55 protein-coding genes (1 of these 55 only partly in view) are annotated in these 57671 nt (G+C 44.7%); all 55 read right to left on the reverse strand.

The features are described 5' to 3' along the window. Positions 1-837, reverse strand: the 5' portion of a protein-coding gene (gene murA, locus PHV44_03535; protein ID MDD5592357.1) for a UDP-N-acetylglucosamine 1-carboxyvinyltransferase. Its footprint begins 426 nt before the window's first position; the window shows 837 of its 1263 coding nt (coding positions 1-837); the start codon lies at positions 835-837; the stop codon falls past the left edge of the window. A 2-nt stretch (positions 838-839) separates the two neighbouring features. Next, positions 840-1640 (reverse strand): peptide chain release factor N(5)-glutamine methyltransferase, encoded by an 801-nt coding sequence (gene prmC / locus PHV44_03540; GenBank protein MDD5592358.1) that lies wholly within the window; start codon positions 1638-1640, stop codon positions 840-842. Then, complete coding sequence (gene prfA / locus PHV44_03545; protein MDD5592359.1) at positions 1633-2691, reverse strand: peptide chain release factor 1; 1059 nt, start codon at positions 2689-2691, stop codon at positions 1633-1635. The genes prmC and prfA overlap by 8 nt, the downstream gene beginning before the upstream one ends. 3 nt (positions 2692-2694) lie before the next feature. Continuing rightward, on the reverse strand, positions 2695-2922 hold the full coding sequence (rpmE, locus tag PHV44_03550) for a 50S ribosomal protein L31 (GenBank protein MDD5592360.1): 228 nt from the start codon (positions 2920-2922) through the stop codon (positions 2695-2697). Between the two features lie 111 nt (positions 2923-3033). Continuing rightward, complete coding sequence (gene rho / locus PHV44_03555; protein ID MDD5592361.1) at positions 3034-4290, reverse strand: transcription termination factor Rho; 1257 nt, start codon at positions 4288-4290, stop codon at positions 3034-3036. After that, complete coding sequence (gene coaE, locus PHV44_03560) at positions 4278-4889, reverse strand: dephospho-CoA kinase (protein MDD5592362.1); 612 nt, start codon at positions 4887-4889, stop codon at positions 4278-4280. The genes rho and coaE overlap by 13 nt, the downstream gene beginning before the upstream one ends. Next, a complete protein-coding gene (glgA, locus tag PHV44_03565) occupies positions 4867-6255 on the reverse strand; it encodes a glycogen synthase GlgA (protein MDD5592363.1) in 1389 nt (462 codons plus the stop codon). The genes coaE and glgA overlap by 23 nt, the downstream gene beginning before the upstream one ends. Then, on the reverse strand, positions 6246-8792 hold the full coding sequence (polA, locus tag PHV44_03570; protein ID MDD5592364.1) for a DNA polymerase I: 2547 nt from the start codon (positions 8790-8792) through the stop codon (positions 6246-6248). Before polA ends, glgA begins: the two co-directional genes overlap by 10 nt. A gap of 86 nt (positions 8793-8878) precedes the next feature. Continuing rightward, a complete protein-coding gene (locus PHV44_03575) occupies positions 8879-10336 on the reverse strand; it encodes a tetratricopeptide repeat protein (GenBank protein ID MDD5592365.1) in 1458 nt (485 codons plus the stop codon). Positions 10337-10385: 49 nt separating this feature from the next. Beyond that, positions 10386-12566 carry an acetyl-CoA decarbonylase/synthase complex subunit alpha/beta gene (gene acsB / locus PHV44_03580; GenBank protein MDD5592366.1) on the reverse strand — a complete coding sequence of 727 codons (2181 nt, stop codon included), beginning with the start codon at positions 12564-12566 and terminating at the stop codon, positions 10386-10388. Continuing rightward, positions 12559-13824, reverse strand: coding sequence for an FAD-dependent oxidoreductase (locus tag PHV44_03585; GenBank protein ID MDD5592367.1), 1266 nt, complete (start codon positions 13822-13824; stop codon positions 12559-12561). Before PHV44_03585 ends, acsB begins: the two co-directional genes overlap by 8 nt. Positions 13825-13866: 42 nt before the next feature. Further along, positions 13867-14316 (reverse strand): 4Fe-4S dicluster domain-containing protein, encoded by a 450-nt coding sequence (locus PHV44_03590; protein MDD5592368.1) that lies wholly within the window; start codon positions 14314-14316, stop codon positions 13867-13869. Positions 14317-14407: 91 nt separating this feature from the next. Beyond that, entirely contained in the window at positions 14408-16318 is a 1911-nt protein-coding gene (gene cooS / locus PHV44_03595) for an anaerobic carbon-monoxide dehydrogenase catalytic subunit (protein ID MDD5592369.1), read from the reverse strand. A 17-nt stretch (positions 16319-16335) separates the two neighbouring features. After that, a complete protein-coding gene (locus PHV44_03600) occupies positions 16336-17211 on the reverse strand; it encodes a methylenetetrahydrofolate reductase (protein ID MDD5592370.1) in 876 nt (291 codons plus the stop codon). A gap of 183 nt (positions 17212-17394) precedes the next feature. Then, positions 17395-18240, reverse strand: coding sequence for a bifunctional 5,10-methylenetetrahydrofolate dehydrogenase/5,10-methenyltetrahydrofolate cyclohydrolase (locus tag PHV44_03605; protein MDD5592371.1), 846 nt, complete (start codon positions 18238-18240; stop codon positions 17395-17397). Then, positions 18218-18781, reverse strand: coding sequence for a cyclodeaminase/cyclohydrolase family protein (locus tag PHV44_03610; protein MDD5592372.1), 564 nt, complete (start codon positions 18779-18781; stop codon positions 18218-18220). The genes PHV44_03605 and PHV44_03610 overlap by 23 nt, the downstream gene beginning before the upstream one ends. Continuing rightward, the gene (locus PHV44_03615; GenBank protein MDD5592373.1) at positions 18778-20478 is read right to left on the reverse strand and encodes a formate--tetrahydrofolate ligase; all 1701 of its coding nucleotides are present in this window, start codon (positions 20476-20478) and stop codon (positions 18778-18780) included. Before PHV44_03615 ends, PHV44_03610 begins: the two co-directional genes overlap by 4 nt. 2 nt (positions 20479-20480) lie before the next feature. Further along, positions 20481-20861 (reverse strand): YraN family protein, encoded by a 381-nt coding sequence (locus PHV44_03620; protein MDD5592374.1) that lies wholly within the window; start codon positions 20859-20861, stop codon positions 20481-20483. Further along, positions 20843-21457: a ribonuclease HII gene (locus PHV44_03625; protein ID MDD5592375.1), complete on the reverse strand. Its 615-nt coding sequence runs from the start codon at positions 21455-21457 to the stop codon at positions 20843-20845. Before PHV44_03625 ends, PHV44_03620 begins: the two co-directional genes overlap by 19 nt. A gap of 11 nt (positions 21458-21468) precedes the next feature. Next, entirely contained in the window at positions 21469-21825 is a 357-nt protein-coding gene (rplS, locus tag PHV44_03630; protein ID MDD5592376.1) for a 50S ribosomal protein L19, read from the reverse strand. A 15-nt stretch (positions 21826-21840) separates the two neighbouring features. Further along, entirely contained in the window at positions 21841-22560 is a 720-nt protein-coding gene (gene trmD / locus PHV44_03635; protein MDD5592377.1) for a tRNA (guanosine(37)-N1)-methyltransferase TrmD, read from the reverse strand. Positions 22561-22639: 79 nt separating this feature from the next. Next, complete coding sequence (tgt, locus tag PHV44_03640; GenBank protein ID MDD5592378.1) at positions 22640-23785, reverse strand: tRNA guanosine(34) transglycosylase Tgt; 1146 nt, start codon at positions 23783-23785, stop codon at positions 22640-22642. Positions 23786-23809: 24 nt separating this feature from the next. Continuing rightward, positions 23810-24799, reverse strand: coding sequence for a tRNA preQ1(34) S-adenosylmethionine ribosyltransferase-isomerase QueA (gene queA, locus PHV44_03645; GenBank protein MDD5592379.1), 990 nt, complete (start codon positions 24797-24799; stop codon positions 23810-23812). Positions 24800-24801: 2 nt separating this feature from the next. Continuing rightward, the gene (locus PHV44_03650; GenBank protein ID MDD5592380.1) at positions 24802-25956 is read right to left on the reverse strand and encodes a SpoIID/LytB domain-containing protein; all 1155 of its coding nucleotides are present in this window, start codon (positions 25954-25956) and stop codon (positions 24802-24804) included. A gap of 8 nt (positions 25957-25964) precedes the next feature. Continuing rightward, positions 25965-26180, reverse strand: coding sequence for a DUF2905 domain-containing protein (locus tag PHV44_03655; GenBank protein ID MDD5592381.1), 216 nt, complete (start codon positions 26178-26180; stop codon positions 25965-25967). 70 nt (positions 26181-26250) lie between these two features. Next, positions 26251-26787, reverse strand: a complete 537-nt coding sequence (locus PHV44_03660; protein ID MDD5592382.1) for an epoxyqueuosine reductase QueH — start codon at positions 26785-26787, stop codon at positions 26251-26253. Positions 26788-26973: 186 nt separating this feature from the next. Further along, positions 26974-27669, reverse strand: coding sequence for a DUF3800 domain-containing protein (locus PHV44_03665; protein MDD5592383.1), 696 nt, complete (start codon positions 27667-27669; stop codon positions 26974-26976). Positions 27670-27918: 249 nt separating this feature from the next. After that, positions 27919-28602, reverse strand: a complete 684-nt coding sequence (locus PHV44_03670; protein ID MDD5592384.1) for a serine protease — start codon at positions 28600-28602, stop codon at positions 27919-27921. 387 nt (positions 28603-28989) lie between these two features. Then, positions 28990-30036 (reverse strand): Holliday junction branch migration DNA helicase RuvB, encoded by a 1047-nt coding sequence (gene ruvB / locus PHV44_03675; GenBank protein ID MDD5592385.1) that lies wholly within the window; start codon positions 30034-30036, stop codon positions 28990-28992. After that, positions 30014-30766, reverse strand: a complete 753-nt coding sequence (locus PHV44_03680) for a segregation/condensation protein A (GenBank protein MDD5592386.1) — start codon at positions 30764-30766, stop codon at positions 30014-30016. Before PHV44_03680 ends, ruvB begins: the two co-directional genes overlap by 23 nt. Beyond that, the gene (gene trpS / locus PHV44_03685; GenBank protein MDD5592387.1) at positions 30763-31743 is read right to left on the reverse strand and encodes a tryptophan--tRNA ligase; all 981 of its coding nucleotides are present in this window, start codon (positions 31741-31743) and stop codon (positions 30763-30765) included. The genes PHV44_03680 and trpS overlap by 4 nt, the downstream gene beginning before the upstream one ends. Continuing rightward, on the reverse strand, positions 31740-33917 hold the full coding sequence (gene infB, locus PHV44_03690; GenBank protein ID MDD5592388.1) for a translation initiation factor IF-2: 2178 nt from the start codon (positions 33915-33917) through the stop codon (positions 31740-31742). The genes trpS and infB overlap by 4 nt, the downstream gene beginning before the upstream one ends. Before the next feature lie 4 nt (positions 33918-33921). Beyond that, positions 33922-35127, reverse strand: coding sequence for a transcription termination factor NusA (gene nusA / locus PHV44_03695; protein MDD5592389.1), 1206 nt, complete (start codon positions 35125-35127; stop codon positions 33922-33924). Positions 35128-35142: 15 nt separating this feature from the next. Beyond that, complete coding sequence (locus PHV44_03700) at positions 35143-35604, reverse strand: ribosome maturation factor RimP (protein ID MDD5592390.1); 462 nt, start codon at positions 35602-35604, stop codon at positions 35143-35145. Continuing rightward, positions 35597-36847 (reverse strand): proline--tRNA ligase, encoded by a 1251-nt coding sequence (gene proS, locus PHV44_03705; protein MDD5592391.1) that lies wholly within the window; start codon positions 36845-36847, stop codon positions 35597-35599. The genes PHV44_03700 and proS overlap by 8 nt, the downstream gene beginning before the upstream one ends. A 28-nt stretch (positions 36848-36875) precedes the next feature. Beyond that, positions 36876-37946 (reverse strand): flavodoxin-dependent (E)-4-hydroxy-3-methylbut-2-enyl-diphosphate synthase, encoded by a 1071-nt coding sequence (gene ispG / locus PHV44_03710; GenBank protein MDD5592392.1) that lies wholly within the window; start codon positions 37944-37946, stop codon positions 36876-36878. Beyond that, positions 37943-39025, reverse strand: a complete 1083-nt coding sequence (gene rseP, locus PHV44_03715) for an RIP metalloprotease RseP (GenBank protein MDD5592393.1) — start codon at positions 39023-39025, stop codon at positions 37943-37945. The genes ispG and rseP overlap by 4 nt, the downstream gene beginning before the upstream one ends. 4 nt (positions 39026-39029) lie before the next feature. Next, the gene (locus PHV44_03720) at positions 39030-40187 is read right to left on the reverse strand and encodes a 1-deoxy-D-xylulose-5-phosphate reductoisomerase (protein MDD5592394.1); all 1158 of its coding nucleotides are present in this window, start codon (positions 40185-40187) and stop codon (positions 39030-39032) included. Between the two features lie 35 nt (positions 40188-40222). After that, a complete protein-coding gene (locus PHV44_03725; protein ID MDD5592395.1) occupies positions 40223-41017 on the reverse strand; it encodes a phosphatidate cytidylyltransferase in 795 nt (264 codons plus the stop codon). Continuing rightward, positions 41018-41728, reverse strand: coding sequence for an isoprenyl transferase (locus PHV44_03730; GenBank protein MDD5592396.1), 711 nt, complete (start codon positions 41726-41728; stop codon positions 41018-41020). Between the two features lie 72 nt (positions 41729-41800). After that, the gene (locus tag PHV44_03735) at positions 41801-43378 is read right to left on the reverse strand and encodes a DUF1957 domain-containing protein (protein ID MDD5592397.1); all 1578 of its coding nucleotides are present in this window, start codon (positions 43376-43378) and stop codon (positions 41801-41803) included. A gap of 29 nt (positions 43379-43407) precedes the next feature. Then, positions 43408-44160 carry a DUF4912 domain-containing protein gene (locus PHV44_03740; protein ID MDD5592398.1) on the reverse strand — a complete coding sequence of 251 codons (753 nt, stop codon included), beginning with the start codon at positions 44158-44160 and terminating at the stop codon, positions 43408-43410. A 168-nt stretch (positions 44161-44328) separates the two neighbouring features. Beyond that, positions 44329-44685 (reverse strand): hypothetical protein, encoded by a 357-nt coding sequence (locus PHV44_03745; GenBank protein ID MDD5592399.1) that lies wholly within the window; start codon positions 44683-44685, stop codon positions 44329-44331. 43 nt (positions 44686-44728) lie between these two features. Then, a complete protein-coding gene (locus PHV44_03750; GenBank protein ID MDD5592400.1) occupies positions 44729-45403 on the reverse strand; it encodes an OmpA family protein in 675 nt (224 codons plus the stop codon). Positions 45404-45517: 114 nt separating this feature from the next. Further along, a complete protein-coding gene (locus tag PHV44_03755; GenBank protein MDD5592401.1) occupies positions 45518-46786 on the reverse strand; it encodes an adenylosuccinate synthase in 1269 nt (422 codons plus the stop codon). 91 nt (positions 46787-46877) lie between these two features. After that, positions 46878-48113: a homocitrate synthase gene (locus PHV44_03760; protein MDD5592402.1), complete on the reverse strand. Its 1236-nt coding sequence runs from the start codon at positions 48111-48113 to the stop codon at positions 46878-46880. Between the two features lie 13 nt (positions 48114-48126). Then, positions 48127-49893 (reverse strand): hypothetical protein, encoded by a 1767-nt coding sequence (locus PHV44_03765; protein ID MDD5592403.1) that lies wholly within the window; start codon positions 49891-49893, stop codon positions 48127-48129. A gap of 9 nt (positions 49894-49902) precedes the next feature. Then, positions 49903-51486, reverse strand: coding sequence for a phosphoglycerate dehydrogenase (gene serA / locus PHV44_03770; GenBank protein ID MDD5592404.1), 1584 nt, complete (start codon positions 51484-51486; stop codon positions 49903-49905). Between the two features lie 22 nt (positions 51487-51508). Beyond that, a complete protein-coding gene (locus PHV44_03775) occupies positions 51509-52645 on the reverse strand; it encodes an alanine--glyoxylate aminotransferase family protein (protein ID MDD5592405.1) in 1137 nt (378 codons plus the stop codon). A 107-nt stretch (positions 52646-52752) separates the two neighbouring features. Continuing rightward, a complete protein-coding gene (clpP, locus tag PHV44_03780; protein MDD5592406.1) occupies positions 52753-53358 on the reverse strand; it encodes an ATP-dependent Clp endopeptidase proteolytic subunit ClpP in 606 nt (201 codons plus the stop codon). Continuing rightward, the gene (locus tag PHV44_03785; protein ID MDD5592407.1) at positions 53358-54239 is read right to left on the reverse strand and encodes a trigger factor; all 882 of its coding nucleotides are present in this window, start codon (positions 54237-54239) and stop codon (positions 53358-53360) included. The genes clpP and PHV44_03785 overlap by 1 nt, the downstream gene beginning before the upstream one ends. 61 nt (positions 54240-54300) lie before the next feature. Next, positions 54301-55023 (reverse strand): LPS export ABC transporter ATP-binding protein, encoded by a 723-nt coding sequence (gene lptB, locus PHV44_03790; protein MDD5592408.1) that lies wholly within the window; start codon positions 55021-55023, stop codon positions 54301-54303. After that, positions 55004-55951 carry an LPS export ABC transporter periplasmic protein LptC gene (lptC, locus tag PHV44_03795; GenBank protein MDD5592409.1) on the reverse strand — a complete coding sequence of 316 codons (948 nt, stop codon included), beginning with the start codon at positions 55949-55951 and terminating at the stop codon, positions 55004-55006. Before lptC ends, lptB begins: the two co-directional genes overlap by 20 nt. A 9-nt stretch (positions 55952-55960) precedes the next feature. Further along, on the reverse strand, positions 55961-56494 hold the full coding sequence (locus PHV44_03800; protein ID MDD5592410.1) for an HAD-IIIA family hydrolase: 534 nt from the start codon (positions 56492-56494) through the stop codon (positions 55961-55963). A gap of 168 nt (positions 56495-56662) precedes the next feature. After that, the gene (locus tag PHV44_03805) at positions 56663-57625 is read right to left on the reverse strand and encodes a KpsF/GutQ family sugar-phosphate isomerase (protein MDD5592411.1); all 963 of its coding nucleotides are present in this window, start codon (positions 57623-57625) and stop codon (positions 56663-56665) included. Positions 57626-57671: the final 46 nt, after the last annotated feature.

Genomic DNA, 57671 nt, shown 5'->3' on the forward strand with positions numbered 1-57671 from the left:
GGTATTTTTTAGAGAAACACCCGCTTCTTCAAGTTTATCAATGACCGCGCCTAAATGCCTGGAAAAAATATTCTTTATGGTAATATCCCCCCCTGTAATCAAAGAAGCCACTATTAAGGTGCCTGCTTCTATCCTGTCCGGGATTATCTTATGTTCGGCGCCGTGTAATTGCCTGACGCCCTCTATCTCTATGGTCGGCGTGCCGTGGCCCTTTATTTTAGCGCCCATTTTAATCAAGAAATCCGCCAGGTCTGCTACTTCAGGCTCGCAGGCTGCGGATTCAATAATAGTCTTACCCCTCGCTAAGGTAGCTGCCATCATTACATTATCGGTAGCCAACACCGATGAGCCATAAACGCCGCCTAAGTATACCTGGTTGCCTTTAAGCCGCTTTGCCTTGGCGATAACATAGCCTGCCTCAACAGCAATATCCGCACCCAAAGCCCTAATCCCTTTAAGGTGTAAATCTACGGGCCGCACGCCGATAATACAGCCGCCGGGTAGAGAAACTTTTGCCTTCTTTAGCTTAGCAAGCAGCGGCCCCAAAACACAGAATGAGGCGCGCATGGTAGAGACGAGTTTATAATCGGCGATAAAATTGGCGTGCTTATTCGGGCCAATGGCAACTGCGCCTTTATCGAACTCGGCACTCTTGCCCAGAGAACGTAAAATTTTTAACATGGTGTGCGTATCCCGCAGATTAGGCACACCCCTGATAATACAATGGTCGTCCGTCAAAAGGGCCGCCGCCAAAATGGGTAAGACCGCGTTTTTAGAACCCGATACAGTAACTTCGCCTTTTAGTTTTACCCCGCCTTCAATGATCAACTTATCCATATTTATCTTTCTTTTTTAGCTACAACGACTCTGTCTATATTATTATAATCCTTAATCCATTCTATTACCTTAAAAAATCCGGATTTTTGAAAAACATTTTTTATCGCATCCTTTTGCCCGAACCCCGCCTCCATAATTAAAAAACCTCCCTCTTTTAGATATCCGGGCGCATCCTGGATTATCCTGCGGTAAAAATCTAACCCTTCTTCGCCGCCGTCTAGGGCAATTCGCGGCTCATATTGTATCTCTGGTTGCAACGTGTCAATTTCCTGCGTAGGGACATAAGGTGGGTTAGAAACAATTATATCGTAAGCTGTAAGCTCTAAGCTATAAGCTGTAAGTAAATCACTTTGGAAAAAACTGATGCTATTGTCCACTCTATTTAACCGGGCATTAGCCCTGGCTATCTCTAAGGCACTTTCAGAAATATCTGTAGCATGGATTTCTGCTTCAGGTAAAAATTTTGCCAAAGACACAGCAATGCATCCTGAACCTGTACCTAAATCCAAAATATTGACACCTGACACCTGACACCTGACACCTGACACCAGCTTTATTGCTGTTTCTACTAAAATCTCCGTCTCCGGCCTGGGTATCAGCACATCCGGAGTTACCTTAAATTGCAAGCCCATAAATTCTGCCTTACCTAATATATATTGTATAGGTTCACTTTTTATCCGTCTTTTTAAAGCAGCGGATACCAAAGAAGAGCTGATTTTATCCAGAGATAAATCTTTATTTACATATAAAGACAGCCGGTCGCAATTCAATATATCGGTAAATAATAACTCTGCCTCATTCATTCTTTTTTCCCTCTGCTGCTTTTATCAATGCATCAGATAACTCATCCAAGTCGCCTTCCAATACCGCTTCCAATTGGTGCAGGGTCAGGTTTATCCTATGGTCGGTGACGCGGCGGTCAGGAAAATTATAGGTACGGATTTTCTCGCTCCTGTCTCCTGAGCCGATCTGGGATTTCCTCTCCTGGGAGATCTTTTTAGATTCCTCCTGTTGTTTTATATCCATAAGCCTTGCGCGCAGAATCCTCATTGCTTTAGTTTTATTCTTTAATTGTGAACGCTCATCCTGACAGGCCACCACCACCCCCGAAGGCAAATGCGTAATCCTTACCGCAGAATCGCTCTTTTGCATATGCTGCCCGCCCGGGCCTGAAGACCTGTAGGTATCAATGCGCAGATCTTTCTGGTCAACCGAAAAATCCACCTCTTCGGGTTCCATCAATACCGCTACCGTAGCGGTAGAGGTATGGATGCGGCCCTGCGCTTCCGTAGTAGGGACGCGCTGGACGCGATGCACGCCGCTTTCAAACTTAAGGCGTTTGTAGGCCTCTTTGCCTTTTACGCTAAAGACTATTTCTTTAAAACCTCCCAGTTCATTAGGATGCGCGGACATCGATTCTACGGCCCAGGATTTTCTGGCGGCATATTTTGTATACATCCGGTAAAGGTCACCGGCGAATAGTCCCGCCTCCAGGCCTCCGGTACCCTGGCGTATCTCGACGATGATATCACGGCCCAGGTCCTTATCTTCTCCCTTTAAAATATTTTTCAGTTTCAGCTCTAAATCCGCTTTCTTATTTTTTAAATCCTCTGATTCCGCCTTAGCCAAAGCCAGGAATTCACGCTCGTGTTTTTCCTTAAGCGTATTTTCCAGGTCCTGCGTTTCCTTAATAATCTTCTTATATTCCCGGAATATAGATACAGTCTCCTTCAGCTCTGACAAATCCCTCGCGTACTGGCTATACTGTTCCTTGTCAGATACGGTTTCGTACGAAGCCAGAAGGCGCTCTAATTCCTGGTAGCGTTTTTCTAACTGCTCTAATTGCTCAAACATCCTTTACTGGGCGTCCTCTGCCTTTGGCGCTTGTTTTTTAGCGTATTTCTTCATAAACTTATCCACCCTACCTGCGGAATCTACGAATTTTTGCTTACCCGTAAAAAACGGATGGCATTTCGCGCAGATCTCCACCCTGATACTGGGTTTAGTGGAACGCGTATGTATGGTATTACCACAGGCGCAGACAATCACACAATCCTGGTACTTGGGATGAATCTTGTCTTTCATTTAAAACCTCCTCGTAGATAAATCAGTTTGTGTCATAGTATCAAAGTATCAAGGTATCAAAGTTAAATCTTTTCTTTGACACATGACACTTTGACACATTGACACCTTATTTTATTGGTTCATACTATTTAAGAACTCCTCATTATCCTTGGTCTTAGCTAACTTTTCAATCAAAAGTTCCATTGCCTCCACATTATTTAATTCGTTCAAGACTTTTCGTAATATCCAGACCTTCTGCAGCTTCTCCTGCTTAAGGAGTAATTCTTCGTGCCTGGTGTTTGAACGTTTTATATCAATGGCCGGGTAGATCCTGCGCTGGAAGAGGTTCCTGTCCAGTTGTAATTCCATATTTCCGGTGCCTTTGAATTCTTCAAAGATGACCTCATCCATGCGGCTGCCCGTATCCACTAAGGCCGTTGCGATGATGGTTAAGCTGCCGCCCTCTTCTATAGCGCGGGCAGCGCCAAAAAATCTCTTAGGCTTTTGTAAGGCATTGGAGTCTATGCCCCCTGATAATACCTTGCCGCTATGCGGTATCACAGAGTTATAGGCCCTGGCCAGGCGCGTGATGCTATCCAAAAGGACGACCACGTCTTTTTTATGCTCTACCAGCCTCTTTGCCTTTTCTAAGACAATCTCAGCGACCTGCACGTGCCTCTCCGGAGGCTCATCAAAAGTAGAGGATATTACCTCGCCCTTCACGTGCCGCTGCATATCGGTGACTTCTTCCGGCCGCTCGTCTATCAGCAGTACGATTAGTATTGTATCGGGGTGGTTAGTTGTTATGGAATTAGCGATCTTCTGCAATAACACGGTCTTGCCGCTGTAAGGCTGGGCGACAATCAGCCCGCGCTGGCCCTTGCCTATGGGCGCCAATAAATCAATAACGCGCATGGATATCTCGTCGGGTTTTGTCTCCAGGTTAAATTCATCATGCGGATATATGGGGGTTAGGTTATCAAAGAGGATCTTGTCTTTGGCATCCTCGGGGTTCTCAAAGTTCACTGCCTGGACCTTTAAAAGGGCGAAATATTTTTCCCCTTCCTTAGGCGGACGGATTTCTCCGCTTACCGTATCCCCTGTCCTTAAATCAAACTTCCGTATCTGGGAAGGAGACACATAAATATCGTCGGGGCAGGGTAAATAATTATAGTTGGGCGAGCGTAAAAATCCGAATCCCTCTGCCAGTATCTCCAGGACACCTTCGCCGAACATCAGCCCTTCTTTTTCCGCCTGGGCCTGCAGTATTTTAAAAATCAGCTCCTGTTTTTTCAGGCCGCTTATGCCGTTGATATTCAATTCCTTAGCCAATTTATTCAGTTCGGAAATTTTTATTTCTTTCAGATTTACTATATCTAACTTCTCCACAACAACCTCCTTATTTTCTGTACTTGCTTCCTTGTCTCTTCCTTACTGCCGCTATTATCTATTACAAAATCCGCCAAGCGGACCTTATTGCGCAAGGGTATCTGCGCTTTAATCCTTTTTAAGATATCCTCTTTATTTGCTCCGGTTTTCTGGGCAACCCTCTCTATTTGTTTTTTAGCCGTTATATTTACCACGATCAATTTATCCGCTATTTTTTCCAATCCTTTCTCAATAAGCAGCGGCGCGTCTAAAACAATAACGCCTCCCGGTATCGAGCTTATCTTTTTTTTGATAATCCTGATAATTTCAGGGTGCATAATCTTATTTAACCTGCCGAGGGAACCCGGGTCATCGAATACTATTGCGGCTAATTTCTTACGGTTGACGGACTTACCCCCTTTAAGAATATTCCGCCCAAAGGCGCTGACTATCGCCTGATAAACCCCCGTGCCCGGTTTAATGACGCTGTGGGCAATCCTGTCCGCATCAATAACCTTAGCGCCGTAAGACCTAAAGATTCCGGCTACCGTAGTCTTGCCGCTGCCAAAACTTCCGGTCAGGCCCAGGGTTATTTTTTTATCGCGACTTTGCCTTTTCATACAACGTAAGGTATTTTTTGGCGGATTCCTTCCAGGAGAAATTACATTGCATGGCCCGGCGTATAAGCGCGGGCCATTTTTTCTTGTCGCCGAATGCCTTAACTGCCTTCTTTATTGTCTTAACCAAATCTTCTTTTGTATATTTATCAAACACAAAACCGTTATCCGCATTTACGGTATCAGCCAGGCCCCCGGTCTTAAATACTAACGGTATCGTGCCGTAGCTTAAGCTGATCATTTGGCCTAGGCCGCAGGGTTCGTATTTTGAAGGCATCAGGAATACATCAGAACCGGCGTATATCTTATGCGCCAGGGTGTCATCAAATTTTAAATGCAGGGAAACGACCTCAGGGTAGCTCTTGGCAATATTATCCAGGATAACATGGTATTTTAAATCGCCTGTGCCCAGGATAACCAATTGCAGCTTCATCTTGCAGATTTCTTCTATGGCATCGGTTAAGATATCAAAACCCTTCTGCTCGGCTAACCTGGAGACGATACCAAAAACAGGCACGCCCGGCTTGAGGGGAAGTTTACAGATTCTCTGTAGCTCTTCTTTATTTTTGCCCTTATCCGTTATACTTTCCAGGGAATAATTCTTCACGATGAATTTATCGTCCCGCGGGTTCCAGATGGAATAATCCAGGCCGTTTATTATCCCGAATACGCACTCGCGGCGCTTATTTAAAATTCCTTCCAGGCCGAAGCCAAACTCTTTAGTCTGTATCTCTTTGCTATAAGCCTCGCTTACGGTATTAATCAAATCAGAGAATTCCATGCCGCCTTTTAAGATGTTTATTTTATCGTAGAATTCCAGGCCCTCAATGTTAAAAATACTCCAGTCCAGGCCTAACTTGGGAAATTCCTCTTTGGGAAAGAGGCCCTGATAGCCGATATTGTGTATGGTTAATATTGATTTCGTATTCTTATAAAAAGGGTCGCCTTTGTATAATGTTTTCAGGTAGACCGGGATAAGGGCGCTCTGCCAATCGTGGCAATGCACTATATCCGCCTTGAAATTTATTTCTTTTAAAAGTTCCAGGGACCTCCTGGAATAATAGGAGAACCTGTCGAGATTATCCGGATAATCCCCGTTCTTATCTCCATAGAGCCCGTCACGGTTAAAATATGCATCTTTTTCTATGAAATATACTTTCAGGTTTTTCCCGATAACCGAAAAAGAGACATCCGGTTTTAATCTCTGGATCTTGAATTTAGGGTCTTGTATGGCTTTATAGCGGGGCATGATGACTATCGTTTCTTGGCCTAATGACTCTAACTCCAGGGGTAATGCCCCGGCTACATCCGCTAAACCGCCTGTCTTGGCAAAAGGCACAACTTCCGAAGCGCAAATAGCTATCCGCATTTAATTGCCTCCATTTCTAACCAATTCCTGCCCTTTTTAATATCTACCCTTATGGGCACGTCAAGTTTTAAGACATTCTCCATCCTGTCCTTTACGATATCTACAAGTTCATCCCATTCTCCTTCGGGGACATCAAATAATAATTCGTCGTGGATCTGCAGGATCATCCTTGCTTTATGGTTGTCTTTCTTTATCCGGCCGTGGATCTGTATCATCGCCAATTTTATCAGGTCGCTGGCTGAACCCTGGATAGGGGTATTTATTGCCTGCCTCTCGGCTACCTGGCGGATACCCTGATTTTTGTTATTGATTTCGGGGATATACCTGCGCCTGCCTAAAATGGTTGTAACGAAACCGTCTTTTTTGGCCCTATCAATCTGTTGCTCTACATAATCTTTTACTTTAGGATACCGGGAAAAATAGGCATCAATAAAATTTTGGGCCTCATCAACGGATATGCCCAAATCCCGCGAAAGCCCGAAAGAGGTCAAGCCGTAAACAATCCCGAAATTTACCCTCTTTGCGGTTTCGCGCATAGAATCGGTAACATCCTTTTCTTCTGTGCCATAGATCAAAGAAGCAGTGGCCTTATGTATATCTTTATCATTCTTAAACGCGAAAGTGAGGTTTTCATCTTTACAGATGTGCGCTAAAATTCTTAGCTCTATCTGCGAATAATCACACGACAACAGGCAGCTGTCTTTACTAAAAGCGACTACCGAGCGCCTTATGTTCCTGCCTATATCCGTTTTTATGGGGATATTCTGTAAATTAGGCGCGCTTGAGCTGAGCCTGCCGGTTTCAGTCGCTGTCTGGTTAAAAGAAGTGTGAATTCTTCCGGTTACCGGGTCAATTAAACCCGGCAGGACATCTATATATGTGTTTTTTAGTTTCATCAACTGGCGGTATTCCAATAATGCCTTGGGCAATTTATGCTTATCCGCCAATTTTCTTAAGACCTCCTCGTCGGTAGACGGCCCGGTTTTAGAGCGCTTGACCACGGGTAATTTTAGTTTTTCAAATAAGATATCCCTTAATTGTTTTGGAGAATTTATATTGAACTGGCAGCCGCTCATCCGGTAAATATCTTCTATCAGCTGAATCAGCCTCTTTTCTAAATCCCGAGAAAGCCCATCCAGGACCTGCGTATCCAATTTTATCCCGGTTAATTCCATCTGCGCCAGGACTTCTACTAACGGCATTTCAATTTCATTAAAAAGATTAATCAACTCTCTATCCTGCAATTCCTTTTCCAGCTTCGGCACAAGCTGCCTAATCAGAGTTACCGCCTTAGGGCTATCCACGGAACTGCCTTTAATTAATTCGCCCAGATAATCAAAAGCCAAATCGGCCAAGTTATATCCGGGTTTCGAGGGATTGATTAAATATCCGGCAAGCATGGTATCAAAACTTAAACCCTCAAGAATAACGCCTTGGCGGGCCAAAGATACGCTTATTTTTTTTAAATCATGGCTTATTTTTTTTATCGAAGGGTTGGATAATATATTTTTTAAGTCCGTTCCGGGATCCCCCGCGCGGAAGACTTTATCTTTTAAGCAAAAAACCAGGCTGTTAAAATCCTCTCCGGATAAGATAATCTCGCCTGCCCCCCCTATTAATTCTTTTAATTGTGCCTCATTAAAAACAACTGCCTCTTGTTTTTCTCCCTCCTCCTGAACGGCTTCCAAATCTTTTAATAAAATCTTGAACTCCAGGGATTTAAAGAGCCGGAATAATTCTTTGGTATTCGGCGCGCTTACTTTCAATTTCTCTAATTCAAAATCCAGCGCCACCTCTTCATCCAGGACAGCCAACTCTTTATTTAATTTTATTTTATCAATATTACCCTCTACTGCCGCCTTTAAGCGCGGCGGCTTTATTTTATCAATATTATTTAATAGTCCCTCCAATGACCCGAACTCTTTAATCAACCCTACCGCCGTCTTCTCTCCGATACCGGCAACGCCGGGGATATTATCCACATCATCCCCCATCAGCGCGACTACATCAGTCATCCTCTTTGGCTCCACTCCAAAACGCGCAAAGACTCTTTGCCCGTCATATATTGTGTCTTCGTTTTTACCGGGGCTAAACACCGCGATACCCTCATCCACTAACTGCAGGATATCTTTATCGGAGCTGACTATGGTTGTGGCTATGCCTTTTTCTTTTGCCCTCTTAGCCAGGGTAGCGATGATATCGTCTGCCTCAAAACCTTCTTTTTCAAATATGGCTATGCCATAAGCAGAGATTATCTCTTTAATAATCGGGATTTGGCCGCTTAGGCCTTCGGGCATCGGCGGACGCTGTATTTTATACTCCGCAAATTTCTTAAGCCTGAAGGTGTCCCGGGAAACGTCAAAACACACCGCCAAAAACTCCGGCTTTTTCTCTTTTAAGATTTTATTTAATATATTTATAAAACCATAGACGGCGTTTGTCGGCTGGCCAAAAGATGTGCTCAAGCCGCGTAGTGCGTAAAAGGCCCTGTAACAAAAGGCAGTAGCATCGATTAAAAATAATCTCGATTCAACCATTTAAAAAATAGGCCCGGGAGAATCTTTTTTTAACATTAATTAAACACGGAAATTGATTAAGGGCTGGATGATTTTGCAGCTCTATCTCATTCTAAAAGTTTATTACGGATCGTATTTACCAGGTCGCTGATTTCTGTATCGGAAGGGTCCAGATATTCCGCCACAGTGGCTTCTTTTAAAGCCGCGGTGTATTGGCCCTGATAAAAACTCCGCCTGGCGAGTTCTAAATGCCCTAAGGCGCGGCTTTTATTATCTGGTTGAGCCTGCAAGGCAGTATCTTCTTCTAATGCCTGCCCTTCTTTTTTTTCAAATAATTGTTTTCTTTCCTCGTTCTTTTCCTCTAATAATCCTTCTTCAAGAGGCTCCTCTTTTTTGCTGAGCCGGGGCGTTTCTGTTTCTATTTGAGGCTCAACCTGGCCAAAGGGCTCCTGCCCCTTTTGATCTCTTTCAGGTTGCGCGGTTTGCCCTTCAGACGGAAGAATCCGGCTTTCTCTCAAGGGCCTAAATAAAGAGAGCACAGAATTCAATTCTTCCTGTTCTTTTTCCAAGGCCCCAAATTCTCCGTTCAGCTGGCTGCCCCTATCTTCAACCCGGAGCAATTCTTCAGAGACCTGCGAGAGTTGCCGTTGATTTTCTTGAAGTCGAAACATCAATTCCTCTCTTCGTTTGTCAAAGTCTAAAGATTGGGCCTCCAAGCCGGCTATTTGCTTTGGAAGTTCCTTAAGGCCCTCTTTCTGTTTGTCTAAAATGAATTTCTGGGTCTCTAATTCTTTAAGCGTATCCTCAAGTTGTTTTTGCTGCTCTTCAAAGAACTCTCTCTGGCCCTGGCTCTCCTGAAGCTGGCGCCTAATATCTTCTTTACGGATGCTTAAATCTAAAGATTGAGATTCTAAGTTAGTTATTTGTTCTGAAAGCTGCGGATATTTGGCTTGAAGGCCTTGTTCTTTACGAATTAAATCCTGCTTCTGTTTGTCTAAGGCGGCTTTTTGATTTCTTAATTTTTTGATTTTTATATCAAGCTGTTCTTGTTGTTGCTCAAGAGGCTCTAGGAACTGCTGACAGGCTTCAGGATAAAGAAGCGAAATCCCTCTGATTTGCTTCTTTGCTATTTCTACCCAGGAGTCTAAGGGATCACCCAGCTTTATTCTTTTTACCCAACATCCCACAGCATCGCTATATTTGCCTTGGCCTTCATAGAGCAGGGCCAAATTAGAATAGCTATTAGGATAATCCGGTTCTAATTCTATCGCCTTAAGATACATCTGTTTTGCCTGCGCAGGCTGCCCGAGAGTTTCAAGAATAACTCCGGTGTCGTTATACGCTGGCGCATAAGAAGGGTCAAGGACAATCGCCTTCTGGTAATAGGAGAAGGCCTCTTCTATCTTACCTTCCTGCTGTAATGCCAGGCCTCTTTCACGATAACTTATCGCCTCTTCCTGAAGCACGGTCAAACCGCTGCCTTGCGCGCAGAAACCGGGCAGGGGCAAAAAAAGCACGGCAATAATAAAATAAAAGGGGAGCAACTTTGCGGGGTAATTTGGCATTCTCGTGTTTTTTAGTATATAAGAAAACCCATAGCCGGTCAAGAGAAAATTACATCAACGGCGGCAAATCCAGGACAGGATGGTGCACCTTCTGCAAAAAAACCAACAGCTCTTCTTGCGTCGTAGCTATTGTTTCATCGGCGATCTTATCAATTAAATCAGGTTCGCCTAAATCTTGAGCGCGTTTTTTTAACTTATCCCCCAACAACTCTTTTAACTCTTTAGGCATCCAAACTAAGCGCTTTAATGCGCCTTCGGCTGAAATAAACTTCTTGCTCACTATATAAAGCTTACCCACGCCTAAGAAACCCGGGGTCTGCACGCCTCCGCCTACTGAACCGGCTAAGGTAGTGAAGGTCATGCCGCAGGGGGTCATCCCAGGATAATCCCTGTGCACGGCCATCACCCCGTTTGCTTCCGGGATAATCGCCACGATACACTCAAAACAGCCGCAAGACGATTGCGGAGAATCCATCAGGGAATACATACTTACCTTTTCGATGGCCTTATTGGATTTCTGGTTTACGAATTCATTTATATTTTTCCACTGCCCCAATTTCTCATCGAGCAGTTCACCCTTTAGCACAGGCTGGTTTGGCCCCGTCGGGACAATCTCGTAAGAGGCCTTGCCGTCAAGCCAGGAATATGCCCCGCATAACCCGAGGCGCTCGGGGGTAATAATACAGACATGATTAGGGGCAAAACTCTGACAGAGCGTGCAGCTGTAAAACGTATCTACGCTCTCATCAGTCATGCCGCTAATACGCTCATCGCGCTCATCAAAAACCTTCTTGGCTTGAGGTAATAATTTTTCCACATCCGCTGATTTAGTATATATTTTCACCTGTACCTTGTCCAGGATGGCGCTGTATTCCTGGTGCAGCATGGCATGTAAAATTACGCCGATATGCTTAAGCCGGAAACCCTTATTAAAGGCATCGTTGGATATCCTGATCCAGTTCATATCCCTCTGGCCTATATGCATCAGGCCCATGGCATAATTAACAAAGCGGTGGATCTGGCGCTCTAATATGGGTTCGAAGTCTTTTTGCATTTTGCGGCCGGCTACTTCCACCACAATCGCCAGGGGCATGGCCTTTTTATCTTTCTCCATCCGGTCGATATCCTCGCCAATAAGCTCTACCTTGCCGTCTTCAACTTCATCTAACTTTTTGGTCGTTAGGTATTCAAAGGCATGGCTAGCCTTACCGCCGAATTCAACATACAATTGTTCTTTCCTGACGCGTTCACCCTCAAATGCCGCGGCATAAGCAACCGGTATGGGTATAGAGGTAATCTTCACTTTAACGCCCCTTACCTCTATGCAACGCGGCACAATCTTTTTATAATCTAATTCCTTTACCAACGCCTCATAAACCGTAATCCCCGAGGGTTTTATTTCCGGGATATCCGTATCGGCAATGATGGGGAAACCCATATTAATTGCCCCGGCGCCGGTAGCATACTTTATATCATCAAGTTCGCCTAAGACCAGCCCGAAGGCAAAGACGCGCTCTTTGGTATACATCAGGCACTTTTGTGCCTGGCCGGGCTTAATCCCGCCGAAGGTCAAAGCGGAGCGTATGGCCCAGTTCAAGGGATATATCGCAGAAATGGTATCGCGGCCGTAAGGGACAATATAATTATCCCAGCCCATCTGCACGTTTTCTTCCAAGAGCTGGTCGATGATGGAGCGTCCCTTGACGGAAGAACCGACAAAAATCAGGATATTCCTCTGTTGCAGCTGCCGTATAATATCCACTGCTGTTTTATTATCCGGGGCAGCCCCCAGTATCGCCGCAAACCCCGGCATACGGCCGTCTACCAGTTGTATCCCCAGGGAACGCATAATCGTATCCGTAAAGAAACCGTTACAATCCTTTTGCGGCTCTTCGCTGTAAAGATAGCGTAGCGCCACAATAATTTCTTCGCAGAATAATGCCGACATACCCGCATTCAAGGCATCCCCAAGGTAGGGAAGCCAGACTTTATCCGACGGCGGTTTAGGTAAAAGGGACTTAGCATGTTCTAAAATAGGTAATGCCTCCTTTAAGGTCTCAACCTTCGCGCCCAGGAGTGCATTAGCTAAAGGCAGATAGAATGCCGTTTCGGGAAAATCGATTTTCTGACTAGGCCCTTTTTCTTTGATGGCCTTGTCTAAAAAACTTGAGGCCTCTTTAAAAATTTCATGCGCGCCCTTTATAACCGAAGTAGCTACAACCTTAGACATATAAGTGCTCCTTATCTTTAACTAAAGCCATAATATCAGGGTAACCGAAATTCTCCCGGAGTAACTTATCCTTAAAAGACGATACCTCTATGCGCTCTCTAATCAATCTCAAGAGGACGCCGCTATTCTTAATATCGCCTACCAATATTGCCCCCACCGCAAAATTATCTTTTAAGATTATCTTTTTGTAAAGATTTGCCTTTGTATCATGGAGTTTTAGTTCTTCAAAACCGGCCTCGCCGTCTTTTACTTTATATATACCCAAAGATACCGCAGGCAGGCCAAAAAATTCTATGGAATTCATGCCCAGAGAACCCGCGTAATTCAAATTTCCTCCGGCTATATTCGCACCGGCAACCCTGCCCTGTTCCACTGCCACCGGCCAAAGGGCATTCACGCAAAGCCCGCCCAAAGTTAGATCAAAACTCTCCGCGCAATCACCGGCAGCGTAAATATTAGCTATGTTAGCCTGTAAAAGATTATTGGTAATTATGCCTTCGTTAAATTTTATCTCTGTTTCCTTGATGGGGTCCATATTCGGGGTAACGCCCTTACCTACGACGACCAGCGAGGTTTCAAAGGCCTTGCCCGAACCAAGCTTAATCGCCTTTATGTCGCCGTTACCGATAATCTCTGCTACATCCTCACCTAAAATGAATTCAATACCGTTCTCCTCTAATCTTTTCTGCACAAAACCGGCTGCCTCAGAATCCAGCATCTGCGATAATACCTGCCTGGACTTAATCACTACTTTTACGCCGACATTCCTCTTTTTTAAAGCATACGCGGCTTTAAGCCCGACGAGGCCGCCGCCCAAAACACAGGCTGCCTTGGTTATTGGCAGGAGGCCGGAGATTTCTTTCGCGTCTTTTATAGTGCGCAGGCCAAATACGCCCCTTTTCTTAATACCTTTTGTCTCGGGTAATTTTGGCGAAGCGCCTGTGGCTATAAGCAAGGTGTCGTAACTGACCTGAGTCTTATCTTCTAAAGTTATACGGCTCTTCTTAGGGTCAATGCGCGCTACTTTCTTATTCAAAAATAACTCAATATTATTTTCGCGGTAGAAATCTTCCGGCCGGTATAAAATCTTTTCTTCTTTTACGTCGCCGGCTAAATAATAAGAGATAAGGCAACGGCAATAGGCAGGATAATCCTCATCGGAAAAAATGAGGATTTTAGCGGCTACGTCATTTTTTCTTATTGCCTCAGCCGCGCTTATGCCTGCTGCCGAATTGCCGATTATAACGTATTGTTTCATCCTTAACCTATTACCTCCAACAACATTAAAACATTAAAACATTTAAACTTTCAAACTAAGTTCCTCTTGCCAGATAATCGCACCCGTAGGGCAGGCCTTAACACAACTCGGTTCATCTTTATCCTTACATTTATCACAGCGTAAGGGTAACTTTGTCTTTATATTCGGCCTGATAGCGCCGTAGGGACAAACCATCACGCACATCCAGCATCCTACGCAGCGCTTATCGTCATGCAGGACCATGCCTTTTTCTTTATCATAAACCAAGGCCGCAGCCATACAGGCATCTACGCAGACGGGGTCTTTACAATGCCGACAGGAAACCGGATAGTTCTTATCTTTTGAGGCTAAAACTTTTTTCCTGGGCAGGGATAAAACTTCTTCTTTAAACGCCTTAAATAAATCGCCCGTAAGAGAATGCGCCACGGCACAGGCGATCTCGCAGGATTTACAACCCAGGCATTTTTTTACATCATAATATAACTGCTTCATCTCGTCTCAGGGACGGTTCTCAAGATAATCTTAAAGTGTCCCCTGAAAAGGGACACTTTTGCTTTGAGTTGAGAACCGTCCCTACTATTTTTCATTCATACATTACCGGCTTGAGCTTCAAATCTTTTCTTTTCTTATCAATATGTTCAATCATCAGATGTGCGGCTTTTATGGGATCAACCTCAAAAGCAAATTTTCCTCCCACTAAGTCCTGGAGGTCTCCGGTAATAAAATCGGTTACTTTCTGACTTCCTAGAACCGGTTGAGGCGTGCCAAAAACAGTGAATACGCCGCTGGCCACAAAATAAAAACCAATAGAAACTGCCTTCTCGCTCATCCATTCTGGCGCTGCTCCTGCTACCGGCAGGTCGCTAATCTTCTCACCCAAGCCACCTTCTTCAATAATCTTGGAGCAGGCAATTAAAATCCTGGAATTATCTACACAACTTCCTACATGCAAGACCGGAGGAATCCCTACTGCCTCGCAAATCTCCTGTAACCCCTTGCCGGCAAATTCAAATGCTGATTCCGGCTTCAATAATCCTATCTTTGCGTTAGCAATGGCTGAACAACCAGTCACTACCACCAAGACATTATTCTTGAGCAGCTCCTTTACCATTGCCGTATGGCCAAGGTCATGGGGCACATTAGGATTATTGCAGCCAACCACTCCGGCTATCCCGCGCAATCTCCCTGAAATTATACCCTCATTTACCGGTTTCCAGGTAGAACGATATTCTCCGCCAATAATATAAGGAATATCTTCAGCGGTAAATCCGGCAATTAAATCCATTGATTCCTCAGGGATGACCACCCTGGCTTTATTCCTATTCTCAAAATTATCAACTGCCTTCTTGAGGATTAATTTACAGATTTCAAATGCCTTCTCTTGTTTAAATTCAATATGGGTAACACCGGGAAATTTAGCCTTGGGGCTTGTGGTGATCAATTGCGTATGGAAACAATTGGCAACCTCGGCTAACGCCGGCATAATGCATTGAACGTCAACCATCATCAATTCCACCGCTCCGGTAAGGATGGCTAATTCCTGTTGAAGAAAATTTCCTGCCACATGGATCCCGTGGCGCATAAGAATCTCATTAGCCGTACAACACATACCCACAATATTAATGCCTTCTGCGCCCTTTGCCTTGGCCAATTTGATTAGTTCCGGATCCTGGCCTGCCTGGACAATCACATCAGAAAGAGTAGGTTCATGCCCGTGGACAACTACATTGACGTAATTTTCTTTTAAAACCCCCAAATTAACTTTTGATTTAATGGGAATGGGCGCTCCGAACAGAATATCGCTTAATTCCGTGGCAATCATTGAGCCGCCCCAGCCATCAGATAGGGCGGTACGCAAGCCATGCATGATAATATTCTTATAATCGTTATCTACCCCCATATGCGTGCGGTGCATACATTCAACAATTTCGCGGTCAATACCCCGCGGCACAACCCCTAATTTTCTCCAGGCATCCTGGGTCTTTTTGGGGGCGCGCGAAATAAAGCGAAGCTCATCTTCTTGCTGACCAAATTCATGTAATGCCTTTGCTGCCACCTCACCTGCAATCTCTAAATCTTTTTTACCCTCAACCTTTATTCCATAAAGAAAAGCTACTTCTTTTAACTTGACCGGATTACTTATTTTATAATCATGGGCCTTGCCCTCTGAGGCCAAAAGTAAAGCCTCGGCAATGTCTCTTCCGTGATCAGAGTGGGCAGCCGCGCCTGAAGCAATCATTCTTAAAAGATTGCGGGCAACAATAGTATCGGCGCTTGCGCCGCAGACTCCCTTTTTCGCGCCTTCTCCGAATGGATCAATCCGACAGGGGCCCATGTTACATATACGGCAACAGATACCTAATTGGCCAAATCCGCACTGCGGCTGCATAATCTCATAACGGTCCCAAACAATCTCAATGTTATCAAGCCCTGCCTGCTCAATCATCTTTTGGCTGGCAGGATCTACTGATTTTGTTTTTATGTTATTATTCACCTTAATCCTCCCGATATCTATAGTCCTGCTGCATCCAATACCAAAGGGACCTTCTTATCCCAGCCAATGGGCATGATATGAATTCCATGACACATTGGTTTTAATTCTTTTATTAATCGTACGGCTATCTCTATAGACCTCTTCGCTCTCTCTTCTTTAGGCGCTGAGCTCATTTCATCTATCAGGTTCTGCGGGACAGTAACCCCGGCAACATTCTCATTCATATACTTTGCCATACCCGCGGATTTCAATAAAACGATACCTGCCAATATGGTTGTCTTAAGGTGCTTTATTTTATTTAAAAAATTCTCAAAGACTTTTATATCATAAACTGCTTGGGTCTGAAAGAATTCTGCGCCAGCTTCTATCTTCTTTTCCATCTTCAGGATCTGCGGCTCTATGGGGTCTGCCCCGGGGTTAACCACAGCACCGACGCAAAATTTAGGCGGCTGGCCTTCCAATTTATTCCCTTTCATATCAGAACCTTCCTGAAGTTTCTTCACTACGCCTAATAATTGCACGGAATCCAAATCAAATACGGGTTTTGCTTCCGGGTGGTCGCCTAAAGTAGTATGGTCGCCGGTTAAAATAAGTAAATTTTCTATGCCCAAGGCGGCGGCGGATAAGATATCCGACTGAAGCGCAAGGCGATTCCTGTCGCGGCAGGTCACCTGGAATATCGGCTCAAACCCCTTCTGTTTTAATAAACTAGAAACGGCTAAAGACCCCAGGCGCATCACCGAGCTTTGTAAGTCCGTGACGTTTATAGCATCTACGCGGCCGCGGATGAGTTCAGCGTCCTCCAGAAGAATCTTGGTCTCAATCCCCTTCGGCGGCCCAATCTCCGAAGTCACCAAAAACTTCCCAGACTCTAATTTTTCTTTGAAAGTCATTACTATCTTCTCTTTAGCGGGTGACGCGGGAGATGCCTCGAGCCAAATTTGGCGAGAGGCTCATCACGCGGTGAGGACCCGCTACCTCACCAGCGAAAAAAAGACAGATTCATTTACTATGTTATCAGGGACAGTCCCCTTGGTTTGCTTCGGATTAGCTTTCTACGGGGACAGTCCCTGTTACTATTCTTGTTGTAACTTTGCTGCTTCGACGACGTTACGCATCAGCATAGTAACGGTCAGGGGGCCGACACCGCCGGGAACCGGGGTAATATAGGATGCGCGTTTTTCTGCAGCCTCAAATTCCACATCGCCGACGATTTTATCAGCCACGCGGTTTATCCCCACATCAATCACCACTGCGCCCTCTTTAATCCATTCGCCTTTAATGAGCCCGGCCCTGCCTACTGCCACAATCAAAACTTCGGCCTTATTGACGTGCTCCTCTAATTTTTCTGCCTTTGACGTGCCGATATGGCAGACCGTAACCGTAGCAAATTTATCCAATAATAAAAGTGAAAGCGGCTTACCCACGATTTCGCTGTGGCCTACGACTACCACTTCCTTACCGTATAAATCCAACCCTGTTTCTTTCAATAGCTCCATTACCGCTGCCGGGGTACAAGGCAATATCTTCGCCTGGCCAAAAACAATCTTACCAATATTCGCCGGGTGCATTCCCTCCACATCTTTATCCGGTGAAATATACTGGCTGATTTTTTTATAATCTATTTGGGGCGGAAGCGGCATCTGGATAATAATACCGTTAATAGACTTATCTATATTTAATTTCCAGATAAATTCAGTAAGGGAAACCTCAGTAGTATCCGCGCTTAACTTATGGAATTGATATTCTATGCCTAAGCCCTCTGCGTTTTTTTTCTGAGACTTTGCGTAGGCCTCGGCACCGGCGTTATCCCCTACCTGGATACTGGCTAAAACCGGCTTATTCTTTAAAGAAACTATCTCTTGTTTGATCCCTTCTTTTATCTTCTCTGCTAACGGCTTACCCTCTAATAATTTTGCCAACTTTCTCCTCCATCTCCTGTCTTATCCTTTTTACGGTCTTTTCTTTCTGGATTAATTCTTTTCTCACGGCAGTAGCCAGCTTTTTATCGCCCAGCATCTTTAGGTTTATCTCGACATTAAAATACGCCGAAGCAAAGGCTGCCTCTAAAAGAATTGCCGCCACTGCCACGTCGCTGATAAGGTTAAGGTTGCCTTTGGTAATCAGGGGCGGGCATAATTTTATCCCTTCATAAGAAAGCCGCGCTATCATAAAAGGAACATCCAGGGCATCCCGGATATTTTTACTCTGATAGGCGACAACGTCTAAATCTACTAAATTTAAAAATTCCTCTCTTAATTTTTCGGATTTCTCTATTATCTTCTTTAACGCGTCTTCATATTTGGCATATTTGGGTTTTCCTAAGGTAAAATTTACCACCATACTGATTAAAGATGCGCCCAGGCCGGCGTTCAATGCGGCGGCAGAACCGCCTCCGGGAGCGGGAAGTTTAGCGGATAGATCGTTTAAGTATCTTTTCAGGCTCAGGTCTTTATAGTTCATGATAATCCGACGATTTCTCCTTTCTCATTCAGGTCAATCTTCTCGCCTACCGGATGGCTGGGCAGCCCGGGCATAGTCTGCATATTTGCGCAGAGAGGGTACAAGAATCCTGCGCCGATAGAAGCGCGAATATCTCTTATTGGCAGGATAAAGTTTCTGGGCCTTCCCTTTAGGTTCGGGTCGTGGGATAAAGAAAGATGAGTTTTAGCCATACATATGGGCAATTTATCCCATCCGCGTTCGTTAAACAATTTAATTTTTGCTTGCGCCAAGTCCGCATATTCTACGTCTTTGGCGCCGTAAATTTTAGTAGCAATAATCTTAATTTTCTCCTTAATGGGCGCATCCAGCGTATAGAGGAATTTAAATTTCTTAGGCGAATTCGCTGCCTTAATTACTGCCCTGGCTAAATCTGTCCCGCCTTTTGAACCTTTGCTAAAGACTTCACTTACGCAACAATCATGGGCGCCAAACCCTAAAGCCTTCTCCTTGACAAAATCTATTTCTTTATCCGTATCGCAGGAAAACCTGTTTATCGCTACTACTACCGGAATGCCGAATACCTTAACATTCTCTATTTGTTTTTCCAGATTACAGAGACCCTCCCCTATTGCCCTTATATCTTCTTTCTCAAAACAAGTATCTAAGGGCATGCCGGCGACAACTTTAAATCTTCCGCTGTGCGCCTTTAATGCCCTGATAGAACAAACAATTACTGCGGCATCGGGGATGAGCCCGCTGACCCGGCATTTGATATCAAAAAACTTTTCTGCCCCGCAGTCAGCGCCAAAGCCTGCCTCGGTAACTACATATTCGGAAAACGCCAAAGCAATCTTATCGGCTAATATCGAACTATTGCCGTGCGCAATATTAGCAAAAGGCCCTGCGTGCACGAAACAAGGCGTATGCTCAATGGTCTGGATAAGGTTAGGTTTTATGGCATCTCGTAAAAGTACGCTCATGCTGCCTGCGGCTTTTAAATCCTGGGCGGTTACCGGCTTATTGTCAAAAGTATCTGCCAAGACAACCCTGCCGATACGTTTACGCAGGTCAGCTAAACTACTGCTCAGCGCTAATATTGCCATCAGCTCTGAAGCAACGGTAATATCAAAACCAGTATCCCGCGCAATACCGTCTTCTTTTGCGCCTAAGCCGATTTTTACGTTCCTCAAGAACCTGTCGCTTATATCTGCTACCCGGCGCCAGTAGATTTTTTCCGGGTCGATATTCAGGCGGTTGCCCTTAAAAACAGAATTATCTAAAAACGCTGCTGCCAGATTATTAGCAATACCCACCGCATGCACATCGCCGGTAAAATTCAAATTAAAATCCTCCATGGGCAATACCTGGGAATATCCTCCTCCTGCGGCACCGCCCTTTATACCAAAAACAGGGCCTAAGGAAGGCTGCCTTATGCAGGTTGAGGTAAGTTTACCCAACTTGTTTAAAGCCATAGAAAGGCCGATAGTAGTTACGGTCTTTCCTTCACCCAGCGGCGTAGGAGTGATAGCCGTAACTAAAATATATTTGCCTTTCTTTTTATTTTTGATCTTATCCAGGATACCCAGGTCTATCTTGGCAATATTGCGGCCGTAAGGGATAAGGTATTCTTTGCCGATTTTTAATTTAGCGGCTATCTTTTCTATGGGTTCTTTTCGCGCCTTGCGGGCGATTTCAATATCGGGTAACATAACTATACCTAATAGATAAAACTGCTATCCAGTTCAAACGCGTTTTTGATTAGTTCCAGGCGGGGATTATCCTGCGCATATAATATAGAGATAACATCAAACCTGGCTTTTTTATCTAACAGATTATTTTCTTTAAGATATGTAAGGGCTGCTTTAGAGATTTGCCTTTGTTTAAAAGCCGGCACTGCCTCCTGCGGCAGGCCAAACCTATCCGAATGCCTCGTCTTTACTTCCACGAAGCAAAGCGTATCTTTATCAGAAGCTATGATATCTATTTCGCCTAATTTTGTTTTATAGTTCCTGGCGAGAATCTTATAACCCTTATCTTTTAACAAGGCCGCGGCCAGTTCTTCCCCTGATTTGCCTGTAGCTAGATGTTGTTTACGCACCCTAAGAAAGTTTTTCTATGAATCCTGGAGGGCCCGAATCTTTTAATCAAGCGCCTGTGCTGTTTTGTCGGGTAGCCCTTATGCTGCAAAAATCCGTATTGCGGGTATACCTTATCATATACAGACATGATGCGGTCACGGATAACCTTGGCGATGATGGAAGCGCAGGCAATAGTCTTGGATTTGGCGTCGCCTTTGATGATAGTCGTGAAGGGCAGGCTTATATCAAGGCCCATGTTCCCGTCTATAATGACGTGGATGCGCTTTTCGGGAGCCTCTTTTAGCTTATTTACGAGCGCAAGTATTGCCGCTTCCATAGCGCGGCGCGTCGCCACCAGGATATTCAAATTGTCAATGATCTTTTCGTTTATTACCCCGACGCCGAATACGGATTTCTGGGTGATTTCAAAAAAGGCCCTTTCTCTCTGTAAAGCGGTTAACTTTTTGGAATCGTCTATGCGGTTTTTAAAAGATACGGTTCTTAAGGTTACTGCTGCTGCGACTACCGGCCCTGCCAGAGGGCCGCGGCCTGCTTCATCTACCCCGATGATGAAATCGTAGCCTCTTTTTTTAAGCTTACGCTCGTAGTAGAGCAATTTATTTCTAGCTAAGCCTTTTCTTCTTCCTGCGCTTCAATCTTAGTGGCGCGCTTGCCAATCTTACCGCGCAGGTAGTAAAGCTTTGCCCTCTTTACTTTACCGGAGCGGGTAACTTCAATGCGCTCGATGCTCGGTGAATATAAAGGAAACACACGTTCGATACCTTCACCGTAAGAGACTCTTCTTACGGTGAAATTTTCATTCACTCCGCTGCCCTTCTTGGCGATAACTACGCCTTCAAAAGGATGCAGGCGCACTTTATCGCCTTCGGGGATTTTGATCATTACTTTTACCGTATCACCGACGTTAAATTTAGGCATCTCTTTTTTTGTGTATTCCGCTTCGATAAGTTTCATTTTATCCATAACATCCTCCTTAGATTAATTATCTTTTAATAAATCCGGCCTTGATTTTTTGGTAATTTTTAAGGCTTGTTTTTTTCTCCACTGCGCTATTTTTTTATGATTACCTGATAAAAGGATTGCCGGGACCTTCATGCCTTGATAATTGGCAGGCCTGGTATACTGTGGATACTCCAATAGATTACCCGTAAATGACTCAAAATTCAAGGAATTTTTATCCCCCAATACACCCGGGATAAGGCGCACTAAGGCATCCACTAAAACCATAGCCGGCAATTCCCCGCCGGTCAAGACATAGTCGCCGATAGAGATCTCTTCATCCACAAGAGAAAGCCGCACCCTTTCGTCTATGCCTTCATAATGCCCGCAGATTAAAATGAGGTGCTTACATTTGGCCAACTTTTGCGCTACTCTTTGATTTAATTTCTCACCCCGCGGGCATAATAAAATAACTTTTGTTTTTTTCGTATCGCGTATCGCGTATCGCGTATCGCGTATCTTCGATGCACGACGAAAAATATCATTCACTGCCCGGAATATGGGCTCTGGGTTTATCACCATGCCTGAGCCGCCGCCAAAAGGCCGGTCATCGACTTTCCTGTGTTTATCCAAAGTATAATCCCGCAGGTTATGGATGTAAATCTTGACCTTACCTTTATTTTGCGCCCGCTTGAGAATAGATTCATTCAGCACGGGTTCGAACATCTTGGGGAATATGGTGAGGATATCTATACGCATCGTATAAGGTATCAAAGTATCAAGGTGTCAAGGTATCAAAGTTTTTTCTTTGACACAATGACACCTGACACTATGACACTTAATTAGAATTATATTTATCTAAGAACCTCTTCTTGAACTCCTCAAACTGATCCTCTGCAATAGCCTCCCTGACCCTGCGCATCAGTTCCAAATAAAAATGTATATTATGCAGCGATACCAGCCTTAAGCCCAGGATTTCTTCGGTATTAAACAGATGGCGCAGATATGAGCGGCTAAAATTTTTACAGGCATAACAACTGCACTCTTTATCCAGAGGCCGGAAATCTTCTGCAAAAGGCGCGTTCCTGACGACCAGTTTGCCTTCGCTGGTAAAAGCCGTGCCGTTTCTGCCGTAACGCGTAGGCACTACGCAATCAAACATATCAATGCCTAAGCCCACTGCTTCCACGATATCCTTTGGCGTGCCTACTCCCATAAGATAGCGCGGTTTATCCTCAGGCAAGAAGTTCACCGTAAAATTAACAATATTATAGCTTAAGTTTTTAGGTTCACCAACAGAAACTCCGCCGATAGCATAACCGTCAAAGCCTAGCGCGATTAACCGCTCGCTGCATTCCCGGCGCAGCTCCTCATAAGTTGCACCCTGCACTATGCCAAATAGTAGTGTTTGGTGTTTGGTGTTTGGTGTTTGGTGTTTGGTGTTCGCCGATAACCGATAACCGATAACCGCCTTTGAGCGCTTCGCCCAATCCAGCGTCCTCTTCATCGCTACTTCAGCTTGGTCTCTACTAGAAGGATAATGCACACACTCATCCAAAGGCATAATAATATCCGAACCTAAATCGTCCTGGATACGGATAACCTCCTCGGGAGTCAAAAAATGTTTCTGGCCATCGATGTGAGACTGGAATTCAACGCCCTCATCGCTAACCTTCCTTAAAAGCGCCAAGCTGAATATCTGATAGCCTCCGCTATCGGTAAGTATAGGGCCTGGCCAAGACATAAAATTATGCAATCCCCCTGCCTTTTTAATTATACCCGTACCCGGACGCAAAAAAAGATGGTAGGCATTGGACAAGACAATCTGGGCGCCGCTCTCTTTTAATTCCTGAGGAGAAAGCGCCTTAACCGTCCCCTGCGTGCCTACCGGCATAAAACACGGAGTATCTATATCTCCGCGGGCTGTGTTGAGTTTGCCCAAACGCGCCTTTGCATTTTTATCTTGATGAATTAATTTAAACATTCAAACATTAAAACATTCTAACTTTCAAACAATCAGCATGGCATCGCCATAACTATAAAACCTGTATTTTTTATCAATAGCTTCCTGATATGCCTTTTTAATCAGTCCCTCGCCGGCAAAGGCGCAGGCTAACATAAACAGGGTAGTACGGGGAAGATGAAAATTGGTAATTAAAGCATCAGCCGCCTTAAATTTATACCCCGGATAGATAAATAAATCCGTCTCTCCTGCCTCATTACCAGAGGCATAACTCTCCAGGGCGCGGCAGGCAGTTGTCCCAACAGCAATTATACGCGCCTTTCTTAAGCGCGCCTGCCTTATGCTCTGGCGCGCCTCTTCACTCACCTGAAAAAACTCTTTATCCATTTTATGAACGCTAATGTCCTCTGTTTTCACTGGCTTAAACGTAGAATAGTTTATATGCAAGGTAATATAAGCGATATCCACGCCAATAGCTTTAATTTTATTTATTAATTCTTGAGTAAAATGTAACCCCGCCGTCGGAGAAGCAATAGAGCCTTCTTCTTTGGCATATACGGTCTGGTAATAAATACTATCTGAATCTTCCGGTGGCCTTTTAATATAAGGCGGTAGCGGCATCCTGCCTAAATTATAAACCGTATCTATATCCGCGTCAGAAAAAGTAACTTCATTTTTGGCGCTGATTTGCGCGGAAATTTTTCCTCCGTTAAAAACTATTTTTTCTTTAAGCCGCAATCGATGAGGCCTGATGAGTGCCTCAAAGGTTAAGCCGGATTTTTGCCTTAAGAGTAATAGCTCTACTCTCCCGCCGGTAGAGCGCGAGCCGATTAAACGGCTGGGTGTAACCTTAGTGTTATTTAATACCAAGAGGTCACCCGCCTGTAAATAATCTCTTATATCCTTAAAAATGCGGTGTTCGATAGTGGCTCGTTTACGGTCTAAAACTAAAAGCCGGGCCGTATCCCTCTCTTCTAAGGGGTATTGCGCGATTAATTCTTTGGGTAAGGGGTAATCGAAATCCGATAATTGCATCATCACTTGAGGTTATCCACGGAAGAAATCTGCGCACCGGGATAATAATATTCCAGTATCTTCTTATAGTCATATCCTTCTTTGGCCATAAAATAAGCGCCCCACTGGCAAAGGCCCACGCCATGGCCCCAACCCAGGCCTTCAAAGACTATATCATCATCCAATACTTTCACCTGGAAATTCGTGCTTCTGATAATATCCGGGCCTGCGATATTCCTGAAATCCTTGGCGGAAATCTTTATTTCTTTTTTATCACTTATTATTTTAAGGTCAGTAATACGGCTGGATTTATCATAACCCAAAATCAGGATATCCTCGATATCCCCAAGTTTGTATCCAGATTTTAGTAACGTATCTTTTAAATCTTTCCGCGCCAGAACGCTGTGCCAGCTAAAATGAGGAGACTCCCGGCAAAAATTGCAAGGTAGGCCCTTAAGTGGCCCTATATTTATATTCCAAAGTAGAGAGGCATCTTCTGTATGCCCGCCGCAGGTAGCGTGATAAAAAGCAGGAAGGATCTTATCCTTATAAGTAAGGACCATGCCAGCCGTTTCATCCACTGCCTTATTGATACGGTAACGCTCAGCGCCACGACCGCCGTACACCTGAGAATAGACGTCGCTGGTTAAATCAAAATCATTTTTGCTATTTTCCTGCATTTTATAGAGGGCAAAGGTACGGAATACTATGACCTCGGCCTTAAGCGATTCTATTGGCCGGTAATGCGAAGTCTCCCGCACCGAAATCCCTTTTATATAGTCCTCCAGGTCAATATAATTAATGGCCGTAAGCTTAGCGTAATCATCTTTGATAAACTGCATATTGCCTCTGAACATCCGGCCGTTAATCATAACGGCATCGGCTTTATCTGCCTTAATAAAAAGTTTATTTGTCCTGGATTTTATATCGCCCAATGAAATGCCTGTGCTATAAGATGTGAGGGTAGTGTTTAAGTTTTTGCCGCGGTTTAAAACTTTGTTCTCTGCCGGATCCAGGACTTCATAAGGCCCCTTTATCTCTAGCCTCAAAGAAGCAGCATTTTGTAAAATGGCTACCCGGATATACCTGGCCGTTCCGGCAAAAGAACTAACGACTAGCGACAAACGACTAACGACTAAAATAATTATCAATATAAATAATAATTTTAATTTGTTCAATGTGCTTTTTATCGGCGAGGCCATAGCCAAAATATTATAGAAAGGATGATACTAATTAATATAGATGTGGTTATAGGAAAATAAAAACTGAAATTCTTCTTCTGGATGCAGATATCTCCCGGCAACCTCCCTAAAAAGGGAATTTTATGGGCGAAGGTTAATAATACGCCTACGCCTAACAAAATAATACCGAAGATAATTAATGTTTTGCCGATTTCCTGCATCTTTGCCCGAAAGGGACTGTCCCCGTAGATATCGAACCCGTTAGAAACCAAGGGGACTGTCCCTGCCACATTATTTTTTCCTACTATACCTCTCTACTTCTGAATAAATGCAACCGCAATATTTCTGGCAATAAATACCGTGGGCCTTGGCTGAATCATGCGCCTGCTTAAAGCCCGGGCGGAAGTCCTCGTAATAAAAATTAACTCCCTCCACCTGCGCGATAGCCTCTCCGATTTTTTTGAGTAACTCCTGGTCCTGATAGGGGCTGACTAATAAAGTAGTGGAAAAAGAATCAAATCCTTTATCTTTTGCAGTCTTAGCAGTTGCTTTCAGGCGGAAAGTCCAGCAGAGCGAACACCTCTCGGGATTCTTTTCCTTAAGGTTCACCTCCTGAAAATACTGCGAAGGCTGATAATCAGGATAAATTACCTCCAGATTAACCCGCTTGCTATAATCTTCTACTGCCCGCCTTCTGTTTTGATATTCTGCAAGCGGATGGACATTGGGATTATAGAAAAATCCCGCCACCTCAAAGTCCTTCTCCCTTAATCTCTCCAAGGGATATATCAAACACGGCGCACAGCAGGTATGTAATAATAGTTTCATATTTCGTAACTAGTAAGCTCGTAACTCGTAACTAGTAATTTTAATACTATGTAAAAGCAAGCCAATCCACCCGTAAAAATAAGCTCTTGACAACATGCCTATTATAACCTATACTTATGTTTGGCTGTATGACCGAAACGGGTTCTCTTTTCGAGACCCTAATAAAATTAGGAAATACAGCCATTTTTATTTAAAAATCCATTCCCTAAGGCGTATCTTCTTGCCTATATATTGCTTAACCACCTTCACCACAGCCAATTTCATCGGATTTTCGCCTTTCTTCAAATCATAGTTAACCGCGCCTAACACTAAATCCGCAATACCAATCAAGTCATCTTTTTCAGAATCTCTGGGTTCAACGGTTTTTATAGTATTTCGTTTAGTACTTAAATTTATCTCCCGCTTAATATACTCGCAGATATTATCATCCCTCATCCTGACTTTTTTATCTAGATAAACAACCGCTTCATTTAATATGCTAGCATTTTCTAAGAGCAATTCTTTGGTAAAGAAATTATAGGCTCGAAACATTCCTCTTGATTTAGCTATTTTGATTTGTTTTTCCGTTAAATCTTTAATTTTCTTAATGTCATCGTCAAAATACCTCAATTCTAACTTCTCATTTGAAACTGCCAAGGCCCGAAAATAAATATGCTGCCTCAAGATTTCATCTAAGACCTCACAGGCTACCCTTGAGCGTTTAGAAGAAAAATAATGTATTTCTTTAAAATGGAATTCCTTCTGATAATTATGTTTTTGCCTTATTCGTTTTATAATTTCGTAAAGCGGCTCTCTATCCTTTACAAACAAAAGGCCGACAACAAACTTTCCCGTAGTACCGACTACGCCGCTCTCATCCTGATAAACAAAATGGCTCCTCAATCTTACTCCTTATACACACTCGCTTGAAAACCGTCTTAAGTTTTATAATCTTTTACTCGGTTTTACGGGTCCTGTCTTGGCTTGTTTTCTCGCAGGGACGCTCGTTTTGCCCAGCGTGCAAAACTTCGCTCGACTTTCGGCCTCGCTCTCACCGATAATTAATAGCGGGTGAACCGTGCCCGCTCGGCCTGCAAACGCCCTGCTCGAAACCAAGCCAATCCATCCGTAAAATACATAACAACCCTCTATCTATTCACCAACTTTAGTTTCTTTAGGCAATGGCGAATCACTAACTGATTCAGGTGGTACCGGTTTTAGTTTATCAAACCAATCAATGTAAGGTGTTATAGATCTAATTAACCCTACTCCAGGGAGAGCTTTACCAGTAGCTCTGTTCGGAATGTAAGCTGTTACAAAACCCACCAGTTCTGAAAAACGATCGAATGTTGGTCCGCCACTCACACCATTTATAACTACACCATCTACTAAATATGCTTCTCTTTCAGCTAGCCATGCACTTACGCGACCAGAAAAAAAACAAAGTTGAGTTGGATATACCGAAGGGAAACCACACCACCCCAACTCAACTCCTGCTTTTTTATGGCTTTTTTTCTCAAATAATGGTAAAACCTCATCTGGTAATGGCAGTTGACCTTTTGGAAGACGAATTAAAGCCGAATCAGTTGCGTCGTCCCAGTGGATAGACCGATTACCTTCTTTTAATAGAATTGTTTTGCCTGTTATGTGATGTTTAACTTTTATGGGTTGATCCCATTCCACAGCGTAATTGACAACATGCCATGCTGTAGCGATACCTATTACTTTTTCTCCTTCGGAAGAAGCGACAAGAAAACCTGTTCCACTTCCTGCTGGAGTACTTATATAAACAACGTGATTCTGCAAGTTTTCCAATACCTCATACAATTCTTTCACCGTATTATCCTCCTATCTAATTAGTGTGAATTTGGTAGTTTCGAGCTTGCGTTAGCATTTAGCGGGTGACGAGGCATGTTTTGAGCAGCATCTTGAAAATTCGAGCGGGCACGGTTGCCCCGCTAAATACGAAGCCGGGCAGAGCGAGAATTTTCACCGAAGTGCAGTGAGCCACGCTGGGGCGAACAAACGGTGCTGCGAAAAATATGCCTCGGCAGGACCCGCTACCTCGCAAGCGAGAAAAGCTGTAGTAAAATTAGTTATCAAATATCAGGGACAGACCCCTAAGTATAACTTCGTATATCGCTAATTCGGGGTCAGTCCCTTCGTTCTATTAGGGACAGTCCCCTTGGTTTCTAATGGGGTCGATATCTGCGGGGACAGTCCCTAAAACAATTCTTCCTGTTTTTCGTATTTTATTCCGAAATGCTCGAAGGATAATTTTGTGGCCACCCGGCCGCGCGAGGTGCGCTTTATATAACCGGCTTTGAGTAGATATGGCTCAATGGTATCGGCAATGGTATCTACTTCTTCATTAAGGCTAGCAGCCAAGGACTCTATCCCTACCGGCCCGCCCTGAAAAGACTCTAGCATTAACTTCAGGACCTTGCGGTCTATATCATCAAGCCCGGCCTTATCAATACCCAGCTCATCTAAAGTCTTAGCTGAAACCTCGCGGTTTATCTTATCTATTTTTAATACCTGGGCATAATCCCTGATCCTGCGTAATAAACGGTTAGCCACACGCGGGGTGCCTCTGGCGCGCCGGGCAATCTCCGAAGCTGCCTCATCGTCTATATCCATACCCAGAATTTTCGCAGAATGTTTGATGATACGCGATAAATCTTCGATGGAATAAAAATCCAGATGATAGAATATGCCGAACCTCGCCCTAAGCGGCGCAGCCAACAGGCCAGTGCGGGTAGTAGCTCCCACCAGGGTAAAAGGCTTAAGGTTAAATTTAATCGTCCGGGCATATTGGCCTTTATCAATCACAAAGTCAATCTGGAAATTCTCCATTGCCGGATATAAAAACTCCTCCACTACCTTAGAGAGCCGGTGTATCTCATCGATGAAAAGAATATCGCCTTTCTCTAAGTTAGTCAATACGCCGATGAGGTCGCCTGCCCGCTCTATGGCCGGGCCGGAAGTAGCGGTAATCTTGGTGTGCATCTCATGGGCGATGATATGCGCCAGGGAGGTCTTGCCTAAACCGGGCGGCCCGGAGAGCAGAATATGTTCTAAGGGCTCTTTCCTCTGCTTCGCTGCAGTCAGGCAAACCTTGAGGTTATCTACCAACTCTTTCTGGCCGATAAATTCCGTAAGCTTAGCCGGCCTTAAAGAAAGATTAACTACTACTTCCTCTTCGCTTTCCTGCTGGATATCGATGAATTGATTGCCCTGAAGTAATTTACGCCTTGATTCTTCGCTCATCTGGGATAATATTTTCTTTGTTGCGGACGATCTCTATTTCCTGGAATAAGCCTTTTTGACGGGCAACGATCTCTTTAAGGCGGATTAATTCCAATATAGCCAAAAAGGTCACGATTATCTCCAGCTTATTCTTTGCCTGTTTAAATAATTCCGAGAGGCATACAGCCTGCGTATCAAGCAGCATGTGCAGGATCTTATGGACCTTGTCCTCGACGGTAAATTCATCCTTGATAACTTCGTAGAATAATTCTTTGGGTACCTGCTCCAGCGCCTTGGAAAAGGCAGTGATTAAATCAAAGAGGCTGGCTTCAAAATATCCCGCGCCTTCTTCCTCAGGTATTTCTTTTTCTGCTGCCTTTGGCCGCTTAAACATATCGGCCTGCTTAACCTCCCTATCTCTTAAGTCCTGGGCTATCTCTTTGAATTTTTCGTATTCCAAGAGGCGTTTTACCAATTCAGCCCGCGGGTCTTCCTGCTCTGCCTCGCCCTCCCGGGTTTCATCTAGAGGTAAAAGCATCTTGGATTTAATCTGCATTAAAGTGGCAGCCATGACCAAGAATTCTCCGGCAATATTTAAATTTAATAGCTGCATCAGTTCCAGGCATTGCAGGTACTGTTCGGTTACTTTGGCAATAGGGATATCATATATATTTAAGTGGTCCTTCTTCACTAAATATAGAAGCAGGTCCAAGGGGCCTTCAAATATCTCTAATTTTATCTTATAGCTCATAATCCAAGCAGGCCTCTTACCTCGGACATGGTTTTCTCTGCGAAAGCCCCTGCCCGTTTTGCGCCTTGTTTTAATATAGCGGATACCTGTTTTTTGTCTTTGAGCAGCTCATTTCTCTTTTTCTGAATCGGCTGCAAAAATTTAATCAGGACCTCGGCTAACTCTTTTTTACAAGCCGTGCAGCCGACTTTGGCATTACGGCATAAATCCGCGACCTCTTTTTCTCTCTCTGGCGCGAATAAGGCATAGTAACTATGTACATTGCACATTTCGGGATGGCCGGGGTCGGAAAGCTTAATTCTCTCGGGATCAGTAAACATCCCCTGCACCTTGACGCGGATATCCTCAGGCTCTTCTGAGATAGCAATAAAATTATTGTAACTCTTACTCATCTTGCGGCCATCCAACCCTAAAATCCTGGGTGCCTTAGCCAGGATTGCCTCGGTTTGAGGAAAAATAATCTTTTTATAAATACTGTTAAACCTCCTGGCAATCTCCCGGGTCAGCTCCAGATGCGGCAGCTGGTCTTCTCCTACGGGCACAGCCTCTGCTTTATAAAGCATAATATCCGCAGCCTGTAAAACCGGATACCCTAAGAAACCATAATTGCTTAAATCGCGGTTAGTCATCTCCCGCAGCTGTTCTTTATAGGTAGGGCAGCGCTCCAGCCACCCCAAAGGCGTGATTACGGAAAAAATCATATATAATTCCAGATGTTCTTTTACCTGCGATTGGATAAAGATAGTGGATTTTTTAGGAGAAATCCCGCAGGCCAGCCAATCAATCACATTATCCGTAAGATTTTCTTTTATCGTGCCGGGATTGACGTATTCTGACATAAGCGCATGCCAGTCTGCCGCCATAAAGAAACATTCGTATTCGTCCTGCAGTTTTACCCAGTTATCCAAAGCACCCACCAAATGGCCGATGTGTAACGGCCCGGTAGGACGCATGCCGCTTAATATTCTTTTTTTCATAGCTTCCTCGCTATTTTCTCTATATCATATGCCTCGATAACATCGCCTTCTTTGACCTCTTCAAAGCCGCTTAAGGTAATGCCGCAATCAAACCCTTCCAGTACTTCCCTTACATCATCCTTAAAACGTTTCAGGGAAGATAATTTTCCCTCAAATACCGCCTCGCCGTTCCTGACTAAAGTAATAGAGGCATTACGGTTAATCTTACCCTTGGTCACAAAACAACCCGCTACTGTTCCCGAGCGCGATAACTTAAAGACCTTCCTTATCTCTACCCTGCCTAAAAAGACCTTCTTTAATTTCGGCTCCAGCATCCCCTCTAATGCTGCCTTGATATCATTGGCTAATTCATAAATTATATTATATGTCCTGATGTCTATGCCTTCCTTAACGCTTAATTCTTTTGCGAGCTCTTCGGCATCCACGTGAAACCCTAATATCAAGGCATCCGAAGCAATGGCCAATATGACATCCGAAGAATTTATGCTGCCTACGCCCTCATGGATAATGTTCCATTTTATTTCCGTGACGTTCAGCTTATTCAATGTTTCTTTTATGGCCTCAAGCGAACCCTGTACGTCTGCCTTGATAATCATTTTCAATTCCTTGATTTTTCCTTCCTGTATCTGCGCGTGCAGGTCTTCCAGGCTAATCCTCTTGGCAACTTTCATCTGCTCTTGTTTTTCTTTTTCCTGCCGTTTGAGTGCCAGATCCCGGACTATTTTTTCGTCTTGCATGACAAAAAACTTTTCTCCGACACCCGGGATGCCGGATAAACCGGAGACCTCAACCGGAGAAGAAGGCCCGGCGCTGGTTATGGATTGGCCGCGGTGATTACACATTGCCTTTATCTTGCCGTAGTACTGGTCGGCGATAATAGTATTGCCTAAATGCAGGGTCCCGTTTTGCACCAGCAGAGTCGCAACCGGCCCTCTGCCTTTAGTTAACTTTGCTTCTATCACCACCCCGTGCGCTAATCTATCGGGATTGGCTTTTAATTCCAGCATCTGCGCCTCTAAAAGAATCATCTCCAATAAATTGTCAATGCCCTGGCCGGTCTTTGCCGAAACAGGCACGGTAATAGTCTTACCGCCCCAGTCTTCGGCAGCGAGGTCCAGCCCGGAGAGCTGCTTTTTTACCCGGTCAATATCCGCCTGCGGCTTATCAACCTTATTCACAGCGACGATTATCGGCACACCCGCAGCGCGCGCATGGTCTATGGCTTCTTGAGTCTGGGGCATAATCCCGTCATCCGCAGCGACCACTAAAATTACAATGTCGGTAACGCTGGCTCCGCGGGCGCGCATAGCTGTAAAGGCTTCGTGGCCCGGCGTATCCAAAAAAGTAATCTCGCCGTGCGGTAAAACCACCCGGTAAGCGCCGATGTGCTGGGTAATACCTCCGTGCTCTGTTTCTGCCACCTTGGTTTTTCTGATGGCATCCAGAAGTGAAGTCTTGCCGTGGTCAACATGGCCCATCAGGGTAACAATAGGAGAGCGGGGTTTTAAAAGTTCGGGGCTATCCTTCTCCAGGTGTATGCGTAAAGCTAATTCCTCCTGGTTGGGGGCTTTTTTGATTTCATAACCGTATTTAAGGCAGATACCGGCTGCCTTTGACTCATCCAAAGCCTGATTTATACCCACCATCAAGCCCATTCCCATTAAGTTCTTAATTAAGACTGAAGGCTTCTCCTGTAGTTTAATAGCTAAATCTTTTATCGTAACCGGAAAATCCAGTTCCAATATCTTAAGCGTAACCGCGGGTTTCTCTGCTACCGCAACGGGTCTTTCTGGTATATGCGGCTTTGCTTCTTTTTTAGGCGTTATTTTAACTGGCGCTGCTATCTTCGGAGCTGCCGGTTTTTGCTCTATAACAACCGGGCTCTCTTTTTTCTTGATGATTTTTTTGGGGTGGACTATTTTCTGCGGGATATCCTGCGCAGGCACGGGAATAATGACTGTTGGTTTTATGGCGGGCTCAATAACAGGGGTAGATTCTTTTATTTTTTTGGGGATAATTTTTCCTGCCGGTTTTACTGCCTTTAAGGCTTTGCGCGCAAACTTGAGCGCGGGTTTCTTAGTTAACTTCGGCTTAGCTGTTTTCCGGGCTGCTTTATCCTTCTTTACTGCCGCCTTTTTCTTAACCACAACCTTCTTTTCTTTTATTTTTGCCATATTATTATTTTCGCGCCTTTTTCGCTTCCTCTATGATCTTCTTTGCTTTTTTCTCTGCGATGCCTTTTACCTGTGTCAAATCTTCTATCTTGGCCTTCAGGATATCTTCTATGGTCTTAAATCCGGCCGCGCTAAGGTTCTCAATAGTCTTCTCTCCTATGCCGGGTAATTGCGCTAACGTACTTGTTTCTTTCGTTTCTTTTTCTGTCTTTTCTTCCTTCTCTTTCTTTGCTTCTTTCCCTTCCTTTTCTTCTTTGACAGCCGCGGCTGAGGTGGCCTTGGTGCGTATATCCAGTTCCCATCCTACCAGGCGCGAGGCGAGCCTGACATTCTGGCCGTGTTTACCGATAGAAAGAGAAAGCTGGTCATCATCCACAATAATTTCTGCCTTGAGGCGCTCCTTATCCAGCTTTATTTCGGAAATTTTTGCCGGCGCCAACGCTGCCTTTATATATTCCCGGATGTCTTCGCTGTAACGGACAATATCGATTTTTTCTCCCTGTAATTCATTGACGATATTCCTGATGCGGTTACCGCGCATCCCCACGCAAGCACCTACAGAATCAACTTTCTCATTCTTTGAGCGGACGGCGATTTTACTGCGCGCGCCGGGTTCCCGGGAAATGGATTTTATTTCTACTATCCCTTCGTAAATCTCCGGGATCTCTAACTCAAATAATTTCTTCAGAAGGTTAGGGTGCGTGCGCGACAAAATAATCTGGGGGCCGCGGGTATCTTTTTTTACCTCTACAATATAGGCGCAGATACGCTGGCCCTGCCTGAACTCTTCTTTTGGGGATTGTTCGCGCTTTAAAAGTACGCCTGTAGCCTTGCCTAAAAGGTCAACTATAATATTGCCTTTATCAAAGCGGTAAACCGTACCGCTGACCAGCTCGCTGACTTTGCCCTGGAATTCATTGAAGACCACGTCTTTCTCCGCCTCGCGGATCTTCTGTATGATGACCTGCCTGGCAATAGAGGCAGAAATACGGCCAAAGTCCATGGATTTAATCTCTTCCTTATCCTTGAAGGCGCGGATCTTTCCTGTTGCCCTGTCAAGTTCCACCCTCAACTCTTCATTAGGACTTATGTTCAGGGTTTTACGCACAGCGCTTAAGATCGCGCTCTCTACAGCCTCAACTAAAACTTCTTTCTTTATCCCCTTTTCTCTCTCTAACTGGTCTAATATAGCTAGCAATTCTTGTCCCATTTTTTCTCCTAGTTACTAAACAATGACCTGTTTTGCCTTGTTAATCTTTACTAATGGCACCTCGATAATCCTGTCTCCTATATCAATATACACTATTTCATCGCTTACTTTATTGATTATTCCTTCCCATTCTATTTTATCGCCGACTACCTCATTCAAAAAAAACCTGGCCTTCTTATTAATACAACGCAGGAAATCTTTTTTTGTCTTTAACGGCCGGTCCAGGCCCGGAGAGCATACCTCCAGAAGATACCTTGCCTGTAATATATCTTTTTCATCCAGGATCGCACTGATCTGCTTATTTAAAGCAGCACATTCAGCCAGGGTGATGCCTCCTTCGGGCCTATCCGTGAGAATCCGTAAAACCAGGTCCCTTCCTTCGTACCTGCACATAAGCTCTACTAAATCCAAACCCTGGTTTTTTAGATAATCGCCGAAGATGCTGCTAAGCTCTGCGGAGATTTCCTGCCTATCCATTTACTAATTCCTTTATCTCCTTTAAAATCGCCGCCTTTGTTTTAATAATCTTTTTATGGTTACGGCGTATCTTTAATTCCAGGGTATTCTTCTTTAAAGATTCCTTACCGATGATTACCTGCAGGGTAACGCCGATAAGGTCGGCATCCTTAAATTTTACGCCTGCCCGCTCATCGCGGTCATCTAAAAGCACCCCTATCCCTTCCTGCGTTAACTGCTCGTATAAGTCCCTGGCACTTTGCATAATCTTTTTATCTGTCGTATCCAGAGGCAGTATCGCAACCTGGTAAGGGCTTAAATCCTTCGGCCAGATGATGCCATCCTTATCATGGTTCTGTTCGATAACTGCAGAAATCAGCCTGGATACGCCTATGCCGTAACAACCCATGATGATAGGTTTCTTTTGCCCCTGGGCATCGATAAAATTAGCACCCAATACCGCGCTATATTTAGTGCCTAATTTAAAGATGTGCCCGACTTCAATAGTATTTATCTTTTCTAATTTAACCCCGCACTGCGGGCAAACCTGCTCTTCGCCATCCTTAAATGTCTTAGCCAGGCGGCATTTGGGACAGGAAGAAACAATATCCTCCCCGTCCTGGGCAGGGGCCATAAATTCGTGCGACATGTTCCCGCCCATCACCCCGGGATCCGCCTGGGTGGTCAAAAAACTTAATCCGCATTTTTTGAATATCCTCTTATAGGCATTGTGTATGACCTGATAATTCTTATCTAAGCCGGCCTCATCCGCGTCGAAACTATAAGCGTCTTTCATGATAAATTCACAGGCCCTGATTAAGCCGAAACGCGGCCGGATTTCATCGCGAAACTTCGTCTGTATCTGGTAGAGGATCAAGGGTAATTGCTTGTAAGATGAAATGTGATTTTTGACTAAATCCGTAATGACCTCTTCGTGCGTAGGCCCCAGGCACATATTCCTGCCCCTGCGGTCGGTGAACCTGATCATCACCTCGCCGATATCCTTATCACGGCCGGATTTTACCCACAACTCCTGCGGTTGTAAGGCCGGAAGCAATAACTCCGTTGCCCCGCAAGAATTTAATTCCTGTCGGATTATTTTCTGGATATTATCCAGGACCTTTAAACCTAAAGGTAAATACGAATACACCCCTGCCATGAGCATGCGCACTAAACCTGCGCGCAGCATTAACTGGTGGCTGATGGATTCTGCTTCTTGCGGCGTTTCTTTTAAAGTAGGTATAAAATCCTTTGACCAAAACATAACATTCTAACTTTTAACATTCTAACATTTAAACATTCAAACATTTTAACAGCTCTTTTAACAATACATCCGCGCACCTATCGTAAGAAATCTTTCTTACGGGCTTGCCCCTTTTAAACAAGAGTCCTTCTTTCTTGCCAAAGGCAACTCCCAGGTCCGCTTCCTTGGCCTCGCCCGGACCATTCACTACGCAACCCATAACGGCCAATTTTATTGGCCGAGTCGATAGTCGATAGTCGCTAGTAGATAGTCTGTTTTCTAATTCTTTAACCACCTTAATTAAATCGACTTCGCAGCGGCCGCAGGTAGGGCAACTGATGATTTGCGGGCCAAAATGGCGCAAATCCATCGCCCCTAAAATAGACTTTGCTGCTCTGACTTCGGCCTCGGGAATATCTGTAAGGGATACCCTTATTGTATCACCAATACCCTCTAATAGCAAAGCACTTAATGCAATGCTCGTCTTAATTAAGCCCAAATAGGGGCTGCCGGTTGCGGTTACGCCTAAATGAAAAGGATAATCACAAAGCTTAGCCATTTTACGGTATGCCTCTATAGTATCGGGGATATTAGATGCCTTAAGAGAGACTACGATATCATAGAAACCGCATTTTTCTAAAATCCTGATATAATCTAAAGCGCTCTTAACCATTGCCCGGGCAATATTTTTACCCTGCCCGGCGCCCTTCACTGAACCTGAATTTAATCCTACTCTTATGGGAATACGGCTAAGCCGCGCTGCCCTGGCTATCTGCTGAATCTGCTCTTTCTTATAAATATTTCCCGGGTTGAGCCGGATTTTATCTATGCCGCTATCTATTGCCTGTAATGCCAGGCGCCAGTTGAAATGTATATCCGCAACTAAGGGTATGCTTGTGTTCTTTTTAATCGTCTTAAGCGCTTTGGCATCATCGCTGTCTTTTATGGCCAGCCGGACAATTTCACAGCCTGCCTCCTTAAGACCTTCTATTTGTTTTATCGTCCTTGCGGTGTCCGATGTCTTAGTCTTAGTCATGGACTGTATGGCAACGGGATGATTACCGCCGATACGGATGTTGCCGATACGTATAACCCTGGTTTTACGCCTGGGAACTTTCATTTGACGAACCATTTCGATAATTTATCCCCGAAGAATCTCAACAGGTCATTATAGGTGGCAAATAAAGCTATAGCGATGATAATCGTCAGGCCAAACTTTGTAATGATGCTCTCTGCCTTCAGGCCGAGCTGCTTACCTCTTATTTTTTCCACTGCCAGCAATACGATATGGCCCCCGTCCAATACAGGTAAAGGCAGGAGATTAAATATGCCCAAGCTTATGCTCAATACCGCTATTAAGTGTATAACCGCAATTATCCCTAAGCTTGCGGCCTTAGAAGTAATATAAAATATACCTAAAGGCCCGGTGACGGACTCACGCATGGACAGGTTACCCGTAATCATGCGCCAGATGGCTTTATAGGTCAGAGTGGTAAGGTCAATTGTCTTACGTAAAGCGAGGGTAAAAGATTTCAGGAAACCGTATCTGATATTGGTGACTTCGTCTGCGGGCATTATACCGATAAGCCCGACGCTGCGCTTTTTACCCAGTATATCATCAAGCTGCCTCTCTTTTATTTCTACCTCTAATGCATATTCTTTGTTATCGCGTAAAACAGAAAGCGTAACTTTACCTTTTGTTTTTTCATTCTGAACGGCATTTTGTAAATCCTCCCAGACTGTTACCTTCTTGCCGTCTACAGCCACAATCTTATCGCCTGCCTGTATGCCGGCATTCTTTGCCCCGAAACCATCTATTAAGCCGCCTACTTTAGTGGTCAGGGTAGGATACCCGGCAAAGAATATCAGCCAAAAACACAAGAATCCCAGTATATAGTTTAACAAAGGCCCGCAGAAGATTATCTGGGCGCGCTCTGAAGGCGCCTTAGACAGGTATTCATCAGGCTGTTTCCTGTATTCTTCTAAATTATCGCCTGCGAGTTTCACATAACCGCCCATAGGTATTAAATTAATGCTGTATTCGGTATCGCCTTTTTTCTTATGCCATAAAGGCATGCCAAAACCCAGGGAAAATTTTTCCACCTTAACACCCAGCCTTTTAGCGGCGATAAAATGCCCGAACTCATGGACGAGGATAGAAATGCCTAAAATAAGTAAAAAGGTAATTATGGAAATCATATCTTTATCCTAAATTATAAATAACTTGAGCGGCCTCTCTTCTCGCCCATGCATCTGCGTTAAGGATATCTGTTAAACGCGGCGCGGTTATATTGCGGTGCCTGCTGCAAATTCTTGCGATAACTTTTGGTATTGAGACAAAATTTATCTTGTGCTTTAAGAATTGCTCCACGCCTACTTCATTGGCCGCATTCAGGACAGCAGGTATCGTCCCGCCTTCCCTGGCTGCCTTGTAAGCTAACTCTAAACAGGGAAACTTACTGAAATCGGGCCGCTGAAAAGATAAATTTTTAACCGCGCAAAAATCTATATTAGTAAGTTTACTGGATAGCCTCTGTGGATAGGTGAGCGCATATTGTATGGGTATACGCATATCCGTAGCGGACAACTGCGCCAGAACCACCCCGTCAATAAACTCTACCATAGAATGAACCAGGGCCTGGGGGTGTATCAGGACTTTGATTTTTTCAGGCGCTACGCCGAATAAGTGCATTGCCTCCAATACCTCTAAACCCTTATTCATCAGGGTGGCCGAATCAACGGTAATTTTCGGGCCCATCCTCCACCTGGGATGTTTTAAGACCTGTTTTGCCGAGATATCCTTAAAATATTTTTTATTTGTCTTTAGCAATGGCCCGCCTGAAGCAGTAAGATAAATATTCTTTAATTTATTTTTATCTTCAAACCTCAAACACTGCCATATCGCAGACTGCTCGCTGTCTATGGGTATAATTTTCACCTTATGCGCGGATGCCTTGTTCATAATGATAGAACCGGCCATCACCAGCGCCTCTTTATTCGCCAGGGCGATATCTTTACCGTTTTCTATTGCTTTCAATAAAGGTAAAAGCGCCGCTGCGCCGCTAACAGCTAAAACTACTTTATCTATTCTTTTATCCCCGGGCATCTCCTTAAGGCCTTCTTCTCCTGTAAAAAACCTGATGCCTTTTAAATTTATCCGGGACTTTAATCGCGCAGCTGCCTTTACATCTTTTATGCAGACCAGCTTCGGTTGAAATAACTTTATCTGCCGATAAAGCGTGTCAATATCGGAATTGGTGCTTAAGGCAATAACCTTAAACTTATCGCTGTGTGCCCTGATTACTTCCAGGGTGCTCTTACCTATAGAGCCAGTAGAACCCAATACAGCTATGTATTTCATACGGCTTACAGCTTATAGCTTACGGCTTACAACTTTTATTTCAATATGACGCTCATTAAAAAATAAAATGCCGGGACAGTAAAAAGCAGGCTGTCGATAAAGTCTAAAACTCCGCCCATGCCCGGTAAAATACTACCGGCATCTTTTATCTGGCAGTCGCGCTTTATAAGGGACTCGGAGAGGTCTCCTAACTGCCCCAGGATACCCAAAAATAAACCCAGGAAGATAAGCTCTAAATTTTTAAGGTGTAAAAAGGGATTGCTGATCAAAGCCCCTAACACGCTGAAAAATAATCCGCCTACTGCCCCTTCTACGGATTTATTGGGGCTGATCCGCGGGATTAAAGGGGTCTTACCGAAGCGGCTGCCGATAAAATAAGCGCCGATATCGCCTAACTTTGTAATCAGTATTACTGTCAGGACCAAGCCGATGCCGCCGGCAAGATACCTGATCTTAATAAAAAAACTCAAGAACCAGGAAACATAAAGTATGCCGAAGATAGTCGTAGAGATAGCCACAACTACCCCGGAATTATCGCGGCGGCGAAACTGCATCACTATCAAAAATATCAATGCCGAGACAAGAAAAAAGAGCTCCCAGCTCCTGGTAAGTTCAAAACGTAAGAGTATAGACAGAGGAATGATTGCCCCCATCCCGATGCCAAAATACTTATAGATGCTTATCCCTTTCTTCTCTAACATAGTGAAAAACTCATAAAGCCCGATAATGATAAAAACACTCACTAAGAGCCCGAAGAGCCAATCAACAGATATGGCGCAGAAAAACAGGCCAAGGAGCACTATGGAACTGACTATCCTCTTACTTAACATTTAAACCCTCCCGAACCTTCTTTCCCTCTTTTGGTATTCGCCGACGGCCTTTTCCAACTCCTGCTTGCCGAAATCAGGCCAATAGATTTTAGGGAAATAAAGTTCTGCGTAAGAAAGCTGCCAGAGCAAAAAATTACTTATACGCATCTCGCCGCTGGTACGGATTAAAAGATCAGGGTCGGGTAGTCCTGCGGTGTAAAAATAATTGCTGAAGCCCTCTTCGTCTAAACCCTCTAGGTTAGCATCCCCTCTCATTACCGCCTGCGTAAATTTCCTGACTGCATCAATTATCTCCTGCCTGGAACCGTAATTTAAGGCCAGGACGGCTGTCAGGCCCGTATTATCCCTGGTCTTCTCCTGGGCCTTCTTAATCTTATTCTGTAGATATTCAGGTACGGGCTTATCCCTGCCGATTACCATCAGCCGGACATTATTCCTGTGTAATTCATTAATCCTGCGGGTTAAAAAATTATCCAGGTAGCGCATCAGCAGGCTTACTTCTTTTTGGGGCCTGGACCAATTCTCCGCAGAGAAGGTAAAAAAAGTGATTACCTTAATCCCCAATTCGTCTGCTGCCTTAACAATCTCCTCTATCCTTTTTATGCCCGCGCGGTGCCCGGCTGAACGAGGAAGGCCTTTCTCTTTTGCCCAGCGGCCGTTGCCGTCCATGATTATGGCGACGTGTTTGGGGATATTATTTTTATCTAACATTTACTTTGTGTCAAAGTATCAATGTGTCAGAGTGTCAAAGAAAAAACTTTGATACCTTGACACTTTGATACTCTAGCGGTGCACCCGATAATCTATATCCGGGAATATATTATCCTTGTATTCAATACCAGAGAGCCAGCCTTCGTCAATGCTATTTGAATTTATATCTTCGTAAAGGCGCGTAAATCTTAAGATGTGTTCTTTGGTGCGGCAGATAGCGTAACTGGTGTGCGTGCCTGTGCCCAGGATAAACGCCCAGTCCGAACTCTGGGCCAGCAGCAACTCCCTTAAGGCCTGGTTCAACGCCCTCTTTAATATGCCATTGGTATGGGGAAACTTTTTTACCAGTTCTGTCATCCTAAAAGACGCGCTATGCAGGTGAGGGTATATCCAGTCGTTGGTCCCTTGCAGCCACATTTCGCTATACCCCTTCCAGCCCCAGCTGGATAAAGAAGGCGAAACTACCTGGTTACGCGGGTTCTCGGCTAAATATTCGCTGGGCGTAATCAGGCGGATATTTTTCTGGTCAAAGCAGATCTTGCGCATGAGAAATTCAAGCCAGAGAGGGCCTTCATACCACCAATGGCCGAACAATTCGGCATCATAAGGAGAAATAATCAGGGGCTTTTTCTGCATAAAGGCATAAAGATGCTCCGCCTGTTTTTCGCGGTTAAACATAAAATTACCTGCCTGCTCTGCGGCCTTCTCCCTCGCCCAATGAGGGTTATAAGGTTCCTTATTATCGCTGCCGGTAATACGGTAGTATTTTATGCCTGTGCTAATCCTGACGCCGTCAGGATGGATATAGGGCTTTATATATTCGTAATCCAGGTCAAAACCAATATCACGGTAGAACTCACGATAAGAGTAATCTCCCGGATACCCCTCGATAGACGACCAGACTTGTTTAGAAGACTCCAGGTCCCTGCCAAAACAGGCTACACCCGAGCCCCGGCAATAAACAGGAGCGAATACCCCGTATTTAGGCCTAGGCGTTGCGTGCAATACGGCGTGGGCATCAGTAAAAAAATAATTTAACCCCGCCTCTTTAAAAATTTCGTCGTGGCCGGGATGATAGCCGCACTCCGGAAGCCATATACCTCTGGGCCTCCTGCCAAAATGAGCCTGGTAATGGCTGACAGCGACCTTTACCTGCGCCCTTACTGATTCCTTGCAGATATCCATAAGCGGGAAATAACCATGCGTTGCCCCGCAAGTAATAATTTCAAGCTTCCCTTTATCCTGCAGGTCCTTAAAAGGAATAATCAGGTTCCGTCCGAATCTTTCAAAGGTAGCGCGGGCTTTATAGAAGTTGTCTAAATACATCTGGGCCAGAGAGTGGAATTCCTGCTGCCAACGCGTGCGTTCTACCTCCTTATGCGCCAACTCAATAAGCCTGTTGATGTGCCTTAAATATCTCTCTTGCAATAAGGCGTCGGTAAGCATGGAAATCAAAGTCGGGCTCAAAGACATAGTCAGGCGAAAATCAACCTTATCGTTTTCCAGCCTTTCTAAAGCCAGAATCAAAGGGATATAAGTTTCGGTGATGGCCTCATAGAGCCAGTCTTCCTCCAGGAAGTTCTCGTGTTCCGGGTGGCGCACGTACGGAAGATGGCTATGCAGGACTAAACACAAATAACCTCTGTGCATTTTTAAATTACTAGTTACGAGTTACTGATTTATTTACTAGGAGATTTTTTTATGGGGCTAGCCAAAGAAGAGACCCCCCCAAGTTGCCTTCTTACCTTTTCTTGCCATCCTTTACCCACGGGAGAACTCCTGCCCAATCCAAAACCCATGCCGTAAAGCCGCGCGAACATATCTTCGGGGATCATCCACTCTTCATCAGTAATCCAGGATGGGCCCTCAAGAGGCGTAGTTACCGTGTTGGAACGTAGTATGGTGATAAATCTGCCGTCGGGCAATAATAGCCCCAGGTCCACGCACCAGGACCTGCCGGGGCCTGCCGTATCAATATACCAGTTATTAGCCTGTTCATTTATCTGGATGTCAAAAAAACAATGGGCGTTTTTTCCGTTGAATATGATATGGCTTACGTCGTATACGCGCAGGACGCGCCTGGCTTTATAAAAATTATCCTTAAGTTCGGCTTTAAGCCTCTTGAAAGTCTCTATCCCCGCTTCCCAATAGGCATGAATCCAGCGAGGGTCGCGTACCTGTAGGACCATCCTATCCTGTCCGTATCCAGAAGGCAGGTCTTGCGGTACTGCGCGCTTGGCCTCGGGGGCTTGCTGCGCAGCAGAAAATTTTGTCTGTTCTATTGCTGTTTCCTGCTGGCCAATAATCTCTTTTTTCCCTTGCGCAGGAATTTTCTTTAACCTGAGCCGTATGGTTGGCCTTTTGGCTCTTACCGGCTTTCTATTTTTTATTAATTTCTTTTTTGCCTTATTTACCTTGCGTAACTTTGCCATATGCGCCTCCTTTTAACCCGAGGGATCCCTCGTTACCGATAAGTATTCGATATTGACTCGGGATAAGTTCGCACTTATCCGCCTACGGCGGATGTGCTCACTTAATAAAAAAGGGGATAGCTATCCCCCGGCGAAGAAAAGCCCGCTCTTTTTATTATCCCGCTTATTTCATTTTTTAGTCTTGGTTGATTTGCCGGTTACCAGTGCTTCTTTTAAATCTTCTTCGAGCCTATCTTTCAGTTTGGTTACTTTTTCTAATTCCTCTTTTAAACCCTGGTTAGCTAACCGTTCCTTAAGCAATTCGTTCTTGACAGCCTCATGCGCGGCCTTGGTCTCCGTTAGTTCTTTTTTCAACTCACCGGTCTTCTGCTCCGTGTCCCAACTTGCCGCCTTCTCTTTATCCAGCTCAATTAAAGCCAATTTTAATTTTCCGGTTGTGCCGCAGGAACGGATAGTCCCCATAAAAAATATTACCGCCAATATCACCAGGATCAAAATCGATCTATTCTTTAAATTCTCCTCCATTACCTAATGCTCCTTAAAATCTGTTTGAAGAAAAATATAAAGCCTATTTAAGGTTCTCTTTTGTTTCTAAGAGCCCCATGTCTTTTACCTGGCCCTTATCCTCTCTAATAACCTCGGCTTCTTTGGCTTTGGTCAACTGAGGCAGGATTACGATTTCTACCCTGCGGTTTGCCTGACGGCCTTCTCTGGTATCATTAGAGGCAACCGGCCGGTATTCGCCATAACCCATTGCCGAGATCCGCTCGGGGACAACGCCTTTTTCTTCAACCAGATAATGCAGGACGCTTAACGCGCGGGCAGTAGATAATTCCCAGTTTGATTTCCAGCTTGAAAATCTGATGGGCTGGTTATCGGTATGGCCTTCTATCCCCACGTTCAGTTCGGGGACATTTTCATTCAGGACCGTGGCGACTTTATCCAATATAGTATAGGCCTCATTCCTGACCTTGGCCTTTCCTGAATCAAATAAAACATCTCCTACTACCGTAATCACCAGGCCCTTTTTCATCATCTTTAAGTCCACCTGCTTATCCCCGATTTCCGTACTGAGTATGTCTTCCAGCCGGTTCTTAGCGGTAGTTAATTCATCCAGCTGGCGGGATAATTCCTCAATCCTCTGCATGTCCGAACGCCTGCCTGACTGAAAAATAAAAGTGCAGCCAGCCAAGGCCACGCTCAAGAATACCATCAATAAGGCCTTTAACAATTTTGTCTTCATTATCTACCTCCTTAGGTTAATCGGCTCTCTTAATTTGCTTTTACCGTTTTTTAGGATGGAATTTAACTATAACATAGTCAATAAGTTTAGTCAAGATGTTTTGCAGGGCGCCTTCTAAATAAAAATGGTCTCTTCGCGGGATGAACCTATGGAAACCATGGAAATCTTCGTTTTGAGTATATCCTGAAGCCGCGCTATATAATCCCTGGCGTGAACAGATAATGCCTTATAGTGCCTTATCTTACCGCTTGGGCTCTCCCAGCCGGGCATCTCTTCATATACAGGTTGGGCCTTGGCCAACACCTCTAAATCCGCGGGAAACTCGCAGAATTTCTTACCTTTATATTTATAGGCCACGCATATCTTTATATTCTTAAGGCCGTCTAATATATCCAGCTTCATAATCGCCAGCTCCGAGATGCCATTAAGCAGGATCGCCTGTTTTACCATTACGCTGTCAAACCAGCCGCATCTGCGCGGCCGGCCGGTAGTGGCGCCGAATTCATTGCCTTTTTTGCGCATAAACTTTCCAAAGCCCGGCGTAAATTCCGTCGGGAAAGGGCCTTCTCCGACCCGGGTAGTATAAGCCTTAGCTACTCCCACTATCCTGTCTATTTTTACGGGAGATACGCCCGTGCCGATACAGGCGCCGCCGGCAGTAGCCGAAGAAGAAGTGACAAAAGGATAAGTGCCAAAATCTATGTCCAGGAACGTTCCTTGCGCGCCTTCAAAAAGAATATCTTTTTTATCCTGCGTTGCCTTATTCAATAAAGAGGCGCAATCGCATATGTAAGGAACGAGGAATTTCCCGTAACCTAAATAATCTTTGTAGATTGAATCAAGATTAAACCCCGTATGTTGGTAAACCTTTTTAAAAATCTCATTTTTCTCCTTTAAGTTATCCTTTAACTTCTCCTTAAAGGCCTTAGGGTTTAAAAGATCGATAATCCTGATGCCGCAGCGGTTAATCTTATCGGCATAGCAAGGCCCTATACCCCTGCCGGTAGTGCCTATTTTATGCGTTCTTTTTTTCTCGCGTAACTGGTCTAAGATCCTATGGTAGGGCAGTATGAGATGGGCAAGCGAAGAAATCTTCAGGCGTTTATCGATATTGATACCGGAGGCTGATAAATCTTTTATTTCTTTTATCAAGGCCTCGGGGTCAATAACTACGCCGTTACCTATGCAGCAAATTTTATCCTTATGCAATATACCCGAAGGGATGAGATGAAAAATAAAGATTCCACCGTCAACGACTACCGTGTGCCCGGCGTTACTGCCGCCCTGATAACGCACGATATAGTCTACTTGTTGGGACAAGATATCTATAATCTTACCCTTACCTTCATCTCCCCATTGTGTGCCGACAATTACGATATTCATCGTTATTGAGTTCATTGAGTTCATTGAGTTCATTGAGTTATCGAGTTAAACTCAATAACTCTAGAAACTCTATAAACTCAATAAACTGAAATTACGGGCTCATGGTGAATATTTTACGCGCAATCTCCGGATACTGGGCAATAAATTTTAATTCATCATCCACAAGCGGTTTCTGGTTATGCACATTGGCATAACGCACCAGTTCCAGGACCTGCGTTGCCTCCTGGTCATCGCGAAAAACTACTTCCAGCTTTTCATAGACATTGCGAAAACCCTTTATGCCGGAATATTCTCCGGCGGTAATCTTACGGCCGGTTTCGACGATCTCAGGTTCGCCTCTGCCTAATTCCTCAAAATCATACAATTCGTAATTACGCCTGTCTTTGAGGGCGCCGTCGGCATGGATACCTGATTCATGGGCAAAGGCATTACTGCCTACGCCGGGCTGGTTTATGGGTATAGGCACGCCAAAGGCATAAGAGGCGTATTTACAAATCTTCCAGGCCATCTTCAAATCTATCTTTTCATCTAAGGCATAATCCTGCATGCCGCTGCCGTATTTTATGGCTAAGATTACGGAAACTAAATCCGCATTCCCTGCCCGTTCGCCCATACCGTTAACGCAGGTATTAATGTAGGCATCCAGGCCGCAGTCAAGGGCTGCTTTTGCCCCGGCAAGGGAATTCGCCACAACCAACCCTAAATCATTATGGCAGTGGATTTCTACAGGAACCCTTGCTTCTTCTGCCAAAAGTTTTATGCGTTCATAAATCGTAAAGGGCGTATCGCATCCTAACGTATCGCAGTAACGGATCCTATCCACCCCGCTCTCTTTTGCCGCCCGGGCAAACTCAATTAGATAATCCATACGGCTGCGCGAGGCATCCTCGGCATTCACGCCTATGGATTCCGCCCCTGACTTACGCGCTTCTTTTACTGCCTCAGCCATCTCTTTTATTACCGAGGCATGGTCAAGTTTTCCTTTAAATTTATGGGTAATCATCTGATCAGAAGTAGAAATAGATAGGTTCAGATGCTTTAACCCCGGCACAAGTTTAAAAGCGGCCTTGGCATCATCTTTGGTCGCCCTAAGCCACCCCCCTAATCTAATAGGAGAAAGTATCCCCTTCTTAGCCAATTCTAAATTAGCGTTTAAATAATTTGTTTCATGGCGGGTAACCGGAAAGCCAAACTCCGACTGGAATACGCCCATATCACTAAGATAAAGATTAATCATTGTTTTTTCTAACTTCGAAAGGCAGATACGGGAGGTCTGCACCCCGTCGCGATTGGTGACGTCAATAATATAAATTTTGGGTTTAGCCATCTTTTACCTCGCTTTATTTTTTACTTTTACCAATAAGCTTCTGGAAATCTTCTTTTTTAGGCACTGTCTTAGAGCCGAATACCTCCTGGTTATCCAAAAGATAAGTCGGCCCGAACATAATCCCTAATTCCTGATTCAGGCGGATATTTTCTTTTAGGAGCGTTTTACCTTCCGGCCCTTGAGCGCAACTCTTTATTTTCTGCGTATCCGCGCTGTTCTCCAGGCAATCCTGCCACCAGGAGCTGCTAGGATTCTTAGAACGGCAACTGATATAATCCCAAAACCCTTGAGGGTAATATTTTTGCACGCATACGCTACGCAAGGCCTCCTCAACTTCAGGGGCTCCTTTGGAGGCATCAAAATTATCTTTCTGCTCCACCACCAGAAAATGTATTGCCGGGCTAAAATCTTTTACTACCGCTAATAGCTGGGGGGCATCTTTATCATACAAACTTAAAAAGAAGTCTAATTTACCTTTTAACTTTTCCCTCTTTAAAAAATAGGAGACGCCGCCGAAGTGGGGCTTGAGCAGATAAAAATCGCTTTTCATTTCCAGATTTTCTCTCAAATTATCAAAACCTTTTTCCTGTCTTACCTCTTTACCCAAAAGATAAACCGGCAAAGAATTAATTCCAAAATCTTTAATCAGTTTGGCAGCTTTGGCGCCGGGATAATACAAATAAGAAACAGACAGCCCCGGGAATAAGGCCTTTAAATTTTTAATTACCCCCTCAGTATCGCATACCCTGCATTGCTTAGGTATAATCACCGAAAGGGGAATCTTTGATACCTCGGAGAACTGACAGTAAGACTTAAGCGTCCCGGCGGCCTGGCATATGCCTATGCGGGAAGCCTGCCTGCAATTATTATCCGAAAAACAATGGGGCAGGATAGAAAGTATCTGCGGGTCATCGCTTATCTTGTCTGAAAGGCGCAGCTCTTCTACTTTATGGCCCGTAATTTTGTTTTCCTTAAGCGTAAGCGTTAATTTTCCCAGCCTGCGGCCCTGCCAGGAAGGCCTCAGGAGTAAAGTGCGGCCTATTTTAGTGGAAGGCTCTTCTTTGGCGCGGTTATGGCCCACAATAAGTATATCTATGCCGATAGTATCCTTGAGCAAATTTAAATCTTCGGCCTCGCCCTGGTGGCTTAAGAGTATAATAATATCCGCGTTATTTTTCTGCAAATCCGCTACTGCCTCTTTCACCGCCGCTTTGGGCTCCGTAAAATCTAACCCTCCTGCCTTCTGCCTGGCAGTAAGGCCGGTTACCCCGATTATCCCGACTTTTACGCCGGCGAACTCTTTGATCAGATAAGGCCTGAATAGTGTTTCTTTTGCTCCGGAAGTAGTAGAGGTAGAGATATTACAGGAGACTAAAGGTAACTTGTCCCTGCCGGCGCTTTCTTCTAAAAACTCCCGGCCGAAATTAAACTCATCATCCCCCACCGCTAAGGCATCGTATTTCATCATCTCCATGCTTTTTAGGTTCACCAATGCCCGCTGCATATCCAGCGGCACATTCTGGGTATATTCATCCATGAGGCCGCCGGCAATAAATCCGCCTGAATCCAAAAGCAGGGTATTAGGGTTATCTTTTCTTAACTTTTTAATCAATGCGGCCCTGCGGGCAATGCCCCCGTCAGGCTCTTTAGGACAGTTGCAGGGATAAAGCATAGAATGCGTCTCGCCGGTATAAAGGAGAGTGATTTCTTTGGCATAAGCAAAATTAAATATATTGGCCAACAACCAATAACCAACAACCAATAACTCCAATCTCTTCATATTTTTCCTTTATATCTTTATTACCTTTACCCCTAAAATATTCTCCGTCTTTTTTATTTTCTCCAGGACTTCAGCCGATACCGGGCTATCCACGTTTAATACGGTAATCGCCTTTCCCGCGGGCGCCTGACGGCCGAAGGTCATGGAGGCGATATTGATCTTATGTTTACCAAAGAGCGTGCCCAAATTACCGATGATACCCGGTTTGTCCTGGTTTTGTATGACGACCATTTCCCCTAACGGAGAAATCTCCACATAATATTCGTCGATCTTGACAATGCGCGGCTTCTTATTCACTGAGAGCGTGCCATAGACCACTCTCGTTTCTTTGTCAGTCTTTATTTCCAGCCGGATGAGGTTGACGAACTCCTCTTCTTTGGAGGATTTTGACTCTTTAATTCTAATGCCTCTTTCTTTGGCTAAGGCCGTGGCATTGATAAAATTCACCGTCTCTTTTAAAATGGGCGAGAGCACCCCTTTTACCAAAGCCATGGTCAAGGGGCTCAAATCATGCTGGATTATTTCCCCGGCATAACCGATATTTAACTCCTGGAATCTTCCTTCTGCTAATTGCCCGGAGAAAACACCTATTTTATCGCAAAGGTTTATATACGGCTCTAAAATTTTGCATACCTCTGCTTCTAAACAGGGATAATTTGCGGCATTACGTATGCCGTGCCCCAGGAGCGCATCGCGCACGATCTCAGCTACTTCAATAGCCACATTGACCTGCGCCTCCTCGGTAGAAGCGCCTAAATGCGGGGTAGCTATAAGATTATCCAATTTGATTAATTCGCTATCCGCAGGTATCGGCTCTTTTTCAAAGACATCCAAAGCGGCACCCGCAACCTTGCCTTCTTTGATGGCAACTGCTAAAGCCGCTTCATCAATTATGCCGCCGCGCGCGCAATTAACTATACGCACGCCTTCCTTCATTAAACCGAATTCTTTAGTAGAGAATAAATGTTTTGTTTCTTCGGTCAAAGGCGTATGCACGGTAATATAATCCGCCTGCTTAAGTAAATCCTTTAATTCCGCCACTTCAATGCCTAAACTCTCCGCAGCCTCGCACGATAAAAACGGATCATAAGCTAAAATCCTCATCCCGAAAGAAAGGGCGCGTCTAGCCACTTCCTTGCCGATTCTCCCTAAACCTACTATGCCTAATGTTTTACCGTAGAGTTCAACGCCCATAAATTTAGAGCGCTTCCATTCGCCTTTTTTAGTAGAGGCATTAGCCTGGGGGATATTCCTGGAGAGCGATAAAATCATGCTTATAGTGTGTTCGGCGGTGGAAATAGTGTTACCGCCGGGGGTATTCATGACAATAATGCCTTTTTGCGTGGCTGCTTCCAAGTCTACGTTATCTAACCCTACGCCTGCCCGGCCGATGACTTTTAATTTCGCGGCGGCGTCAATTATCTCTTTAGTCACTTTGGTGGCGCTACGGACAATTAAGGCATCGTAATGCCTGATTTCTTCCTTTAAGTTTTCAGGCTTAAGTTCAGTCTTAACATCAACCTGAAAATCCTTGACGTCTTTAAGGATTTTTAAGCCTTCTTCGGATAAAGGGTCGCTGACTAATATTTTCATCATTAAAAGCCTCCCAGAAAAATTATTTGAGAAATATCTCTTCTGCGGCTTTGACGCCTGAACCTAACGCAAATTTATATCCCATCTGGTGCAATACTTTTTCTAAACAGGCGATGCCGGCAATAATATCAGACTCCTCGATAAAACCCATATGCGCGATTCTAAAGACCTTGCCTTTTAGTTCTGCCTGGCCTCCGGCGATAGTTACGCCATAGGTATCGCGCATGGCCTTAACCATCTTTTCGCCATCTATGCCCTGCGGGGCCTTGACTGCGGTCACGACATCGGAAGCTGCTAAGGGTGCGAATAATTCTAACCCTAAGGCTTTCATCGCCGAGCGCGTAGCATCTGCCATTTTTTTATGACGGCTGAATACCTTTTCTAGGCCGTCTTCTTTGAGCATTTTTAAGGATTCGCAGAGAGCGATAATTAAAGTTATGGCCGGCGTAAAAGGGGTATCGGTTTTATCGAGCGCCTTTTTTGCTTCCTTTAAATCAAAATAATATTTCGGGCTTTTTGAGGCCTCTATTAATTTCCAGGCCTTAGGGCTTACAGAAATAAAACCTAAGCCCGGCGGTAACATCAGGCCTTTCTGCGAGCCGGAAACTACCACATCGCAAAACCAGCTATCAGTCTGTAAATCAATGGCCCCTAAGCCACTGATAGCATCTATGACTAATACCGCTTCTGTATCTTTTACTACCTCCCCGATTGCGGCAATATCAGTAGCTACGCCGGTAGAAGTTTCACAAAGGGTGGTAAATACTGCCTTAATCTTAGGGTTGGCTTTAAGCCTCTTATCAATTTCGTCAGGCGTAACTGCCTTGCCCCATTCCACTTTAATAACATCGCAATTTATTCCGTATGCCCGGCAGATCTCTGTCCAGCGCTCGCCAAACTTTCCCCCCTCTACGGTAATTGCGCTGTCGCCGGGAGAAAGCAAATTTATTATTGCTGCCTCCATAGCGCCGGTGCCGGAAGAAGCTAAGATAAAGACATCGCCTTTAGTCTGATAGACGTATTTTAAACCTTCTGTCGCTTCCTTCAATATCGCCTGGAATTGGGGCGTGCGGTGATGGATGATGGGTTGCGCCATCGCCTGGCAGACTTGCGGCGGTAAAGGCGTCGGCCCGGGAGTTAATAAATAATTCTTCCTCATAAGAGTTCCTTTCGTTATTGAGTTACTTGAGTTATTGAGTTACTTGAGTTTGCTAGACCAACTGCAAAACTCAAAAGACCCTATAAACTCAACAAACTCTAAAAACTTTATTTTTTCTTGGTTACGATCACTTCATCTACCAAACCGTAGGCCTTTGCTTCTTCGGCAGACATAAAGTAATCGCGGTCAGTATCCTTCTGGATTTTTTCCAACGGCTGCTTTGTATTCACGGATAAAATCTCATTGAGCTGGTCGCGTAATTTCAAGATTTCCTTGGCATGCCGGGAGATATCCTCTGCTACTCCCTGAATCCCGCCCCAGGGTTGATGAATCATAATCCTTGAATTCGGCAGGGCAAAACGTTTGCCCTTAGTGCCGGCGCATAAGAGAATTGCCCCCATACTTGTGGCCTGGCCTACGCAATAAGTGGCGACATCGGGTTTGACAAACTGTATAGTATCATATATTGCTAACCCCGCGGTTACCGAACCTCCGGGTGAATTAATATAGACGTTGATGTCCTTATTAGAATCCTCCATCTGTAAAAAGAGCATCTGGGCAATGATAAGATTAGCTACGTTGTCATCAATGCCCGTGCCGATAAAAATAATGCGGTCTTTAAGTAAACGCGAATAGATATCATAGGCCCGCTCGTAGCCTTTGGGCGATTGTTCAATCACCATCGGTACCAATGTCTGCATTTTAACGCTCATCAATTACCTCCTTCTTGCCAATTCGCTTCTTTCAATAAAAATTCTATCACATGAGCTGGCATATGGTCATCCTGCGCGATATTTTCCTTTTTGGCGATAGCGGATAAAACCAGATAAACCTTTACCTGCCTCTTTGCTTGCGGTTCTAGCTCCTGCCGCATAACCTTATCTTGCCCGTCTATCTTATCGCGGGGGATACCTTTTAATGCCAGGTCTAATTTTGTCTGCCGGACTAAATCATCTAACTGCCGCGTAACCATGGAAGAGGGTAACTTAAAATCCAGGCCTTTGGTTATAGCTTCTACAATTTCATTCTCTATCTTCTGCCTCTGCAGGCTTTCTTTCTGAAGATAAATTTGCCTCTCAAACGCCTTTTCTAATTCCAGAAGGTTAGGATAGCCTAATCCCTTGGCGAAATTATCGTCAATAACCTCTACTTTCCTTGATTCTTTTAAGGAATCAAGGCTGCGCTTTAGCTCATCAGGGGTAACTTCTATTTTTTTATAATTTACCCTGATGCCTTTATAATTTTTTGCGCTGACCTGTGGGCTTATCTCCACGTGGGCCTTAAAAGAAAGATTATCCCTCTCTAACTTCACATCAAATATATTCGGCAATTCCACTATATCCAGCCCTTCCTTTTCTATGGCCTGATTGTATAGCTCGGGAATCAGTTCTTTGAGCACCTGCTCATGGGCATGGGAAGAATAATGTTTTTCTAAGATATCGCGGGGGGCATTACCGGGCCGAAAACCCGGGACCTTTGCTTCCTTGGCGATCTTCTTAAAGACATCCTCAAATTTATTCTTGACGATATCGCCGCTTATCTCAACGCTGACTTCTCTTTTGTTGCCGTCTAATTTCTTAACTTCAATTTTCATTTATCCCTCAACATTCAAACATTCAAAACATTTTAACATTCAAACATTCAAACATTAGCTGCTACATCCTAAACTTCTCGCCTAAATAAATTTCGCGCGCCTGGGGGTTATTAATCAGTTCCTCGGCAGTCCCGGAAATAAGGATCCTGCCTTCGGCGATCAAATACGCCCTGTCAGTAATAGAAAGGGTCTCTCTGACGTTATGGTCGGTGAGTAAAATTCCCAGGCCCTTTTCCTTAAGTTCTTTAATTATCTCCTGCGCCTCATTCACGACGATAGGGTCTATCCCGGAAAACGGCTCATCCAAAAGGATAAAAGAGGGGTTAGTCACCAAAGCCCGGGTAATCTCCAGGCGCCTTCGTTCTCCGCCGGATAAGGTGTAAGCCCTGTTCTTAGCCAGATGCGCGATGTTTAATTCTTCAAGCAAGCCGGCCAACCGATGCCTTCTCTCTGTCTTACTGATAGGCAAGGTCTCTAAGATGGCCATAATATTTTCTTCCACGGTAAGCTTCCTGAAAATTGACGGCTCCTGAGAAAGATAACCTATGCCGAAACGCGCGCGCTCATGGATAGGTAAATTGGTGATATTGTAATTATCAAATACGATAGAGCCGCTATTGGGAGAAATAACGCCTACCACCATATAAAAGGTAGTGGTCTTGCCTGCGCCGTTAGGCCCTAAAAGCCCCACTATCTCCCCGCGCTTGACATTTAAATCTACGCCCTTAACCACCTGCCTGGCGTCGTAAGATTTAGTCAGGCCTTTAATTTCCAAGAGATGCATTCATACCCTCCGCGGAATAAATAACTAATCTCGGTTTGCCTGAAAGAGTAATCTTCCTGTCTAACGCGGTGTAAGTCGCTTCGTCGCTGTAGGAAATGTTTTCGCCCTGGCTGATCTTTACGTTGCCGCGCGCCACAATCTTGTCTATCTTGCTGCCCATAGCGGCCATGCCTGCCTGGCCTGCGGAGATATCTTTGCCAGCGTCTGTGCCGCCGAAATAAACATCCATCTTATCGCTCTCAATCAGGGCATCCTGGGTATCTACCTTTACATTATTGCTGAAGGTAGCGATATTCTTCCCGTAATCTATCTCCAGGGGGCCATCGCAGGTAATGACAATCTTTTTTTGCCCGGCCGGCTCCTGGGCCTTAGCGTCAACGCTGGGATTGATATTTACCGTAACATCTTTTTCCAGGCTCACCTTTTTTAAGTCCGGTTCGCCGCTTGCGCCGCTGGCAGTGGTCACCATATTGCCCCTTTCTATGCTCACCATATCCTTGGTACTCACCAGGCGGTTTTTCCTGTCCCAATCCAGAGAATCCGTAGTCAGTTTTGCGCCGGTAGAAGTAGTGATGATGACATTCTCTTCCAGATGCACCTTGCCGTCTGCCTTATCAAAATCGCCCTTGTCAGCGGTAAGCCTGATATCCTCTTTTTCGCCGTAAAGGTTACCGACTACGCTCTTGAGTTTTACTATGTTGTCAAATATATCCGCGGATTTTCCCGAAAGGTCCCAGCTGCGCTTGCCTTTTTCGCCAAAGCTGGCCAGGGAAAACTCATTAATCTGCTGGTCAGAGCCCGGAGCATTTTCTTCCTGGGCAACTAAGCTGTAAGCTGTAAGCTGTAAGCTGTAAGTAAAGATAAAAAAGAAAAATAAAATAATCTTAAGAATACCTGATTTATGACACCTGACTTGTGACTCTGCCATTTTTAATTTCTACAAATCATAAAGGCCTACCATCTCTTCCCACTTACCCTGCGCCTTCAGGATGAGTTCTGCTATTTCCCGTACTGCGCCGCGGCCGCCTTGCTTGAGGGTAATATAAGCAGCTGCCTGTTTTATTTCCGGCGCGGCATTAAATACAGCGATAGGAAAACCCACCTTTTTCATCAGGCCTAAATCTACCAGGTCATCTCCGGCAAAACATATTTCGCTAATATCTACCTTATATTTCTTTAGGATTTTATCCAGGGCTTTTGTCTTGGGAGAAATATTTTCAAAGACCGCCTCAACGCGCATATCGCGGGCGCGCGGGGCGATGGCACGCGAACCCTTGGCAGTAATCAGGATAGTCGGGATACCTGATTTTTTCAATAAATACACCCCCAGGCCGTCATGGCAATCAAAGAATTTCATATCCCGGCCGTGCGAATCGTAGATAATCCTGCCGTCAGTCAACACCCCGTCTACGTCCAGCATCAATAACCTGACCCTTTTAGCCTTCTCGATTAATTCTTCTTTAATATCCATACTCTATAATTGTATAATTGCACCAGGTGCCGAGCCAATCTCGTACCAGGTGCGAAACTAATCTTGTACCTGTCCCTTCTTTCTCTTGCTAACGGTACACACGCCGCCTCAGGGGACAGGTACAATCTCAAATTTGCACCAGGTGCCCGATTGGATTTGCACCTGGTGCTAAACTAAGCCGGCTTTTAAAAGGTCCTGTATATCCAATAAACCTACTGGACGTTTATTTTTATCTACGACCGGCAGCTCATCTATCTTTTTCTCCTGTAATATGCGGCTGGCCTCTATTGCCAGCATCTGCGGGGAAACCGCAATCGGATTTTTAGTCATTGCATCCTTCACCTGGCGTTTAGCTAAACTCAGGTCTTTTTCCAGATGGCGGCGTAAGTCTCCGTCAGTAAAGATACCGGTGAGCTGCTTATTTTTATTTATCACCGAGGCGCTGCCTGCGCGTGCCCTAGTGATCCTGAATAGAACCTCTGAAATTTTCATCTCTTCCCTGACTATGGGATTGGCATCGCCCTTACGCATAATATCCTCTACTTTTAAGAGCAGCTTTCTGCCCAATAAGCCCCCCGGGTGATAAAAGGCAAAATCTTTTTCTTTAAAACCTTTTAAATCCAGAAGACAGACTGCCAGGGCATCGGCCATGGCCAGCATCGCCGTCGTAGAAGTTGTAGGCGCAAGGCCTAAGGGACAGGCCTCTTTTTTTACAGCGGTATTTAAGACTGCATCCGCATAACGGCCAAGCAGGGATTTGGTATTGCCGGTAATGGCGATTATCTGCGTGCCTATCTTCTTTAATAAAGGCAGTAATTTCTTAATCTCCTCTGTCTCTCCGCTGTTAGATAAAATAATCACTACATCTTCTTCGGCAACCCGGCCCAGGTCCCCGTGTATGGCTTCCGCAGAATGCAGAAATAAACTCGGGGTCCCGGTCGAAGAGAGGGTAGCGGATAATTTTTGGCCGATAATACCGGCCTTACCCATTCCGGTAACTACCACCCTGCCTTTGGAGCGTAAAATAAATTGGACTGCCTTTTTAAAATCCGTATTAATATTCTTTTTTAAATCGCTTACTGCCCCGGCCTCGATATCTAAAACCTGCCTGGCGCGTTTGATAATATTCATAGGGCTTCCTCTTAATCCGCCGTAGGCGGATAAGTTCAGCCATATA

Source organism: Candidatus Omnitrophota bacterium, assembly GCA_028717245.1.
GTDB lineage: Bacteria > Omnitrophota > Gorgyraeia > Gygaellales > Profunditerraquicolaceae > JAGUYA01.

What these genes read in the sequence shown, in the direction of transcription:
- prmC (MDD5592358.1), bottom strand. Translation starts at nt 1,640, where the DNA reads ATGAATGAGGCAGAGTTATTATTTACCGATATATTGAATTGCGACCGG.
- prfA (MDD5592359.1), bottom strand. Translation starts at nt 2,691, where the DNA reads ATGTTTGAGCAATTAGAGCAGTTAGAAAAACGCTACCAGGAATTAGAG.
- rpmE (MDD5592360.1), bottom strand. Translation starts at nt 2,922, where the DNA reads ATGAAAGACAAGATTCATCCCAAGTACCAGGATTGTGTGATTGTCTGC.
- coaE (MDD5592362.1), bottom strand. Translation starts at nt 4,889, where the DNA reads ATGAAAAGGCAAAGTCGCGATAAAAAAATAACCCTGGGCCTGACCGGA.
- glgA (MDD5592363.1), bottom strand. Translation starts at nt 6,255, where the DNA reads ATGCGGATAGCTATTTGCGCTTCGGAAGTTGTGCCTTTTGCCAAGACA.
- polA (MDD5592364.1), bottom strand. Translation starts at nt 8,792, where the DNA reads ATGGTTGAATCGAGATTATTTTTAATCGATGCTACTGCCTTTTGTTAC.
- PHV44_03575 (MDD5592365.1), bottom strand. Translation starts at nt 10,336, where the DNA reads ATGCCAAATTACCCCGCAAAGTTGCTCCCCTTTTATTTTATTATTGCC.
- acsB (MDD5592366.1), bottom strand. Translation starts at nt 12,566, where the DNA reads ATGTCTAAGGTTGTAGCTACTTCGGTTATAAAGGGCGCGCATGAAATT.
- PHV44_03585 (MDD5592367.1), bottom strand. Translation starts at nt 13,824, where the DNA reads ATGAAACAATACGTTATAATCGGCAATTCGGCAGCAGGCATAAGCGCG.
- PHV44_03590 (MDD5592368.1), bottom strand. Translation starts at nt 14,316, where the DNA reads ATGAAGCAGTTATATTATGATGTAAAAAAATGCCTGGGTTGTAAATCC.
- PHV44_03600 (MDD5592370.1), bottom strand. Translation starts at nt 17,211, where the DNA reads ATGACTTTCAAAGAAAAATTAGAGTCTGGGAAGTTTTTGGTGACTTCG.
- PHV44_03610 (MDD5592372.1), bottom strand. Translation starts at nt 18,781, where the DNA reads ATGAACTATAAAGACCTGAGCCTGAAAAGATACTTAAACGATCTATCC.
- rplS (MDD5592376.1), bottom strand. Translation starts at nt 21,825, where the DNA reads ATGGATAAAATGAAACTTATCGAAGCGGAATACACAAAAAAAGAGATG.
- trmD (MDD5592377.1), bottom strand. Translation starts at nt 22,560, where the DNA reads ATGCGTATAGATATCCTCACCATATTCCCCAAGATGTTCGAACCCGTG.
- tgt (MDD5592378.1), bottom strand. Translation starts at nt 23,785, where the DNA reads ATGTTTAAATTAATTCATCAAGATAAAAATGCAAAGGCGCGTTTGGGC.
- queA (MDD5592379.1), bottom strand. Translation starts at nt 24,799, where the DNA reads ATGCAATTATCGGATTTCGATTACCCCTTACCCAAAGAATTAATCGCG.
- PHV44_03655 (MDD5592381.1), bottom strand. Translation starts at nt 26,180, where the DNA reads ATGCAGGAAATCGGCAAAACATTAATTATCTTCGGTATTATTTTGTTA.
- PHV44_03660 (MDD5592382.1), bottom strand. Translation starts at nt 26,787, where the DNA reads ATGAAACTATTATTACATACCTGCTGTGCGCCGTGTTTGATATATCCC.
- ruvB (MDD5592385.1), bottom strand. Translation starts at nt 30,036, where the DNA reads ATGAGCGAAGAATCAAGGCGTAAATTACTTCAGGGCAATCAATTCATC.
- PHV44_03680 (MDD5592386.1), bottom strand. Translation starts at nt 30,766, where the DNA reads ATGAGCTATAAGATAAAATTAGAGATATTTGAAGGCCCCTTGGACCTG.
- trpS (MDD5592387.1), bottom strand. Translation starts at nt 31,743, where the DNA reads ATGAAAAAAAGAATATTAAGCGGCATGCGTCCTACCGGGCCGTTACAC.
- infB (MDD5592388.1), bottom strand. Translation starts at nt 33,917, where the DNA reads ATGGCAAAAATAAAAGAAAAGAAGGTTGTGGTTAAGAAAAAGGCGGCA.
- nusA (MDD5592389.1), bottom strand. Translation starts at nt 35,127, where the DNA reads ATGGGACAAGAATTGCTAGCTATATTAGACCAGTTAGAGAGAGAAAAG.
- PHV44_03700 (MDD5592390.1), bottom strand. Translation starts at nt 35,604, where the DNA reads ATGGATAGGCAGGAAATCTCCGCAGAGCTTAGCAGCATCTTCGGCGAT.
- proS (MDD5592391.1), bottom strand. Translation starts at nt 36,847, where the DNA reads ATGTTTTGGTCAAAGGATTTTATACCTACTTTAAAAGAAACGCCGCAA.
- ispG (MDD5592392.1), bottom strand. Translation starts at nt 37,946, where the DNA reads ATGAAAGTTCCCAGGCGTAAAACCAGGGTTATACGTATCGGCAACATC.
- rseP (MDD5592393.1), bottom strand. Translation starts at nt 39,025, where the DNA reads ATGATTTCCATAATTACCTTTTTACTTATTTTAGGCATTTCTATCCTC.
- PHV44_03720 (MDD5592394.1), bottom strand. Translation starts at nt 40,187, where the DNA reads ATGAAATACATAGCTGTATTGGGTTCTACTGGCTCTATAGGTAAGAGC.
- PHV44_03725 (MDD5592395.1), bottom strand. Translation starts at nt 41,017, where the DNA reads ATGTTAAGTAAGAGGATAGTCAGTTCCATAGTGCTCCTTGGCCTGTTT.
- PHV44_03730 (MDD5592396.1), bottom strand. Translation starts at nt 41,728, where the DNA reads ATGTTAGATAAAAATAATATCCCCAAACACGTCGCCATAATCATGGAC.
- PHV44_03735 (MDD5592397.1), bottom strand. Translation starts at nt 43,378, where the DNA reads ATGCACAGAGGTTATTTGTGTTTAGTCCTGCATAGCCATCTTCCGTAC.
- PHV44_03740 (MDD5592398.1), bottom strand. Translation starts at nt 44,160, where the DNA reads ATGGCAAAGTTACGCAAGGTAAATAAGGCAAAAAAGAAATTAATAAAA.
- PHV44_03745 (MDD5592399.1), bottom strand. Translation starts at nt 44,685, where the DNA reads ATGGAGGAGAATTTAAAGAATAGATCGATTTTGATCCTGGTGATATTG.
- PHV44_03750 (MDD5592400.1), bottom strand. Translation starts at nt 45,403, where the DNA reads ATGAAGACAAAATTGTTAAAGGCCTTATTGATGGTATTCTTGAGCGTG.
- PHV44_03755 (MDD5592401.1), bottom strand. Translation starts at nt 46,786, where the DNA reads ATGAATATCGTAATTGTCGGCACACAATGGGGAGATGAAGGTAAGGGT.
- PHV44_03760 (MDD5592402.1), bottom strand. Translation starts at nt 48,113, where the DNA reads ATGGCTAAACCCAAAATTTATATTATTGACGTCACCAATCGCGACGGG.
- PHV44_03765 (MDD5592403.1), bottom strand. Translation starts at nt 49,893, where the DNA reads ATGAAGAGATTGGAGTTATTGGTTGTTGGTTATTGGTTGTTGGCCAAT.
- serA (MDD5592404.1), bottom strand. Translation starts at nt 51,486, where the DNA reads ATGAAAATATTAGTCAGCGACCCTTTATCCGAAGAAGGCTTAAAAATC.
- PHV44_03775 (MDD5592405.1), bottom strand. Translation starts at nt 52,645, where the DNA reads ATGAGGAAGAATTATTTATTAACTCCCGGGCCGACGCCTTTACCGCCG.
- clpP (MDD5592406.1), bottom strand. Translation starts at nt 53,358, where the DNA reads ATGAGCGTTAAAATGCAGACATTGGTACCGATGGTGATTGAACAATCG.
- PHV44_03785 (MDD5592407.1), bottom strand. Translation starts at nt 54,239, where the DNA reads ATGAAAATTGAAGTTAAGAAATTAGACGGCAACAAAAGAGAAGTCAGC.
- lptB (MDD5592408.1), bottom strand. Translation starts at nt 55,023, where the DNA reads ATGCATCTCTTGGAAATTAAAGGCCTGACTAAATCTTACGACGCCAGG.
- lptC (MDD5592409.1), bottom strand. Translation starts at nt 55,951, where the DNA reads ATGGCAGAGTCACAAGTCAGGTGTCATAAATCAGGTATTCTTAAGATT.
- PHV44_03800 (MDD5592410.1), bottom strand. Translation starts at nt 56,494, where the DNA reads ATGGATATTAAAGAAGAATTAATCGAGAAGGCTAAAAGGGTCAGGTTA.
- PHV44_03805 (MDD5592411.1), bottom strand. Translation starts at nt 57,625, where the DNA reads ATGAATATTATCAAACGCGCCAGGCAGGTTTTAGATATCGAGGCCGGG.